General features: G+C 67.5%; 51 protein-coding genes (1 of these 51 cut by a window edge). 25 read left to right on the forward strand and 26 right to left on the reverse strand.

All coding sequences use genetic code 11. The features are described from left to right. From ACIGKQ_RS13405 to ACIGKQ_RS13430, 6 genes are all read right to left on the reverse strand, one after another. Positions 1-13, reverse strand: partial view of an N-acetylmuramoyl-L-alanine amidase gene (locus ACIGKQ_RS13405; RefSeq protein ID WP_235721978.1) — the 5' end (the start) only. It extends 1166 nt beyond the left edge of the window; 13 of the gene's 1179 nt are visible here — the first part of the coding sequence; it begins with the start codon at positions 11-13; its stop codon lies off the left edge, out of view. Positions 14-219: 206 nt separating this feature from the next. Then, the gene (gene trxA / locus ACIGKQ_RS13410) at positions 220-558 is read right to left on the reverse strand and encodes a thioredoxin (RefSeq protein ID WP_235721470.1); all 339 of its coding nucleotides are present in this window, start codon (positions 556-558) and stop codon (positions 220-222) included. Positions 559-647: 89 nt separating this feature from the next. Next, positions 648-1640: a thioredoxin-disulfide reductase gene (trxB, locus tag ACIGKQ_RS13415; protein ID WP_396574006.1), complete on the reverse strand. Its 993-nt coding sequence runs from the start codon at positions 1638-1640 to the stop codon at positions 648-650. 160 nt (positions 1641-1800) lie between these two features. After that, complete coding sequence (locus tag ACIGKQ_RS13420) at positions 1801-2544, reverse strand: hypothetical protein (protein ID WP_396574007.1); 744 nt, start codon at positions 2542-2544, stop codon at positions 1801-1803. A gap of 158 nt (positions 2545-2702) precedes the next feature. Then, positions 2703-3263: an RNA polymerase sigma factor SigM gene (sigM, locus tag ACIGKQ_RS13425; RefSeq protein ID WP_235721467.1), complete on the reverse strand. Its 561-nt coding sequence runs from the start codon at positions 3261-3263 to the stop codon at positions 2703-2705. A gap of 121 nt (positions 3264-3384) precedes the next feature. Continuing rightward, complete coding sequence (locus tag ACIGKQ_RS13430) at positions 3385-4098, reverse strand: TetR/AcrR family transcriptional regulator (RefSeq protein ID WP_266061874.1); 714 nt, start codon at positions 4096-4098, stop codon at positions 3385-3387. Positions 4099-4254: 156 nt separating this feature from the next. Between ACIGKQ_RS13430 and ACIGKQ_RS13435 the strand changes: the two genes are divergently transcribed. After that, positions 4255-5244 (forward strand): sterol desaturase family protein, encoded by a 990-nt coding sequence (locus ACIGKQ_RS13435; protein ID WP_235721465.1) that lies wholly within the window; start codon positions 4255-4257, stop codon positions 5242-5244. Here the strand turns inward: ACIGKQ_RS13435 and murJ are convergent. Genes murJ through ACIGKQ_RS13450 form a run of 3 tightly spaced genes read right to left on the reverse strand, consistent with a single transcriptional unit; the run spans position 5223 to position 13073 of the window. Next, positions 5223-9098: a murein biosynthesis integral membrane protein MurJ gene (murJ, locus tag ACIGKQ_RS13440; protein ID WP_396574009.1), complete on the reverse strand. Its 3876-nt coding sequence runs from the start codon at positions 9096-9098 to the stop codon at positions 5223-5225. The genes ACIGKQ_RS13435 and murJ overlap by 22 nt on opposite strands. Beyond that, on the reverse strand, positions 9095-11887 hold the full coding sequence (locus tag ACIGKQ_RS13445) for a hypothetical protein (RefSeq protein ID WP_396574011.1): 2793 nt from the start codon (positions 11885-11887) through the stop codon (positions 9095-9097). Before ACIGKQ_RS13445 ends, murJ begins: the two co-directional genes overlap by 4 nt. After that, a complete protein-coding gene (locus ACIGKQ_RS13450; RefSeq protein WP_396574012.1) occupies positions 11880-13073 on the reverse strand; it encodes an NUDIX hydrolase in 1194 nt (397 codons plus the stop codon). Before ACIGKQ_RS13450 ends, ACIGKQ_RS13445 begins: the two co-directional genes overlap by 8 nt. Positions 13074-13268: 195 nt before the next feature. Here ACIGKQ_RS13450 and ACIGKQ_RS13455 point away from each other — a divergent pair, with 195 nt between their 5' ends. Further along, the gene (locus tag ACIGKQ_RS13455; protein ID WP_396574013.1) at positions 13269-14705 is read left to right on the forward strand and encodes a CCA tRNA nucleotidyltransferase; all 1437 of its coding nucleotides are present in this window, start codon (positions 13269-13271) and stop codon (positions 14703-14705) included. Positions 14706-14760: 55 nt separating this feature from the next. Here the strand turns inward: ACIGKQ_RS13455 and ACIGKQ_RS13460 are convergent, their stop codons facing one another. Further along, positions 14761-15705 carry a diacylglycerol/lipid kinase family protein gene (locus ACIGKQ_RS13460; RefSeq protein WP_396574015.1) on the reverse strand — a complete coding sequence of 315 codons (945 nt, stop codon included), beginning with the start codon at positions 15703-15705 and terminating at the stop codon, positions 14761-14763. Positions 15706-15725: 20 nt separating this feature from the next. Here ACIGKQ_RS13460 and ACIGKQ_RS13465 point away from each other — a divergent pair, with 20 nt between their 5' ends. Together ACIGKQ_RS13465 and ACIGKQ_RS13470 are read left to right on the forward strand one after the other, a co-directional pair. Beyond that, positions 15726-16364 (forward strand): TetR/AcrR family transcriptional regulator, encoded by a 639-nt coding sequence (locus tag ACIGKQ_RS13465; RefSeq protein WP_396574016.1) that lies wholly within the window; start codon positions 15726-15728, stop codon positions 16362-16364. Beyond that, positions 16361-17899, forward strand: a complete 1539-nt coding sequence (locus tag ACIGKQ_RS13470; protein ID WP_396574018.1) for an FAD-dependent oxidoreductase — start codon at positions 16361-16363, stop codon at positions 17897-17899. Before ACIGKQ_RS13465 ends, ACIGKQ_RS13470 begins: the two co-directional genes overlap by 4 nt. On the opposite strand, the gene ACIGKQ_RS13475 is transcribed toward ACIGKQ_RS13470, so the two are convergent. Beyond that, positions 17893-18984, reverse strand: coding sequence for an aminotransferase class V-fold PLP-dependent enzyme (locus ACIGKQ_RS13475; RefSeq protein ID WP_235721457.1), 1092 nt, complete (start codon positions 18982-18984; stop codon positions 17893-17895). The genes ACIGKQ_RS13470 and ACIGKQ_RS13475 overlap by 7 nt on opposite strands. Positions 18985-18989: 5 nt before the next feature. On the opposite strand from ACIGKQ_RS13475, the gene ACIGKQ_RS13480 reads away from it, so the two are divergent. The 3 genes from ACIGKQ_RS13480 to ACIGKQ_RS13490 all read left to right on the forward strand — a co-directional run bounded on the left by ACIGKQ_RS13480 (position 18990) and on the right by ACIGKQ_RS13490 (position 20588). Next, positions 18990-19235 carry a hypothetical protein gene (locus ACIGKQ_RS13480; protein ID WP_372474945.1) on the forward strand — a complete coding sequence of 82 codons (246 nt, stop codon included), beginning with the start codon at positions 18990-18992 and terminating at the stop codon, positions 19233-19235. A 236-nt stretch (positions 19236-19471) separates the two neighbouring features. Then, complete coding sequence (locus tag ACIGKQ_RS13485; protein ID WP_396574020.1) at positions 19472-19912, forward strand: hypothetical protein; 441 nt, start codon at positions 19472-19474, stop codon at positions 19910-19912. Between the two features lie 88 nt (positions 19913-20000). Beyond that, positions 20001-20588, forward strand: coding sequence for a hypothetical protein (locus tag ACIGKQ_RS13490; RefSeq protein ID WP_396574021.1), 588 nt, complete (start codon positions 20001-20003; stop codon positions 20586-20588). 27 nt (positions 20589-20615) lie between these two features. Here ACIGKQ_RS13490 and ACIGKQ_RS13495 read toward each other — a convergent pair whose 3' ends face one another. Next, positions 20616-21950 carry an MFS transporter gene (locus ACIGKQ_RS13495; RefSeq protein WP_328713890.1) on the reverse strand — a complete coding sequence of 445 codons (1335 nt, stop codon included), beginning with the start codon at positions 21948-21950 and terminating at the stop codon, positions 20616-20618. Between the two features lie 114 nt (positions 21951-22064). Here ACIGKQ_RS13495 and ACIGKQ_RS13500 point away from each other — a divergent pair, with 114 nt between their 5' ends. Beyond that, on the forward strand, positions 22065-22637 hold the full coding sequence (locus ACIGKQ_RS13500) for a YqgE/AlgH family protein (protein WP_268899826.1): 573 nt from the start codon (positions 22065-22067) through the stop codon (positions 22635-22637). Positions 22638-22791: 154 nt separating this feature from the next. Further along, complete coding sequence (locus ACIGKQ_RS13505; protein ID WP_396574059.1) at positions 22792-24780, forward strand: CocE/NonD family hydrolase; 1989 nt, start codon at positions 22792-22794, stop codon at positions 24778-24780. Between the two features lie 8 nt (positions 24781-24788). Here ACIGKQ_RS13505 and ACIGKQ_RS13510 read toward each other — a convergent pair whose 3' ends face one another. The 3 genes from ACIGKQ_RS13510 to ACIGKQ_RS13520 are packed head-to-tail and all read right to left on the reverse strand — an operon-like array spanning position 24789 to position 26970. Then, the gene (locus ACIGKQ_RS13510) at positions 24789-25454 is read right to left on the reverse strand and encodes an XRE family transcriptional regulator (protein ID WP_235721451.1); all 666 of its coding nucleotides are present in this window, start codon (positions 25452-25454) and stop codon (positions 24789-24791) included. A 59-nt stretch (positions 25455-25513) separates the two neighbouring features. After that, positions 25514-26521 carry a bile acid:sodium symporter family protein gene (locus tag ACIGKQ_RS13515; protein WP_372474926.1) on the reverse strand — a complete coding sequence of 336 codons (1008 nt, stop codon included), beginning with the start codon at positions 26519-26521 and terminating at the stop codon, positions 25514-25516. 5 nt (positions 26522-26526) lie between these two features. After that, complete coding sequence (locus ACIGKQ_RS13520) at positions 26527-26970, reverse strand: SdpI family protein (RefSeq protein WP_235721450.1); 444 nt, start codon at positions 26968-26970, stop codon at positions 26527-26529. A 152-nt stretch (positions 26971-27122) separates the two neighbouring features. On the opposite strand from ACIGKQ_RS13520, the gene leuS reads away from it, so the two are divergent. Beyond that, positions 27123-30002: a leucine--tRNA ligase gene (gene leuS / locus ACIGKQ_RS13525; RefSeq protein WP_396574022.1), complete on the forward strand. Its 2880-nt coding sequence runs from the start codon at positions 27123-27125 to the stop codon at positions 30000-30002. Positions 30003-30417: 415 nt separating this feature from the next. Here leuS and ACIGKQ_RS13530 read toward each other — a convergent pair whose 3' ends face one another. Together ACIGKQ_RS13530 and ACIGKQ_RS13535 are read right to left on the reverse strand one after the other, a co-directional pair. Beyond that, positions 30418-30777, reverse strand: coding sequence for a hypothetical protein (locus ACIGKQ_RS13530; RefSeq protein WP_396574024.1), 360 nt, complete (start codon positions 30775-30777; stop codon positions 30418-30420). 157 nt (positions 30778-30934) lie between these two features. Continuing rightward, positions 30935-31267: a TfoX/Sxy family protein gene (locus ACIGKQ_RS13535; RefSeq protein WP_235721448.1), complete on the reverse strand. Its 333-nt coding sequence runs from the start codon at positions 31265-31267 to the stop codon at positions 30935-30937. Positions 31268-31351: 84 nt separating this feature from the next. Between ACIGKQ_RS13535 and ACIGKQ_RS13540 the strand changes: the two genes are divergently transcribed. Next, complete coding sequence (locus ACIGKQ_RS13540) at positions 31352-32551, forward strand: acyl-CoA dehydrogenase family protein (protein WP_266061848.1); 1200 nt, start codon at positions 31352-31354, stop codon at positions 32549-32551. 1 nt (position 32552) lies between these two features. Here ACIGKQ_RS13540 and ACIGKQ_RS13545 read toward each other — a convergent pair whose 3' ends face one another. The 5 genes from ACIGKQ_RS13545 to ACIGKQ_RS13565 are packed head-to-tail and all read right to left on the reverse strand — an operon-like array spanning position 32553 to position 36093. Next, positions 32553-33119 (reverse strand): dihydrofolate reductase family protein, encoded by a 567-nt coding sequence (locus ACIGKQ_RS13545; RefSeq protein ID WP_266061847.1) that lies wholly within the window; start codon positions 33117-33119, stop codon positions 32553-32555. Between the two features lie 40 nt (positions 33120-33159). Continuing rightward, a complete protein-coding gene (locus tag ACIGKQ_RS13550; RefSeq protein WP_396574027.1) occupies positions 33160-34407 on the reverse strand; it encodes an alpha/beta hydrolase in 1248 nt (415 codons plus the stop codon). Next, on the reverse strand, positions 34404-34664 hold the full coding sequence (locus ACIGKQ_RS13555; protein ID WP_287014973.1) for a hypothetical protein: 261 nt from the start codon (positions 34662-34664) through the stop codon (positions 34404-34406). Before ACIGKQ_RS13555 ends, ACIGKQ_RS13550 begins: the two co-directional genes overlap by 4 nt. Then, positions 34661-35308 carry a VOC family protein gene (locus tag ACIGKQ_RS13560; protein WP_287014972.1) on the reverse strand — a complete coding sequence of 216 codons (648 nt, stop codon included), beginning with the start codon at positions 35306-35308 and terminating at the stop codon, positions 34661-34663. The genes ACIGKQ_RS13555 and ACIGKQ_RS13560 overlap by 4 nt, the downstream gene beginning before the upstream one ends. A gap of 29 nt (positions 35309-35337) precedes the next feature. Beyond that, positions 35338-36093 (reverse strand): maleate cis-trans isomerase, encoded by a 756-nt coding sequence (locus ACIGKQ_RS13565; RefSeq protein WP_287014971.1) that lies wholly within the window; start codon positions 36091-36093, stop codon positions 35338-35340. Positions 36094-36339: 246 nt separating this feature from the next. Here ACIGKQ_RS13565 and ACIGKQ_RS13570 point away from each other — a divergent pair, with 246 nt between their 5' ends. The 5 genes from ACIGKQ_RS13570 to ACIGKQ_RS13590 are packed head-to-tail and all read left to right on the forward strand — an operon-like array spanning position 36340 to position 44832. After that, positions 36340-38448, forward strand: a complete 2109-nt coding sequence (locus tag ACIGKQ_RS13570; protein ID WP_396574029.1) for a hydantoinase/oxoprolinase family protein — start codon at positions 36340-36342, stop codon at positions 38446-38448. 27 nt (positions 38449-38475) lie between these two features. After that, complete coding sequence (locus ACIGKQ_RS13575; protein WP_396574030.1) at positions 38476-40797, forward strand: hydantoinase B/oxoprolinase family protein; 2322 nt, start codon at positions 38476-38478, stop codon at positions 40795-40797. Next, positions 40794-42479: a (2,3-dihydroxybenzoyl)adenylate synthase gene (locus ACIGKQ_RS13580; protein WP_396574031.1), complete on the forward strand. Its 1686-nt coding sequence runs from the start codon at positions 40794-40796 to the stop codon at positions 42477-42479. The genes ACIGKQ_RS13575 and ACIGKQ_RS13580 overlap by 4 nt, the downstream gene beginning before the upstream one ends. A 10-nt stretch (positions 42480-42489) precedes the next feature. Then, the gene (locus ACIGKQ_RS13585; RefSeq protein ID WP_328713873.1) at positions 42490-44070 is read left to right on the forward strand and encodes an FAD-dependent monooxygenase; all 1581 of its coding nucleotides are present in this window, start codon (positions 42490-42492) and stop codon (positions 44068-44070) included. Positions 44071-44088: 18 nt separating this feature from the next. After that, a complete protein-coding gene (locus ACIGKQ_RS13590; RefSeq protein ID WP_328713871.1) occupies positions 44089-44832 on the forward strand; it encodes a TetR/AcrR family transcriptional regulator in 744 nt (247 codons plus the stop codon). Here ACIGKQ_RS13590 and ACIGKQ_RS13595 read toward each other — a convergent pair. After that, complete coding sequence (locus tag ACIGKQ_RS13595) at positions 44829-45275, reverse strand: SRPBCC domain-containing protein (protein ID WP_396574033.1); 447 nt, start codon at positions 45273-45275, stop codon at positions 44829-44831. The two genes, ACIGKQ_RS13590 and ACIGKQ_RS13595, sit on opposite strands and share 4 nt — an antisense overlap. A gap of 21 nt (positions 45276-45296) precedes the next feature. On the opposite strand from ACIGKQ_RS13595, the gene ACIGKQ_RS13600 reads away from it, so the two are divergent. Next, positions 45297-45476 carry a hypothetical protein gene (locus tag ACIGKQ_RS13600; protein WP_235721433.1) on the forward strand — a complete coding sequence of 60 codons (180 nt, stop codon included), beginning with the start codon at positions 45297-45299 and terminating at the stop codon, positions 45474-45476. A 283-nt stretch (positions 45477-45759) separates the two neighbouring features. Further along, positions 45760-46149, forward strand: a complete 390-nt coding sequence (locus tag ACIGKQ_RS13605) for a nuclear transport factor 2 family protein (RefSeq protein ID WP_235721432.1) — start codon at positions 45760-45762, stop codon at positions 46147-46149. A 3-nt stretch (positions 46150-46152) separates the two neighbouring features. Here the strand turns inward: ACIGKQ_RS13605 and ACIGKQ_RS13610 are convergent, their stop codons facing one another. Next, on the reverse strand, positions 46153-46833 hold the full coding sequence (locus tag ACIGKQ_RS13610; RefSeq protein WP_235721431.1) for an SDR family oxidoreductase: 681 nt from the start codon (positions 46831-46833) through the stop codon (positions 46153-46155). A gap of 77 nt (positions 46834-46910) precedes the next feature. Between ACIGKQ_RS13610 and ACIGKQ_RS13615 the strand changes: the two genes are divergently transcribed. Next, on the forward strand, positions 46911-48251 hold the full coding sequence (locus ACIGKQ_RS13615) for an MGH1-like glycoside hydrolase domain-containing protein (RefSeq protein WP_235721430.1): 1341 nt from the start codon (positions 46911-46913) through the stop codon (positions 48249-48251). A gap of 382 nt (positions 48252-48633) precedes the next feature. Here the strand turns inward: ACIGKQ_RS13615 and ACIGKQ_RS13620 are convergent, their stop codons facing one another. After that, positions 48634-49707: an AraC family transcriptional regulator gene (locus tag ACIGKQ_RS13620; protein WP_396574036.1), complete on the reverse strand. Its 1074-nt coding sequence runs from the start codon at positions 49705-49707 to the stop codon at positions 48634-48636. Positions 49708-49860: 153 nt separating this feature from the next. Here ACIGKQ_RS13620 and ACIGKQ_RS13625 point away from each other — a divergent pair, with 153 nt between their 5' ends. The 6 genes from ACIGKQ_RS13625 (at position 49861) to ACIGKQ_RS13650 (ending at position 55371) form a co-directional block, all read left to right on the forward strand. Beyond that, positions 49861-50835, forward strand: coding sequence for a quinone oxidoreductase (locus ACIGKQ_RS13625; RefSeq protein ID WP_266063905.1), 975 nt, complete (start codon positions 49861-49863; stop codon positions 50833-50835). A 28-nt stretch (positions 50836-50863) separates the two neighbouring features. After that, complete coding sequence (locus ACIGKQ_RS13630) at positions 50864-51751, forward strand: TauD/TfdA family dioxygenase (protein WP_266063902.1); 888 nt, start codon at positions 50864-50866, stop codon at positions 51749-51751. A gap of 79 nt (positions 51752-51830) precedes the next feature. Further along, positions 51831-52898 (forward strand): 3-keto-5-aminohexanoate cleavage protein, encoded by a 1068-nt coding sequence (locus tag ACIGKQ_RS13635; RefSeq protein WP_266063900.1) that lies wholly within the window; start codon positions 51831-51833, stop codon positions 52896-52898. Positions 52899-53066: 168 nt separating this feature from the next. After that, positions 53067-54428, forward strand: a complete 1362-nt coding sequence (locus ACIGKQ_RS13640; protein WP_266063899.1) for an MFS transporter — start codon at positions 53067-53069, stop codon at positions 54426-54428. Continuing rightward, the gene (locus ACIGKQ_RS13645) at positions 54425-55006 is read left to right on the forward strand and encodes an alpha/beta hydrolase (RefSeq protein WP_266063897.1); all 582 of its coding nucleotides are present in this window, start codon (positions 54425-54427) and stop codon (positions 55004-55006) included. The genes ACIGKQ_RS13640 and ACIGKQ_RS13645 overlap by 4 nt, the downstream gene beginning before the upstream one ends. Beyond that, positions 55003-55371: a carboxymuconolactone decarboxylase family protein gene (locus ACIGKQ_RS13650; RefSeq protein WP_235721423.1), complete on the forward strand. Its 369-nt coding sequence runs from the start codon at positions 55003-55005 to the stop codon at positions 55369-55371. The genes ACIGKQ_RS13645 and ACIGKQ_RS13650 overlap by 4 nt, the downstream gene beginning before the upstream one ends. Here ACIGKQ_RS13650 and ACIGKQ_RS13655 read toward each other — a convergent pair. Further along, positions 55365-56993, reverse strand: a complete 1629-nt coding sequence (locus ACIGKQ_RS13655; protein WP_396574038.1) for a DUF222 domain-containing protein — start codon at positions 56991-56993, stop codon at positions 55365-55367. The genes ACIGKQ_RS13650 and ACIGKQ_RS13655 overlap by 7 nt on opposite strands. Between the last annotated feature and the right edge of the window lie 232 nt (positions 56994-57225).

Raw genomic sequence — 57225 nt, forward strand, 5'->3', positions numbered from 1 at the left:
GGAACATCGGCATCAGCAACTCCTCGTCGATTCGGTGCGGCCGTGGCACGGGCGAAAACGCTCCACTCACCGGTGCAGGCCACGTACCGGCGCAAACACCAGGCATTCTTTCAGGTCGTGACGGCACGACCAAATGATGGCGCCGCTCGGGGCGCCATCATCGGTGTCGACGGTGCCGGCCGCATAGGTGCTGCCAGCGTATCGCCAGGTAGACGTGTGTTATGCGGGGGATCCGACCACGTCGTCGAGCTCGCGCAACAGCGCAGCCTTGCCCTTCGCGCCGACGATGGTCTTGGACGGCTTGCCGTTCTCGAACAGGATCATCGTGGGGATCGACATGATCTTGAAGTCCCGCGCGACTGCCGGGTTCTCGTCGACGTCGAGCTTGGCGACGGTGATCTTGTCGGCGTGGTCGCGGGCGATCTCCTCGAGCACCGGTGCGACCATGCGGCACGGACCGCACCAGGTCGCCCAGAAGTCGACCAGCACCGGCTTGTCGGAACCGAGTACCTGATCGGCGAAGGTCGCGTCGGTGACGGCGACGGTGTTTGCACCCATGGGTGTCCTCCTTGTGGACTGTGGAGTTGGTGTTTGGGGAGTTGGTGTATGGAGAGTTGGTGTGTGGGGCTGCGTGACTCGAGGGTCGGTCAGGCGGTGGCGTCGACGACGTACATGTCGCTCTCGACCGACGGTGCCGCCACGCCCTGGTCGGCGAGCCAGCGCTCGGCATCGATCGCCGCCGAACAGCCGCTGCCTGCCGCTGTGATGGCCTGCCGATAGGTGTGGTCCACGAGGTCGCCGCAGGCGAACACCCCGGGCACCGAGGTGTAGGTAGTGCGGCCGTCGACCTGCACATAGCCCTCTGCGTCGAGGTCGATCTGACCCTTGACCAGTTCGCTGCGCGGATCATGACCGATCGCCACGAACATACCGGTCACCTCGATGGAGCTGGTCTCGCCGGTCACGGTGTCGGTCAGACCCAGCGAAGTGACGGAGCCGTCGCCGACGACGGACGTCACCGCGGAGTTGGTGACAAAGCGGATCTTCTCGTTGGCGCGGGCGCGCTCGAGCATGATCCGCGAGGCCCGGAACTCGTCGCGGCGATGGATCAGGGTCACGCTGCGGGCGAACTTGGTGAGGAACGTAGCTTCCTCCATCGCCGAGTCGCCGCCGCCGATGACGGCAATGTCCTGGTCCTTGAAGAAGAAACCGTCGCAAGTGGCACACGCCGAGACCCCGCGGCCGAGCAGTTCCTGCTCGTTCTCGACACCCAGGTAGCGGGCGGCGGCGCCCATGGCCAGGATCACTGCACGGGCGCGATGCACCTCGCCACCGACCTCGACCTCCTTGATGGGACCTTCGAGCCGAACGGTGTCCACGTCTTCCATCCGGAGGTCGGCACCGAAGCGGATGGCCTGCTCACGCATCTCATCCATGAGTGCGGGCCCCTGGATCCCGTTCTGGAAGCCGGGGAAGTTCTCGACCTCGGTGGTGGTCATCAGGGCACCACCGAACTGAGTGCCCTCGAAGACCAGCGGTGCCAGCTCAGCGCGTGCCGCGTAAACGGCGGCGGTGTAGCCGGCGGGTCCGGATCCGATGATGATCAGGTCGTGGATCTGCTGGCTGTCTGCGTGGGTCATCCGTCCTCCTACTCGTCGACGCTGCTGGGCAGTCAGGTGATCGCGCTGCGTCGGTCTCGGCTGTCTCAACATCAGGGTAAGGGCAGATGTTCCCGCCGTCCGCGCCCGTACCGGCCGCGTCACAGGACGCGGTGTGGTTGTCGTCCGCGTGACCGGCAACTCAGTTGCCGACGGTGGTCCGGGAGATGGTCGACGGATTGTCGGTGGTGCAGTCCGAGCCGACGACCAGGGCGTCGAACACACCGGCCACACCGGTGGACAGCAGGATCGCGACGGCGTCGTCGTGGTCTCGCAGCGACACCCGGCCCGAGCCGACGATGCCGGCGTCGGCTGCGACGCCGTTGGCGGCGGTACAGCGTCGTAGGGCGGCCTCTGAGCCGAACGGGGCGAAGCCGTCGTTGCCGAGCACCGACAGCAAGGTGACCCGCTCCCCCGCGTCTGCGGTCGCCGACGGCTGGGCCTGCACCGGTGTACCCGGTTCGGGAGCGCGCAGCGCGATGACGGAGACCGCGACGGCGACAGCGGCCGCGCCTGCCACACCGGCGGCAGCCCATCGCCGGGCGCGATGGTGTCGGCGGGCGGCCACCACTTCGCCGCCCCCGACGGCAGTCACCTCGGCGCCGATCCGGTCGAGTGTCCGGTGGGTCCGTTCGGTGACGTCGGGTGGGACGGGTACCGGGGCGACCGCGGCGCCGCGCAGGTCGCGGGCGGTCGCATCGAGCGCATCGAGGACCGATTGCGCGTGCGGGTCGTCGACGAGTCGGGACCGGATGTGCGCGGCGACGTCGGGAGCCAGCACGTCGGCGTGCAGATCGGCGAGCAGTTCCACCGAATACGGCGGCTCGGGGTAGCGCGTGAACTCAGCAGAGGATGACGCCTCGTCGTCTGCTCCCGGCGGGACCATCGCTGCACTCTCCCACTTCTCTGGTGCACGTGCCCGGCCAGTTGCCGGGCCGTTCGATCCGACCGTGCGGCGGTCGTCAACTCGTGCTCGTCAACTGTAAGACGCACCGGCCCGCGGTCCGGTTCCATCGGATCGTGTGCAATTCTCGCCGGGGGTGATCAGTCGTCGCGCAGATGACCGAGAATCTGTGCCAACCGCAGGCGACCACGCGAACACCGGCTCTTGATTGTTCCGACCGGCACGCCCAGGCGAGTAGCCGCGTCCACGATCGTCATGCCCTCGATGTCGACGGCGACCACTGCCGCGCGCTGCTCAGGTGGCAACGCGTCGAGCGCCCGGCCGATCGACAGCGACAGATCCACGGCCGCCATCTGATCACGCTCGTCGGGGTACGGCTCGACGTCGTAGTTGGGGATCGGCACGCTCAGTCGCACCCGGTTGCGTCGGATGCGGTCGAGGCAGGAGTTCACCACGATCCGGTGCAGCCAGCTGGTGACCTTTGCGTCGGCGCGGAACTGATCGGCCATCCGATGCGCCTTGAGCAGGGCGTCCTGCAGTGCATCGGCGGCATCGTCGGGGTTGTCGCTGGTGCGGCAGGCGACCGACCAGAGATAGGCGTGATGGCGTTCGATCAGCACCGCGAAGGCGCCGGGATCGCCGTGCACGTGGGCGAGGAGCAGGTCATCGTCGCTGCGTGCATCGACGCTCCCCCGAGTCATGGGAGAAGATTAATGGAAGTGAACCGGCGATGTGCCACTGACCTGCACGTAGTCCACAGAACTGGGGACAAGATGCGTGGTGTGTGGAATCTGGTGTGCACCGCGCGGAACGCGGGCGGTGTCAGCCCAGAAGTCGCTGGTAGGCCGCCACGAACAGTTCCACGCTGACGTCGAGGATGGCGTCGAGTTCGAACAGGTCGGCGTCGGTGGCATCGCCGGGGGCGAACTCCCCCGCCGTGCTCGTATACCAATCCACCAGCAACTGGGTGACGGCGCCGACGAGGCCGATGGCCGCCAGTCGCTGCGGTCGGGCGGCGGACCGTTCGCCCAGGGCGAGCGCAAGGATGAGGTCGGCCCACCCGTGGATCGCCGTGAGCCGTAGCCGCTCGAGGGCCGGATTGACCCCGACGATCTCGACCAGCATCACCCGCGCGCGCCGAGGTTGGTCGGCGAGGGTGCCGATGAAGGCCCCCAGCGCTGCCCGCGCTACGGCTTCGGCGTCGGTGGCGAGAATTCCCACACTCTTCGCGCTCTCGCCCTCACTGACCGCTCCCCCGCTGCCGCCCACGAACGGGGCCCCAGCACCGATCGTGGCCGCCCGGGCGGTGGCGACGCAGTCCTCATACACCGCCGCGAGCAGGGCGAATCTGTCCTCGAAGGACTCATAGAAGTAGCGCTGGGTGAGCCCGGCGTGGTCACAGATCCGTTTCACCGACACGGTGGCGAATCCCTCGGTCCCGAATAGCTCGAGACCGGCGGCGATGAGGTCGCTGCGCCGACGATCTCGCCGCTGCGCCGCGTCGGCGCCGCCGTAGCGCCGTCCCCGGGTGGTCATCGTGCCGGACTCCTGCCGTTTCGGTTGGGAAAGCATCGCGAATACCAAGAACTGTTTACAGCAGCCTATCTGACACGCTACCGTGTCAGAACTATCTGACATGCACTCGTGTCAGAAACCGAAACGGTCTGGTGACCGTCGACCGAGGAGTGGCCGGTGTTGGACTTTCTGCCCGAGGCGATGCGGGAGCCGACGGTGCTGGCTGTTCCGTTCTTCGTGGCGATGGTTGCGCTCGAGTGGTGGGCGGCGTGGAAGCTGGACCACACCGAACGTGACCGGCCCGCACAGCGCGCGCACCTGCACGGGACGCGACGTTCGTCGTCGGCACCCGGCAGTTACAACATCCGTGACGCACGGGCCAGCCTGCTCATGGGTGTGGTCTCGATCGGCACGAGCGCCGCGTGGAAGGCATTGGCGCTCTTGGGATATGCGGCCGTATTCGCCTACGTGGCGCCGTGGCAGCTGCCCGCCGACGCCTGGTACACCTGGCTGATCGCGTTCGTCGGACTCGACTTCCTGTTCTACTGGGAGCATCGTCTCGCGCACCGGGTCCGGTTGATCTGGGCGACCCATCAGGCGCATCACTCCAGTGAGTACTTCAACTTCACCACGGCGCTGCGACAGAAGTGGAACAACAGCGCCGGCATCCTGATGTGGCTGCCACTCCCCCTGCTCGGCGTTCCGCCGGCCCTCGTCTTCGCGGCGTACTCACTGAATCTCGTCTACCAGTTCTGGATTCACACCGAACACCTCGGAAAGCTCTGGCGGCCGATCGAATTCGTCTTCAACACGCCGTCCCACCATCGCGTCCACCATGGCAGTGACAGCGAGTACCTGGACCGCAATTATGGTGGCACCCTGATCATCTGGGATCGGCTCTGCGGCAGCTTTGCCGCGGAGGAACATCGTCCGACGTACGGATTGACCACGCCGGTCGACACCTACAACATCTGGCGGCTGCAGACCCACGAGTACGTGGCCATCGCCCGAGATGTGCGGGCCGCCCGAGGCGTGCGGACGCGGTTGGGTCTGGTGTTCGGACCGCCGGGCTGGAAGCCGGCGACGACGAATCCGCCGGTACGCGCAGGTCGTCAGCGGATGCTGGGCTCACCGCACAGGCGGGATCAGCCCGCCATCGAGACCTGAGCGATCTCTGCCTGGAAGCCACCGCCACCCGCCGGCAGCGACGTCAACCACACCATCACGAACGGACTCTCGGTGGGGTTCGGGATGGTGATGGTGGTCGACGGCTGCGACACGGTGCCGGAGGCGACTTCGGTGGTCTCGGCGAAGGTGGGTTGCGCCGACGTCGCGGTCCGGATCGACACATCGAACCCCGGCGTGGGTGTCCGGATGGTGACCGTGGCGACGGACTGGTCGCTGCCGAGGTCGAACATCAGCCCGAGACCATCCTTGAGGCCGCCGAAATCGGCTGAGCCGCGGTAGATGTCGGTGCTCCACGGAGGTGCGACACCACTGATCACATTGCCGAGATTGGTGGAACTGTCCGGCGGTTGGTTCGAGAAGTCGACCAGGTTCACCCGTTGCAGCGGGATGGGGGCCGGTGCTGGCGGCGGGGCCGCGGCCTGTTGCTGGGTCTCGGTCGCCGGAGGTGCCGACGTGGTGGTGAGGATGGAGTCGATGTCCGACGCGTCGCCGTCGGAGCCGAAGATGTTGGTCGCCCACACCACCAGCGCGATGATGACGAACAGCGCCAGCAGTCCGGCGCCGGCGAGCAACGCCACATTGCGTCGTCCGGTGCCCTCCGGCTCGGTACCGGCAGTGGTACGGGACGGCGTCGGGGTCATTGCGACCGGGGCCTGGTCGGTCTCGATCGCCGGCAACATGTCGGTGTTGAGATCGATCACCGTCGCCTGGTCGAGAACGTGCTGAATCGTGCCGGCTGTGCGGATGCCTCGATTGCCGTCGAGGGCTCGCGCGGCGACGGCCGAGATCTCGAACGGCGTGTCCGGCCGCGCCTCCCGGGGTTCGATCGGCGCGCCGTTCTTGTCCGGGCGCGCGATCGGCAGGCCGCCGACCTCGTCGGTCGTGTCGGAGGTGGTCACCAGACGGGTACCGGTGCGGCCGTCGAGCGGCCACCGTGCCAGCAGCAATGCATAGAGCACCGCACCCAGTCCGCGGACGTCGGAGGATTTGTCGTCACCGGCGAGGGTGCCGGGGAAGGCGAGCACGGCGTTGCCGTCGGTGCTGATCCGGATGCGGTCGGGGTGGTCGATCGACAGCGCCCCACCCGAGCGGTGGGTGGCCTCGGCGGCCGCGGCCAGTGCGCGCACCGCGCGTGCCGCCCCGATGGGGGACGGCTCGGAACGGGCGACCTCGGCCAACGACGAGCCGGGCACCCACTCGCTCACCACGATGCCGCCCGACGATCCGCGCACCACATCGAGTACACGCGCGACCCCGGCCGACGAGATCTGACCGAGTCGCAAGGTGCGCGACAGCACACCCTGGGGTCCGTCGTCGGTGACCTTGGCGGTTTCGCCGCGGCGCGGTGGCGGCGCGAGCTGCTCGGCGTCGACGAAGGTCAGCGCCACCTCACGGTCGAGATTGATGTCCAGAGCCCGCCAGAACTGCAGACCGCGGGTGCCGCCGTGGTGATCGAGCAGGCGGTATCGGCCGCCGGCGACGGCCGCCCCGGGGACCAGCCGGGGACCCCGCGGCCGCGGCTGGGTGGCCGACGGCATCCGCGTGGTCGCCTGGGCGGGGTTGGCTGGATTGTCCGATTTCGGTGTGTCCGTGGGCTTCTCGGCGCGGCCGGGATCGTCGCGACGGTCCGCGGTCGGGGTGTCCGTCGCGGATGTCTCGGACCGATCCTCGACTCGTACCGAGCCCTGGTCGGCCGGAGAGTCCGGGATGATCTCGGTGTCCTGCGTGGCACCGATCTCATTGTCACTCACGCGCCGAGCTCCTCTCCTGCGATACCGCATGTCGCGTGGCGCGTGGATCCGCATCTCGCCACCATCGCGGAGGCGCGCGGCTCCACCGCTGTGAACCGAGTACGACTGCCATGTGGCAGTGCCCCGGTCGAATCGCCGGAGCACCTGTACCTGACCAGAATACGGGAGCGATTCGTCGGTGACGGTCTGCGGAAACTGAACCGTGATGGTTGCAGTCGATTCTCTTACCGGGCTCTCAGGCGGCGCCAAGGCGGGGACGAATCTGCCCAGCACGCGGCGCACCGTCAGGCCGATCGAGACCACATCGGGCAGGCGGGCGACGGCCAGGCCGGCGTAGGTGACGCCGAGTACCACCACTGCCGTCAGCGCCAAGTAGATCAGCGAACCGAACTTTCCGGCCTCGGTCATCATCAGATGTAGTCCGGACAGCTGGGCGACGGCCCACACGATGGCGCTGATGCCCACCGAGACGACCAGCGTCACCGCGGTGGTGCGGGCGACGTCGGTCAGCCGCGCGTCGTCGAGCCGTCGGCGCAGCAGGAAGTGACCGACCACGGCGCCGACCAGATAGCCGAGCCCGTTGGACAGCGCCAGCCAGCGCACCACCAGTTCCGGGTCGGAGAACAGCACCGGACCCAGCAGCGACGCGGCCACCTTGACCACCGTGATGCCCAGCACCATCACCGTCGGCGTCCAGGCGTCCTCGCGGGCATAGAACACCCGCAGCTGGACCAGCGTCATCGAGTAGGGGATGAGCGTGAATGCGCCCCAGGCGAGCACCGAACCGAGCTGGGATGCGATCTCGGCATCGAACCGGCCGAAGTTGAACACGGCCACACCGATGGCCGGGCCGAAGAATGTCATGTAGGCGACGACGGGTACCAGCGCGACCATCGTCAGCCGGGTGGCCAACGACAGATCATCGACGACGGCCCGGTTGTCGTCGGCGGCCGCGTTGCGCGACAGTCGCGGCATGATCGCGGTGAGGATGGTGACGCCCAGGACGCCGTAGGGCAGCTGCAGCAGCTGCCAGTGGGTGGCGTAGACGCTGATGCCGGCGGCGTCGGTGTGCGCGGCGATGCGGTAGGTGATGACCAACCCGACCTGCAGGATCGCCACGTACATGACGATCGCGAGCGCCATGTTGCCGAACCGGCGGAGCCGGGCGTCGAGTCCCCACTGCAGCTGCAGGCGGATGCCGGCCCGCTTGAGCCACGGCACCAGGATCATTGCCTGCACCACGACGCCGAGCGTGGTACCGATGCCGAGCACCAGCAGCTGCGGGTCGGTCATTCGCACCGGGTTGAGCGAGATCTCGCCGGGCATCGCCGCGTAGAGCACGAGCGTCGCGATCTGGACGATGTTGTTGAGCACCGGAGCCCAGGCGCCCGGCTTGAAGAACCCCTTCATGTTCAGGATCGCCATGAACAGGGCCGAGAGGCCGTAGAAGAGGATCTCGGGCAGCAGCAGGTAGGCGAGCGCGGTGGTCAGGTCGCGGTTGACGTCGCCGTCGCCGACGTTGAGGAAGGTCAACAGGGGAGCGGCGATCAGCGAGATCACGGTCGCGGCGCCAAGGGTGACCACGGTCAACGTGAAGATGCGGTTGATGAAGGCGCGTCCGCCGTCGGCGTCCTCCGCCTCAGCCCGCACCAGCACCGGGATGACGATGGCGGTCAGCACCGCGCCGAGGACGACCTCGGCGATCATGTTCGGCAGCACGTAGGCGGCCTGGAACGCCGAGGCGATCGCCGGACCGAGCATGGCGAGCACCAAGACGGTGCGCACGAATCCGGTGATCCGGCTGGTCAGGGTCGCCAGCGCGATGGATCCACTGGTCTTGAGGATGCTGGCGTCGGAGTCACGCGACAGGCCGGTCGACGACTCGTCGATCTCGGCCTCGGCGCGGGTCTCCGGGGTCGGTCGGCCGCCGGTCCGGGCGGCGGTGAGCGTGTCCGTACGAGTCGGTGCGGGTCGGCCACGACCGGGTGGGGTGGCGCGGCGTGGCGGCGGACCCGACGGCGCTCCCGGCGGTATCCGACGCGGGGCCGCCCGGTGGGACTCCGGTGGTCGCTGTTCGCTCATGGCCTGTCCCCGTCACTCGAGCTCGTCGTGGTCGGCTCCTGGTGGTCGTCGGTCTCGTCCGCCGAGACATCGTGGTGCTCATGCCCCGGGTGTTCTGTCTGCAGGTTACGGCGGCGTTCCTGATAGGTGGCGCCGGCCAGCAGCCGATCGTGTTCGTTGGGATCGGGCCGGTCCTCGTCGGCGGGGTCGGGTTGGCCGCGGAAGCGGTGCCACAGGCGGCGGGCCACCAACAGCACCAGGGCCACGCCGGCGGCGATGGTCACCCAGAACAACGGTTTGCCGTAGGCGTTGGCGTGCACCGACAGGAAGATCGGCGACCCGACGGAGATGCCGCTGGACGTGGTCAGACCGATGGTCACGGTGATCGCCTCTTCGGAGGTCTCCGCGCGCGTCGGCAACTGGATCTGTCGGGTGCCGCGTGCCGGGATCTCGATCACGCCGAGATCGCCGACGTCGAGTTCGGGCGGTGCATCGACGTTGATCCGCACCCGGATCGGCAGGGACAGATCGTTGCGCACCACCAGCAGCAGCGGGCTGCGTTCGGACGCCAGCGTGTAGCGGCCACCGGGATCGAGCAGGGTGATTGAGTTGCGCATGCGCTGCAGGGTGGCGTCCACGGCGGTGATGCGTGCGGCGCGCTGCCCGCGCGCCTCGGCACGCAGTGCCGCCGATGCGGTGTCCGGGGTGCGGACCGCGCGCAGCAGATCCTCACGCAGTGGGGCCACATATCGTTCGGGGGTCGCGGCGACATCGGCCGAGCTCATCAACGATGCCTGCAGCTGGAAGGAGAGTTCGGCCTCGTCGTCGATCTGGGCGGCGACGTCGTCGGAGACGGCCATGCCCAGTTCGGCGAGCGGTCGACTGCCCGGCGGTTGGGTCAATCGGGCCGTGGTGGTGGTCGCGTCGAGGGCGCCACGCACATCGGCCAGTGGACTCGGGGTGGCGGCGCCCGACTCGAGCAGCAGCGTCGCGGTGGTGAACAGGGCGTCGGTGTCGTCGGCGGTCGGCGACCAGTACGTCGGCGGCATCACGAACTCGCTGCGTCCGGCGGTGGGCAGGTCGGCTGGGTCGGGCTGGGTGGGTGCGTCGATGGCCGGATATGCCACGGCGGCGACCGCCGCCTGCCGGCGCGCGGTGCCCGATTCACCGTCGAAGGACACCTCCTGGTCGGCCGGCGTGAGCGGTGGTGTCGTGGGGGTGTCGCCGAGACCGGCGAGGGCCGCGGTCAGCGGTGCCTCACTGGTCTGTACTGCCAGGTCACCCACTCGGTAGCGGCCGGTGGGGTCCGCGCGCTCGGCGTCGACGCTGCTGGCGGAGGTCACCGCGGCGCCCACCGATGCGGAGGAGAGGACGTCGGCGCCGGTGTTGTCGATCGCGCCGAGCGCCGGCACGGTGATGCCCCGGACGCTGCGCACCCCGAGAACGGCGTCGACGACGTCTGCGGGCCCGGCCAGGGCGGCGTCGGTCAGCCCCGGATCGTTGATCCGCGACAGCGAAGTGAGGTCGGCCTGCGCGAACGGCAATGCGACGACGCACATCCGGGAGGCCACGTCACGCAGTTCGGTCAGCCACTGCAGTGCGGCCGGCTGACCGGTGCCCGGGGTGGTCGGCGACGTGGGGTCCATCGGATCCGACGACACCGCATAACCCAGCGACATCGCGCGCACGGTCACCAGCAGGTCCGGGTCCACCGCCAGGCACATACTCTGCGCCAGCCGCGACGGCGCGTCCGGTGATGCAGCGCCTACGGGTGGTGCGGCTTCTCCCGATGCCGAGGGCGGCGCGGCACCCGGAGCCGACGGTTCGGGCTCCGCCGGTTCAGCGACCGACGGTGTCGGCGACGTGGTGTCGGAAGCAGGCGCCGACGTCGCGCCGGCCGAGGATCCGGCCACCGACCGCGCGGCGTCGAGCAAGGTGTGCAGGCGCCCGCCGTCCGACAGGGAGCGGGCCATCTCCTCGCCGACCAGCCGGACCGGTTCGGTGCTGCCGCCCAACACACCCGGGGTGAGTTGGGGCGGCGCCGCCAGCGGCCACAGCATCGTGAGTTGTGCGGGGCTCGACAGATTCGCCGACACCGATCCGTCGGAGCCGAGATCGCTGTCGATGTTCGCGTCGTCGACGTCGGTGCTGGGATCGACGTACTGATCGGCTCGCGTGGCGTTGGGCGGCAGCGACAGTACCGGCAGCAGCGTGCGTGACTGGGCGAGCTTGGCTGCGTTGCCGTAGTCGGGGACGCCGTTGACGTTGACGTTGAGCGGAAACACTCCGGTTCGCTGGATGTTGAGCCCGTCGGCCGCAGACAGCTGGGTGGTGATGCTGAAGTCAGCCGACTCGCCCGGCGCGAGTGCGTCGGTCACCGGGCGGAAGGCGGTGGCCGCGCTCACCGGCACCGGGGTCACCGCGAGGCTGCTGCGCAGCTCGTTGGCGTCGCTGATGGCATCGCCGCGCTCGAGGCGTATCGACAGGTCTTCCAGATCACGGTCGCCGACGTTGCGCACACTGCCGGACACCGTGACGTCGGCGCCGCCTCCGCTGGTGACGATCGACGGGGTGATCTCGTCGATCGTGAGGCGCAGGAAGCCACCGGTCCCGTCGGTGTCGGTGGTGCCGGTCGTGTCGTCGGACACGGGCACGGCGGCGGCGGGAGCGGCGGTGGCGAACGTGGCCGGTCCGGCGCACAGCACCACGAGCGCCACGACAGCGAACACCACCGCGGATGCGCGCGTGGATCGACCGTGCGTGAATCGATGGAGAACAAGCGGCAGCGTGGGCGGTACCGGGTCAGGCATCGCCGGCCGGTGGACGCCGCGGCCGCCTGCGCCGTCGACGCGACCGCGCCGGGGGCAACGGCTCGTTGCGGCGCTGGTTGCGGGCAGCTGCGGCTCTCTCATAGGCGTTGGGTTCGGTGCGGATGCTCTCGGCCTCGGACTGGGCCAACCGGTTGGGGTCGGCGGCGAGATCGGCGATCACGCCGCGGGCCATCCGGGCCAGTCGCCGCTCGTCAGAGTACGTGAGCTTGCGGGGCAACTCCTCGAGCGGCACCCAGGCCACCTCGCTGACTTCATAGTCGGCGTCCGAGAGCTCTCCCCCGATGCTGCGCAGCAGATAATGGTGCACCGTCTTGTGAATTCGACGACCCTCGCTGACGAACCAGTAGTCGATCTTGCCCAGCGGTGCCACCACGGTGCCGCTGATGCCGGTTTCCTCCGCGACCTCGCGGATCGCCGTCTGCTCGGCCGTCTCGCCGGTCTCGATGTGCCCCTTGGGCAACGACCACATCATCCGTCCGCGACGGTCCATGCGGCCGATCAGCGCCGCACACAATTCCTCGGTCGGCAGGTCCAGATCGGAGATGACCAGCCCGCCCGCCGACGTCTCGCGGACCGTGCGCAGGCGCTCCTGGCCGCGTTCGGGTCCCTTGCCGCCGGTGCGGCGCCGGGTCTTCGACTTCGCGGTCGTCGAGGTCGCCTCGGCGCCGGCGGAGGTGTGGGTCAGTCCGGTCTTGGTGATCTTGGCGGTCACCGCGACAAGGTCGGAGGGTTTCGGGGGAGACACCCGCGTGTGAGTCGGGCGCAACTCCTCCTCGACGTGGTCGGCCTTTCCGGACCGCTTCGGCATCTGCCCGGGATTGGGCGTGTCGCGTCGTTCGGCGGTCGGTGTCTCGTCGTGTCCGGCGTCGGCGGTGCTGGGAGGAGAAGGTCGTCGTCCGCGGCGCCGTCGTCCGCGCCGCCCGCGCCGAGTGGTTCCGCCCGGGTCGTCGGTTGCGGTCGATCCGGTGCCGGTCTGAACACCGCCGCCGCGGGAGTTCGCGCGTGCGAGGTCGGCAGGGGTCACCCGGTGTCCCGCTGAGGTGTCGGCCGAGCGTGCCGAATCCTGATGTCCGGAATCACGCCGTCCGGTCCCGTTGGGACCACGCGAACCCGCCATGACGTCGTCGGAGACGTCAGAGGGGTCGGTGGACGGGTCGGCGGACACGTCTCCGATGCTAGCCGCTGGCAACCTGGCGTTTGCCTGGATGGGCCGTGGCGCCGAGGGTGGTGTCGACACGGATGGGCGGCGGTTTGTGCCACGGTTCACCGCGAATCCGCCCGGTTCACCCGGAATCGGGTGGCAATACCGACCAGGTATGGGATGCGGACCCCGGCTGCGTCGACGGTAGGCTGATGTGCCGTGACCGACCCCGATCGCCGAACTCGTCTGCTGGCCGGCGCGGCCGTGTCGCTTCAGACGTTCTCGGATGTATTGGTTCCGCTCGGCACGCTGTTCGCCGATGCCGGCCACGAGCTGTATCTGGTCGGCGGGTCGGTGCGCGACGCCGTGCTGGGCCGGTTGGCCGGCGACCTGGATTTCACCACCGACGCGCGGCCCGAGCAGGTCACCGCGCTCCTGGCCGGCTGGGCGGACGCACAGTGGGACACCGGGATCGAATTCGGAACGGTCAGCGCGCGCAAAGGCGACGCGACCATCGAGATCACCACCTATCGTGCCGATTCCTATGATCGGGTGAGCCGAAACCCGCAGGTCGTCTTCGGTGATTCCCTGCGCGGGGACCTGGTGCGCCGCGACTTCACCATCAATGCGATGGCGGTGCGGATCGGCGCCGACGGTCCAGCCGAGTTCGTCGACCCCCTCGACGGCATGACCGCCCTGCTGGCAGGCGTGATCGACACACCGGCCACGCCACAGGAATCCTTCAACGACGACCCGCTGCGGATGCTGCGTGCCGTGCGTTTCGTCTCCCAACTGGGTTTCCGGGTGGCACCCCGGGTGTTCGAGGCGATCAGCGACATGTCGGAGCAGATCGAGCGCATCACCGCCGAGCGGGTGCGGGCCGAGCTGGACAAGTTGATCCTCGGCGAGCATCCGCTCGAGGCGATCGACGTGATGGTCGACGCCGGCTTGGCCGCTCGGGTGTTGCCCGAGGTACCGGGGATGAAGCTGACGATCGACGAGCATCACCAGCACAAGGACGTCTACCAGCATTCGCTGACGGTGCTGAAACAGGCGGTGGACCTCGAAGAAGGCGATCCCGACCTGATCCTGCGCTGGGCGGCGCTGCTGCACGACATCGGCAAACCGGCCACCCGTCGGCACGAACCGGGTGGCGGCGTCAGCTTCCATCATCATGAGGTGGTCGGCGCCAAGATGGTGCGCCGGCGGATGCGGGCGCTGAAGTATCCGAAGGCGGTCGTCGACGACGTGTCGCAGCTGGTGTTCCTGCATCTGCGGTTTCACGGCTACGGAGATGGCGCCTGGACCGACTCGGCGGTGCGCCGCTACGTCACCGACGCGGGACCGCTGCTGGATCGGCTGCACAAGTTGGTGCGCGCCGACTGCACGACGCGCAACAAACGCCGGGCGCGGCGGCTGCAGGAGAACTACGACCATCTTGAGCACCGGATCGCCGACCTGCAGGCAGCCGAGGATCTCGAGCGGGTGCGACCCGACCTCGACGGCAACGCCATCATGCAACTGCTCGGACTGCCGCCCGGCCCCAAGGTCGGCCAGGCGTGGCGCTACCTGAAGGAACTGCGTCTCGACCGCGGTCCGCTGACCCGCGAGGAGGCCGAGGAGGCCCTGCGGGAATGGTGGGCATCGCAGGGCTGACGGTCGCTGTGTGGATCGAAGGTGTCCGATGGCGGGCCTAACGCCGCGGCCCTGCTCACGACGGGGCGAACACGTTCGTCGAACCGGGCACAACCTCGAACACCGCCGGTAGCTCGCCGACGATGTCGCCGTCGATCGACACCAGCGCCGGCGGATCGCTGTACAGCTCTATCTCCGCGCCCCGCATTGTGCGGACCATCGGATGGTCGACGTGGGTTCCGCCGAACACCTTCGGGAACACCCGCGCAACGGTGGCGCGGGCGAACCGATCCGGATGATGGGCGAGCGTGAGGTCGAGCAGTCCGTCGGTCATGGACGCGCGCGGGGTGATGTGCATACCGCCGCCGTAGGACGTGGTGTTGCCGATGGCGGCGAACACCAGGTCGTCGTCGATCTCGACGTCGTCGGCGCGCAGGTCGTAGTGGTAGGACGGCAAGCCGACGAGCTCGCGCAGCGCGGCCAGGGTGTAGCGGGCCTGGCCCTTGGGCCGGCGCATGTCGATGGCCCGGGCGGTCACCGACGCGTCGAACCCGGTCGCCGCGACGGTGACGAACAGTGCGGTACGACCGTCCGGGAAGGTGACCCGGCCGAGATCGATGCACCGCGTGTGGCCGGCCACGATGATGTCGACCGCGGCGATGACGTCGTCGCACGGAATGCCCAGATTGCGGGCCACGTCGTTGCCGGAGCCGGCCGGTACGATGCCCAACGGCTTGTCGGTGCCGAAGGCCGCCTCCACGGCGAGTCGGATGGTCCCGTCGCCGCCGACCACGATGATCCCGTCGGTGTCGCCACCGGCCGCCTTGCCGGCCTGCTCGGCGGCATCCTGGGCGTCGGCTCCGACGATGATCTCGGTGGCGATGCCGCACGCCGCGAACCGTGCGATCGCCGCCTCGGCGACGTCGCCGGCCGCACCGTGACGCGCGTGCGGATTGACCAGGAGGGTCACCTGACCGACCGACCTCCGGTCGGCGCTGTGGTGGTTCGGCTCGCCCGCCATAGGTTACGATGTTACACATCATGTCAATCTGTAAAGCGGATATCGGTGAGCAGGTCCTCGACGCCGCCCGGGCCTGCCTGGTCCGCAGCGGCGGACGCAAGGTGACACTTGCCGAGGTGGCGCGCGAAGCCGGCGTCAGCCGTCCCACCGTGTACCGACGCTGGCCGGATATGTCCGAGATCACGCGCGCATTGCTCACCCGTGAGGTGATGGGCATCGTCACGGCCGTCACCGACGTCACGCCGCTGCGCACGGCGGAGTTCGACGCGACCGTGGACCTGGTGGTGCGCATCGCGGCCGCACTGCGCGACGACGAGCTGGTCGCGGCGTTGTGGCGGGCCCAGCGCGAATTCATGACGCCGTATGTCTTCGAGCGCCTCGGCACCAGCCAGCAGGGCGTACTCGCGATCCTCACCGACGCGATCGCCCACGGGCAGCAGCGCGGCCAGGTCCGCGACGGCGACCCCCAGAAGCTGGCGTCGATGGTGCTGCTGATCACCCAATCGGCGATCCAGTCACGCGCGCTCGTGGAGTCGATTCTCGGTGACGACTGGAGTCGGGAACTGCATCACGCGCTGTCGTCTTACCTGCGCCCGACCCATCTGGGTTCCTCTCCGCTGGGCCCGTCCGGCGGCGAGCCGCCGACGATCAGCGGATGACCGGGCTCAACGCCGCCCAGCGGCACCGATGGCAGTCCGCGCTGGCCGACCAGGACCGCCCCCTCGACGTGCTCGTCGTCGGCGGGGGGATCACCGGCGCCGGGGTGGCCCTCGACGCCGCGAGTCGTGGACTGCGCGTCGCGCTGGTCGAGGCGCACGATCTGGCCCACGGCACATCGCGTTGGAGCAGCAAGCTGGTGCACGGGGGATTGCGTTATCTTGCCGGCGGCCATCTGCCGATCGCCTACGAGAGCGCGGTCGAGCGACACCATCTGATGACGACGATCGCGCCGCATCTGATCCGGCCGTTGGCGCAGGTGGTGCCCGATCTCGGTTCGCGCGCCACGTCGGCGATGATCCGTACCGGGGTGCAGGCCGGCGATGTGCTGCGCCGGGTCGCGCGCACCCCTGCACCCGTGTTGCCCCGTCCGCGCCGGTTGTCGGTGGCCGAGACGCTGGCGTTGTGCCCACAGACGACGCGGGCCGGACTGCGGGGTGCCGTGGCGCACTCCGACGGACAGCTCGTCGACGACGCCCGACTGGTGGTCGCGGTCGCGCGTACGGCTGCCGCTTTCGGTGCGATGATCTGCACGTATACCCGCGCCGACCACGTCACCGGCAACGGTGCCCGCCTGACCGACGCCTGCACGGGGGAGTCCTTCGACGTGGCTGCGCGCACCGTCGTCAACGCCACCGGTGTCTGGGCCGGCGAGGTGGATCCGGCAGTCCGGATGCGGCCGAGCCGGGGCACGCATCTGATCTTCGACGCCGCCACCTTCGGGCACCCGGAAGGTGCGCTGACCGTGCCGGTGGCCGGCTCCATCTCACGGTTCGTGTTCGCCCTGCCCGAGCCGCTCGGACGGGTCTTCGTCGGCTTGACCGACGTCGCCGCCCCGGGCCCGATCCCCGACGTCCCGCAGGCGTCGCAGGCCGAGATCGACTACCTGCTCGAGTCCATCAACCCGGCGCTCGACCGGCCGGTGACCCGCTCCGACATCATCGGCACCTACTCCGGGCTCCGACCACTCGTCGATGTTGTCGGCGCGGAGAAGAATTCGAGTACAGGAAGCCTCGCCGACCTGTCGCGGCGTCACCGCATCCAGGTCAGTGACGACACGCTGGTGGGTGTGCTCGGCGGGAAACTCACCACCTACCGTCGCATGGCCCAGGATGCGGTTGATGCCGCAGTCGACGCCGGGGGACTGACCGCGGGCCGCTGCATCACGGCGACGACCCCGCTCATCGGTGCCGCCGCCGTCACAGCACCGCCGGAGCTGCCGGCATCGCTGATCAGTCGGTTCGGTTCCGAGGCGGCCAAGGTGGTGTCGTCAGCGCAGGTCGAGCATCCGTTGGATCCGATCGTCGACGACATCGACGTCACCCGCGCGGAGGTGGGGTTCGCGCTCACTCACGAGGGCGCACTCACCGTCGACGATGTCCTGCACCGGCGCACCCGCATCGGCCTGGTGGACGCCGACGCCGACCGTGCCCGTCCCGCGATCACCGAGCTCGTCGAGCAGGTTCGAGCTCAGTAACCCATCGTCCGCAGCGCGTCGGCCAGTTTGTCCAAGTCCTCGCGCTCGACGTCGAGGTGCGGGCTGACCCGCAACACCGACTGCTCGGTGGTCAGCGGGGCGCGCCAGGAGTCGGCGCAGGTGACCAGGATGCCCAGCGACAACAGTTTGGCCTGGGCGGCGGCCACGTCGGATGCCTGCCAGCCCGGCGGCGGCGCGAGGGTGGTGGTCGAGCACGGTTCGTCGACCGGCTCGAGCACCTCCCAGCTCCCGATGCCGTCGAGGCGTTCGCGGGTGGCCCGGCCGATCGCGGCGAGCTCGCGGAACACGCGCTGCTGCCCGATGGCCAGAACCTCCGACACCGCCATGCCCAGGCCGAGCCGTCCGGCCACGAATGCTTCGGAACTCTCGATCTCCACCGGACGCAACGCATCCTTGCGTACTGCGACGAATCCCACACCGCGCGGCCCGGTCAGCCATTTGCGGCTGGTGCCATAGACGACGTCGGCGCCGGTGACCGTCGGCACGTGGCCGGCGGTCTGTGCCATGTCGACCACCACGGGAACGCCTGCGGCATGGGCGATCTCGACGATCCGAGTGACGGGTTGCACGATGCCCGACATCGCCCCGATATGACAGATGTGGATGAAGTCGGGCTGCTCGAACTGCAGCATGTTCTCCAGCGCGTCGGTGTCGACGTGGCCGGCGATGTCGGCATCCGGCAGCGGCCGCACCGCGTAGCCGCGGCGTTCGAACTCCACGAGGTTCGGTCCGAACTCGTTCTTGGCCACCCACACGGTGCTCGAGATCGGCAGGTTCCAGTAGGTGAGCAGCGCGCGCAGGGCGGCGCGTGCGCTCTCCCGGAACGCGAGTTCGTCGGCGGTGTGTCCGATCAGCGACGCGAGATCGCGCTTGTCACGGGCGATCTCGTCGGCGCGATCGGCGGCGGCCACATAGGAGCCGCGTTCGCTCTCGCGCCACAGATGAGCCGAGATGGAGCCGATCACGGCGTTCGAGGATCGACCGGCAGCCGCGGAGTCGAGGTGGACGACTTCCGGGCGCAGGCGTGCACGTCGCCACTGCTCACCCAGTTCGCTCACGTACATGACTTCTGAACCTACCGGTGTTGGGGGATACTCGAACCGGGCACCCCTGGTCGCCGGCGAACCCGGGTGCGATGACTTCGGCGGGTGCCGCCACCACGTGGACTCCCGTCGTGGACGGAGGCCGGGTGGCCCTGATCGGTGTGGTCACCGGACTGATCGCGGCGACATTGGGTTCGGCCGCGGTTCTTCGTCAGCCGCCGTGGCAGCGCATGACCGTCCACACCGATCAGGTGCCTGGTCACCACGTGTGAGCTCATGCCGAGTTCGTTGACCCGTGGGCCCAGCGTCGTCCGCAGCACTTCCGGCTGATCCGCTACCCGATGGCGTGACACCGGGCGGGAACATAACCACCCGCCGGGGGCGTCTCATTCGCGAACACCACAACAACGTGCTGGCCCCAGTTGACCGGGACGGCATACCGGGGACGGGGCGATGCCACCGCCCTTCCCGCCGCGATCATTCACGCCGTATGAGGCCGAGAGGACAGATGATGACCTACTTCCCGCCTACACCGGCGCCACCGCGTGATCCGGCGATACTGCGCCGCCGGGCCTCGAGCGCACTCCTCGGCGCGACCCTGCTGTGGGTGCTGGTGGGTGTGATGATTCTCGGTGCGCTCGGCCGAGCGACCTCGGGACCGATCACACCTGCCCCGAGTTCGGGTGCTGAGGCCCTCGGCCGCCTCGTCGGCATGATCGGGTTTCCGATCGCGGCAGCGCTTGGCGCCATCGCGCTGCATCGTCGCCGCAGACGCCTGTTGCGCCAAGCACGCGCGGTCGAGGCCGGCCACGGCGTTGTGTCCGTTGCGAACCACGGCCACTTCGTCCATGGATACCCCCCGCACTACCCCCCTCCGGGTTCTGCGCGTCCGTACTCTCCGCCTCCGAAGTACTCCGGGCCGCACCAGCGACGCTCCGACGGTCACTGACAGCCGGACGGCCTGCAGGCGAGCCACCGCTGGGCCAGAAGTCTGGTGCCGCACGGAACCACGAGTGCCCCCCGAGCGTCCAAACACCATGGACCCCATCGAGTACGTCTTCGGGACCGGTGACGGTGTCACCACAGCGTGGGTGTCGCCGCCCGACATCGACCTCTCCGGCGACGGCACGCTCGATGCGGTGGCTCTCGACTTCGACGGTGACGGGCGGCGCGACGATGCCATGTGGGACAGCGATGCCGATGGGATCGCAGACGTCGTCGCGCTCGACCGGGACGACGACGGCCGCGGCCACGAGTTCTATCGGGACGACGGATCAGGAGTGTGGGGCGAGACTGCTCAACGACCGACCGACCTTGCCTCACCACCACCGGAACCGGAGGTGACGCCGGCGCCAGGCCGGGTGGCCGATCCGGCGCCGCACCGCGACCGTGAGCCGACCGACACCGACGACGCCGTGGTCGTCCGCTCAGCAGACCTCGACGGTGACGGAACCGCCGACATCGAACTCGTCGGCACTCGCCGCGCAGGCATTCCGGTGGCCGATCGGCTCTACGTCGACGCCGACGGCGACGGCCGTTTCGATCGTGTGCTGGTGGACTCCGATGGTGATGGCCGCGCCGACGTCAGCTTCGATGACCGGTCGCCTCGATTCGAGGCTCGGTGACGGTCGGTAGGTGACGGAGCGCGATCGTCAGCTGTGATGACCGGTCGGCTGGATCGGATGATCGGCGATGGCCAACGGCCCGTGGTGCGGTGGCGTGTGCACCAACCGCACCACCACCGCCCCGATCAGGTAGAGCACGACACCGAGGACCAACATCCCGGCCGAGCGCCCGTCATCGGGGATCGCGACCGCGGCGATCGTCACCGCACCCACGTAGGCGATGTTGAACACCGCGTCTTGCACCGAGAACACCTGGCCACGCACCATGTCGCCGATGTCCACCTGCATGGCGACATCGCCGCACAGTTTGGCGACCTGCCCGATCAATCCGAGTACGAACGCGCCGATGCAGAACACCACCGGATGGAAGGTGAGCAGCGAGGCCTCCGCCACCGCGCCCACCAGCATGGCGGCAATCAGCGTGGGCCGTCGGCCGTATCGTTCCACCGAATACGGCGTCACCACCGCGGCGAGGAAGGCGCCGCCTGCGGTGAATCCGGCGACCACCGACACGCCGGCCAGCCCGTCGCCGACGCCCGCTTGTTTGCTCAGCACCAGCAGCATCAGTGTGTTTATCCCGAAGACCAGCCGGTGGGCGCCGATCGCCGACAACGCGGCCGCCACGGTGCGCGAATGAGCGACCGCCCGGACCCCGTGTAGCAGGCCGACGGTGATGGCATGCACCGCCGAGCGCCCGGGGTCATCGGGCTCGTCGGGTCCGAGTTGCAGTCGACCGAACCCGTGCGCGAGGGTCGCCGCGATCAGCGCGATCACCACACCGCCGAGGGTGGTGAATGCACTGCCGGAATTGTCGGGCCCGAAGATGATCCGCAGGACTGCAGCGATGCCCGCGCCGACCGCGAGCATGCCGGCTCCGAGGGTGGTGAACAGCGCGTTGGTCGCGACGATGACGTCGCGGTGCGCGACGTGTGGGAGCGACGCCGACAGGCCCGATGCGACGAACCGACTGGCGCCGGTGACCGCGAGCGCACCGAAGAGCACCACGGTGTCGCTCGCGCCGGTGGCGATGGCCAGCGCTACGAGAGAGATGAGCCCGGCGCGAAGCACATTCGCGAACATCAGCACATTGCGTCGATCCCAATGGTCGAGCAGTGCCCCGGCGAACGGACCGATCAGCGAGTACGGCAGCAGCAGCACCGCGAGTCCGCCCGCCACGGCCAACGGATCGGCGTGTCGCTCCGGGTTGAACAGGATCGAGGCGAACAGCGCCGCTTGGAAGACACCGTCGGTGATCTGGCTGGTCAACCGCACCGCGAGCAGCCGCCCGAGCCCGGGCGAATGCCCCAGCGAGCGGATGAACCCCCGCAGACCGGGGGAGGTGTGCGGCGAGCCTGACGTCACTGATTCAGAGTACCGACCTCGACCGGTGAGCCATGCCATGATGGGTGGGTGGCCGGCGGCGACGACTCAGAGGATCCGACCCCCGAGTTCTACTCGGAGGGTGCTGCACCCGACATGCCCGCGGCCGGCCGAGTTCGGCCCGGGACGCTGTTGATCGCGTCGACCGATCTGATCGAACCGACCTTCGCGCGCACGGTCATCTACATCATGGAGCACAACGACGCCGGCAGCCTCGGTGTGGTGCTCAACCGGATGAGCCAGACGGCGGTGCACAACCTGCTGCCGCAGTGGACCGACCTGTCCGCGTCGCCGCGCGCGCTGTTCGTCGGCGGGCCGGTGAAACAGGACGCCGCCCTCTGTCTGGGGGTGGTGAAGTTGGGCGCCGACATCTCCGGGTACGAAGCGTTGCGGCCGGTGGACGGTCGGGTGGTGCTCGTCGACCTCGACGCCGACCCCACCGAACTCGCCGACGTCCTGGAAGGAGTCCGTGTGTTCGCCGGATACTCCGGCTGGGGTGAGGGCCAGCTCGACGCCGAATTGCAGCAGGACAGCTGGCTGCTGGCGTCCGCGCTGGCCGGTGATCTGCTGGTGCCGACGACCACCGACCTCTGGGGTTCGGTGCTGCGCCGCCAGCCTTGGCCGACGCCGCTGCTCGCGACGCACCCGATCGACATCGCGCGCAACTGATCAGGGCAGCCACCGCGATTCCAGTGACGCAGGGCACACTTCCTGCTACCTTTTGGTCGCTTGTTCAACTCGACCGGGGGTCAGCGGCGTGGGGGTTGCAGTCAGAAGTGTGCGGGTGGCTCGTGGGGTCGGGGTGCTCATCGTCGCGGTGACGATGCTGGTCCTGCCCGCAACCGCGGGGGCACAGCCGTCTGCAACCGGTGGGGCGTCGGCCGCACGATGGGCCACGTCGCACGACGGTCCGCAGCCGTATGCCGGGGTGTCGGTGAGCTGGGATGTGCCGATCCGGATGAGTGACGGGACGGTGCTGCGCGCAAACGTCTACCGCCCAGCCGACAAGTCGGGTCGGGCGACGTCGCAACGCCACCCGGTCGTCGTCAACATGACCCCGTACACCAAGCTCATCACCGCCGTTGGTACGGCAGTCACGCAGCACCCGGTGCTCGGTCCGTTCCTGACGCAGTTGGTGGACGGCGTCAGTCAGATCGCGGCGCCGATCCGCGACATCGCCGACGTCTCGCAGCTGACCAATACCCTGCGCGATGGTGGTGCGCGCACGTTCCTGGTCGACGAGGATCTGGTACGCAGCGGTTACACCCAGGTCGTCGTCGATGTCCGTGGAACCGGGTTCTCCCAGGGCCGATGGGATGTGTTCCAGAGCCGCGAACAGGCCGACACCGTCGAGGTCATCGACTGGGCTGCCAAGCAGCGGTTCTCCAACGGCAAGGTCGGCATGTCCGGGGTCTCCTATTCGGCGATCAACCAGATTCAGGCGGCCAACAAGAACCCGGCTGCGCTCAAGGCGATTTTCCCCGTGGAGCCGGGCGGCGACCTCATCCGCGACATCGTCGCCCCGGGTGGTGCGCTCGGCGTCGGCTTCCTGCCGATGTGGCTGACCCTGGTGAACAGCACCAAGATGGTGCCCAACGTCGCGTCGATGCTCGACGGCACCTTCGACTGGACGTGGTTGGCCGACCGCATCTCCGATCCGTTCACTTTCTACCCGGAGCTGTTCGCAGCGCTGCTCACCCCCGACATCCCGTCGGTTCCACCGCAGCTCGACGAGCTCCTCACCACCAACTCGGAGCCACGCACGTCGTGGCTCGACCATGCCGAGCGCATCACCACCCCGACCTTCATCTACGGCGGCTGGTTCGACCTGTTCACCAACAGCGAGGTGCGGATGTATAACAAGATCCCGCTCGCACCGGGCCGCAAACAGCTCATCATGGGCGACGGCTATCACCTGACCATCGGCGGCGGCCAGCAGGGTCGCGCAGGCACCCCACCGCGCCTGGACGTCCTGCAGAAGGCGTGGTTCGACAAGTGGCTCAAGGGCATCGACAACGGCATCGACCGCTACGGACCGGTCAACCTCAAACAGGTCGGCGACGCGTGGATGACCGCCCAGCAGTTCCCGCGCGCCGGCATGACCCGACAACGGCTCTACCTCGGAGATCGCCGCAGCGGCACCGCACCGCATGCGGTCCGCGACGGCAGCCTCACCACCGCGCCGACCGGCTCGCGAGGCCGGCTGACGATCTCACCCGGTGTGCTGACGTTGTGCTCTCGTGACTCCGCACAGCAGACGGCCGGCGCCACAGCCCTCTTCCCGTGGTGCGCCGAAGACGCACGGATCTCCGAACGCAACGCGCTCACCTTCACCAGCGCCCCGGTGCGGACCACCCGCAGCGTGTCCGGCTACGCAAACGTGCGGGTGAACGCGGTGATGGATGCGACCGACGGGTACTGGACGGCCACCCTCAACGATGTGGCGCCCGACGGTACGTCGAAAGTGATCAGTTCCGGTCAGGTGGTGGCGTCGTTGCGGGGCTACGACCAGGGGCAGTCGCAGTTCGCGTCCAACGGCGATGTGACCGACCCGTTCTACACCTTGACCCTGGATTCGCGGGAGCGAGTCCGACCCGGCCGTCCGGTCACCATCGACATCGGGTTGCTGCCCACGGAGGCATCGATCAAGGCCGGTCACCGGCTGCGGGTCGACGTGTTCGCGATGAACCTGCCGCGTGGATTGCCGCTACGGCCGTTGCTGAACGAGTCACAGCTGAAGCCGCAACACATTCAGCTCGATCCGCGGCGGCCGAGTTTCGTGAATCTGCCGGTCTCGCAAGCGATCGGGTAGCCGCTGCGCTACTCGTCGCGGTGATTGTCCGGATACGCCGTGACGGCCAGGAAGCGGATCGGCAGCCGGACCAGATCATGCGGCCCGTGGATGCCCTCCCCGTCGAGGAGCAGACAGTCACCCGGCCGCAGCGTGTACTCGGCGTTGCCGTGCCCGTAGACCATGACGCCCTCGAGCATGTACAGCATCTCGGTGCCGGGGTGTTGAAAACGGGGAAACACCTCGCTGTCGTCGGTCAGGGTGACCAACACGGGTTCGAGTCGCTTGTGCTGCCCGCGCAGACCGCCGAGCAGTTCGTAGTGATGGCCGACGCGGGTGCCGCGGCCCACGATCACCGCGCCCTTGCCCGCTTCGGTGTAGATCGCCTCGCGCTCGACGTCGGCGCCCCGGAACAGCGAGGTCACCGGGACGTCGAGTCCGGCGGCGAGACGCGCAAGAGTCGAGAGACTGCACGAGGTCTGGGCGTTCTCGATCTTGGAGAGCATGGCCTTGGAGATGCCGACCTTGGCAGCCATGTCCGCGACCGACATCCCGGCATTGCGGCGCAGCATCCGGACCTGATGCGCGATCGCGGCCTCCAGGTCGCCGCCGGTCGGAGCGTCCCCGTCGACCTCTCGATGCACGGGCGCGGGGTCGCCGGTGTCCCGGATCGTCTTCGTGGAGTCGGCAGCCATCTGGCCAGTGTAGCTAGTTTCTGTTTCCTCGCAGTAGACGAAACGCCGAGCGTCCTCTACTACGAAACGGTCGCCGCGTCTGCCTCGCGACCGTAGCGGGTGGCCAGCCATGAGCAGAGGATCAGCTGGATCTGGTGGAAGATCATCAGCGGGAGCACGATGAGGCCGACCGTCGAACCGGCGAACAGCACCGTCGCCATCGGCAGACCGGTGGCGAGACTCTTCTTGGTGCCACAGAACTGGATGGCGATCACGTCTTCGCGGGAGAATCCGAGGCGTTGCGGCACCCATCGGGTCACCACCAGCATCACCAGCACCAGGATCAGTGAGATCACCGCGACGGCCACCAGCTGCCCGGCGTCGACGATCGACCAGATGCCCTCCCGGACGCCCTCGCTGAACGCCACGTAGACCACCAGCACGATGGTGCCGCGATCGGCGAGTTTGGTGATCTTGGCGTGCCGGGCGAAGAACGGGCCCACCCACGGACGGGCGATCTGTCCGACGATGAACGGCAGCAGGATCTGACCCAGGATCTTCAGCACCGAGGTGCCGTCGATCGTGACGTCGCCGTCGGTGGTCATCAGCAACACCACCAGCAACGGGGTCAGCACCACACCCAGGATGTTCGACGCCGACGCGCTGACGATGGCCCCCGGCACATTGCCGCGGGCGATGGAGGTGAATGCGATCGACGACTGCACCGTGGACGGCACCAGGCACAGGAACAGCAGGCCCGCGTACAGGTCGTCGCCGACGATCGGCTCGACGAGCGGACCTATGGCCAGGCCCACGAGCGGGAACACCACAAAGGTGAACGCGAGGATGGTGAGGTGCAGGCGCCAGTGCTTGAGGCCGTCGAGGGCCTCCCGCGGATGCAGTCGGGTGCCGTAGAGAAAGAACAGCGCCGCGATCGCCACCACGACCACCCAGTCGAGGACCTCGGCGGCGTCGCCCTTCGCCGGAAGCAGTGCGGCGACGATGACGGCGCCGAGGATCGCGAGGATGAAGCCGTCGACGGGGGAGCGGTTGAACCAGTCGCGTGCGACGCGCAGGGGTGCTGCCACGCGAGTCAGGCCTGCGCGGACTCGTTCGAGCAGACTCCCCGCAGGCTGCAGGCGCCACAACTCGACGTGCCGCAGTCGTCGGCCGGGTTGTCCTCGGGCACGGCGGCCGCAGCGCGCACGCCGTAGGCACTGACGATGCCGACGACGAACAGGGCGGCGACCACTCCGATGACCGCGAACACCAACGCCCAGTAGCCACTCACTCCGAGGGTGAGGGTCCCGGCGAGCACGAGGATGCCCGCGGCGGCCAACTCACCCGGCGCAGCCACCCGGTTCGCGACGGCAAACGCCTCGTCGGAGCGCATGGTGGCATCGGCACGGACACCCACCCACCGATTGCGTCGCAGCCGGCCGGTGATGGCCAGCGCGCCCACCACGAGCCACATCGCGGCCAGCGCAAAGACGATGACGGCAGCGACAACAAGCAGGACGTTCACAGCGACAACCATACGACTGACGGTCGTAGCAGCACGAATCGTCGTCTGTGCACCCGCCGACCATCGGTTCGCCCGGGCGGCGTCGTCGAGAAGGCGGGACGCAGTATGCGCGACGATCCACTCCCCACGACAGCCCACCGCCGGGGACGATTTACGCTGGTCGGGTGACTTCAGCTGATTCTGCCCGCACCGCATCGACGGCCCCGGAGGCGAATGTGCCCGGCCACCGGTACACCGCGGAGCTCGCCGGTGAGATCGAAGCCCGGTGGCAGCGCACTTGGGCGGACCAGCACGCCTACGAGGCACCCAACCCGGTGGGGCCGCTGGCCGGTGACCTCAGCACCGTCGGCGGCGCCGCACCCGACGCCCCGGACAAGATGTTCATCCAGGACATGTTCCCGTACCCGTCGGGCGCCGGCCTGCACGTCGGGCACCCGCTGGGTTTCATCGCCAGCGACGTCTTCGCTCGCTATCAGCGGATGACGGGCAAGAACGTGCTGCACACGATGGGCTTCGACTCGTTCGGGTTGCCCGCCGAGCAGTACGCGGTGCAGACCGGTACCCACCCGCGCACCACGACCGAGGCCAACATCGAGCGGTACCTGGGTCAGATTCGTCGCCTGGGACTCGGCCACGACGAACGGCGCCGGGTGGCCACCACCGATGTCGACTTCTACCGCTGGACGCAGTGGATCTTCCTGCAGATCTACAACGCCTGGTACGACGTCGACCAGAGCAAGGCGCGGCGCATCGACGAACTGATCGCCGAGTTCGATTCCGGTGCCCGCGCGGTGGGTGACGGCCGCGAGTGGGCGACATTGTCGGCCGCCGAGCGGACCGAGGTCATCGACTCCTATCGGCTCGTCTACCAGAGTGACTCGCTGGTCAACTGGTGCCCGGGGCTGGGTACGGTGCTGGCCAACGAAGAGGTCACTGCCGACGGGCGTAGCGACCGCGGCAACTATCCGGTCTTCCGTAAGCACCTGCGGCAGTGGATGATGCGGATCACCGCGTATTCCGACCGACTGCTCGACGACCTGGAACTGCTGGACTGGCCGGACAAGGTCAAGACCATGCAGCGCAACTGGATCGGACGCTCGCGCGGTGCCCAGGTCCGGTTCGCGAGCGGACCGCACGCCATCGAGGTGTTTACCACCCGTCCCGACACCCTGTTCGGCGCCACCTACATGGTGCTCGCGCCGGAGCATCCGCTCGTCGACGCGCTGACCGCCGAGGGGTGGCCCGCCGATACCGACGAGCGCTGGACCGGCGACGCTGCCGATCCGGCTGCGGCGATCAAGGGCTACCGCGCCGCGATCGCGGCCAAGTCGGATCTGGAGCGTCAGGAGAACAAGGAGAAGACCGGTGTGTTCACCGGTTCCTTTGCCACGAATCCGGTGAACGGGCAGCAGATCCCGGTGTTCATCGCCGACTACGTGCTCATGGGCTACGGGACCGGCGCCATCATGGCCGTGCCGGGCCACGACGCGCGTGACCACGAGTTCGCGTCTGCTTTCGGGCTGCCGATCCGTGAGGTCATCGGTTCCGAGCAGGGCGTGGAGTCAGAGGCCTACACCGGCGACGGGCCGCTGGTGAACTCCGACTACCTGAACGGGCTGTCGGTGGAGGATGCCAAGGCGGCCATCGTCGAGCGTTTGGAGGCCGAGGGCGCCGGTACCGGGAAGATCCAGTACAAGTTGCGCGATTGGCTGTTTGCCCGCCAGCGCTACTGGGGCGAACCGTTCCCCATCGTCTACGACGCCGACGGCGTGGCCCATCCGTTGCCGGAATCGATGCTGCCGGTGGAGCTCCCGGAGGTCGACGACTACGCGCCGGTCTCCTTCGATCCCGAGGACGCCGACAGCGAGCCGTCGCCGCCGTTGGCCAAGGCCACCGACTGGATGACCGTCGAACTCGATCTCGGCGACGGTTTGCAGACCTACACCCGTGACGCCAACGTGATGCCGCAGTGGGCCGGCAGCTCCTGGTATCAGCTGCGCTACATCGACCCGACCAATGAAGAGACGCTGTGCGCCAAGGAGAATGAGGCCTACTGGATGGGCCCGCGCCCACAGCTGCACGGGCCCGACGATCCGGGCGGGCTCGACCTCTACATCGGCGGCGTCGAACATGCCGTGCTGCACCTGCTGTATTCGCGGTTCTGGCACAAGGTGTTGTTCGACCTCGGCTTCGTCACCAGTCGGGAGCCGTACCGGAAGCTGTTCAACCAGGGCATGATCCAGGCCTTCGCTTATACCGACTCGCGTGGACTCTACGTTCCCGCCGAGGAGGTGGAGGAACGCGACGGCGCCTTCTTCTACAACGGCGAGAAGGTCAACCAGGAATACGGAAAGATGGGCAAGTCGCTCAAGAATTCCGTTGCACCCGACGACATCTGCCGCGACTACGGTGCCGACACACTGCGCGTGTACGAGATGTTCATGGGTCCGCTGGATCAGTCACGTCCGTGGGCGACCAAGGACGTCGTCGGATCGCAGCGCTTCCTGCAACGCATCTGGCGCCTGGTGGTCGACGAGGAAACAGGTGGACTGCGCTGCAATGACGCCGAACCCGACGACGACACGATCCGGTTGCTGCACAAGACGATCGCCGGTGTGCGCGAGGATTACGCCGAACTGCGCAACAACACCGCGGTCGCGAAGCTGACGGTGCTGACCAACCATCTGACCAAGAACTTCGAGAAGACCGGCGCGCCACGTGCGGTGGTGGAGCCGCTGGTGATCATGTTGGCGCCGCTGGCTCCGCACCTCGCCGAGGAACTCTGGCATCGGCTCGGCCACGACGGGTTGCTGGCGCGGGGTCCGTTCCCCGATCCAGATCCTCAGTGGTTGGTCGAGGACACCATCGAGATCCCCATTCAGGTGAAGGGCAAGGTGCGCAGCCGCATCACCGTTGCCGCCGACGCCGACGAGGCGACCGTGCGGGCCGCCGCCCTGGCCGATGAGAAGATCGCCCCGCTGCTCGACGGCGAGCCCCGCAAGGTGATCGTGGTGCCCGGCCGGATGGTCAACGTCGTCCCGTAGCGCGGGGCCGTGTGGCGCGCGCCTGTCCAACCGCGCACCCATCGCGCTCGCGCGCACGTCGCGACATGCGCGCGAGCATGACGGGTGCGCGGATAAATTCGATGCTCAGGCGGCGAGAGGCTGAGGCGGGTGAGCCAGTCCCGGATCAGTCCGACGACTCGCCCCTGCTCGAGGTCTTTCCAGGTCCAGCGGATCACCATGATCCCCATCTTCCGCAGCTTGTCCTCCCGCTCCTTCTCTCGCTTCATCGCGTCGAAGGGGGTCTCGCCGGGCTTGAGGTGTTTCCGGTACTTCACGTCTCCGTCGAACTCCCCGACGAGGAGTCCGCCCCAGTCGTAGTCGGTTCGCGCGACCAGCTTTCCATTCGCGTCACGGAACTCATGCTGCAGGCGCGGGATCGGCAGTCCGGCTTCGATCACCTGCGCGCGTCCCCATGACTCGCCGGGTTCCCCGATGCCCCGTCGGCGTGATGCAGTGCCCGTCGTGCCAGGGCGATACCGGGACGTCGCCGCCGCAGCATCGTCGACATCATCGTGCGGTCGGCGCCCAGGCGAAGCGCGGCATCGAATACGGCGAGCGCACCGGCGAAACCCATGGACGTGGTGCACGCAATGTCGACGGCGGTGCGTTCGAGTGAGGTGACCCGGATGCCGTCGACGAGTACGACCTCTGTTGGTTTGAGTTCGCCGACATGTGCGTGCCGTGTCACGCTGCGGTGACCGCCCGACTTCGAACCGGTCGTGACGTGGACGCGGCGCAGGTTCGGCTTCAGCATGGGCAGATCGTGGACGGTGGCCGCGGTCTGTCGGCCGCCGTATTGGGACTGGCGAGGGATTGTCGCCAGCGGTGGTTGCCCGGGGACACCTCGGTCGTCTTATTGGGTGTCTGGCCGCGCAGATCGGGCATCTGATGGCGCTGCGGGGCGGTGCGTGCTACTTCGGGGGCAGCTTGCGCGCGTAGTCGGAGCCGAGGGTGACCCAGCGCTGCAGCTGACGTTCGGTGCGGATGCCCTCGTCGGAGACGCGCAGCCATCCGCGTGCCTCGCGGCCGGACATGACCATGGGCTCGGTGTGGTCGAACTCCAGCAGACCCTGGGTCTGCTCGGGCGGGACGCGCACCATGATGCCGCCCTGGCCGCTGGCGGCCAGGGCCATGTTGCCGTTGATCAGGAAAGCGAGGCCACCGAACATCGACCGCTCGTCGACCCCGCATTCGGTCGAGAGCATCCCGCGGATGCGATAAGCAAGATCGAGGTCGTATGCCACGCGTAAGAGCCTAAGTCCTCAATGAGGGTTGCAAAAGAACCGCGCGGGGTTGGAAATGAACTTACTCCCCAGTAAGATGTGCGCATGGCGATCAACCTGGAGCTCCCGAAGAAGTTCGATTCGACGGTCGAGCGCACCCATCTGGCGGCGGAGCACATCTTCCGTCCGATCTCCCGCAGGTACGACAAGGCCGAACACGAGTACCCGGCCGAGCTCGATGATCTGGGCAAACTCGCCAAACAGTCGCGGGCGCAGGAGCGGGAATCCGACGGGGAGGCGACGTCAGCAGAGGCCGATGGCCCGTCGGCGAACGGCCCCAACATGCGCGCCCTGATCTCCGCTCGCGAGATGAGCTGGGGCGACGTCGGCCTGCTGCTGTCGATCCCGGGCCAGGGACTCGGCAACGCCGCGATCGCCGCGGTCGCCACCGAGGAACAGCTCGAGAAGTTCTCCGGGGTGTGGGCCGCGATGGCCATCACCGAACCCAGCTTCGGTTCGGATTCGGCCGCGGTGTCGACGACGGCCACCCGCGACGGCGACGACTACCTGATCAACGGCGAGAAGATCTTCGTGACCGCCGGTTCCCGCGCCGACCACGTGGTGGTGTGGGCGACGATCGACAAAAGCGCCGGCCGTGCCGCCATCAAAAGCTTCGTCGTCCCGGTGACCACCGATGGGGTGACCGTCGCCCGCCTCGAGCACAAGCTCGGCATCAAGTCGTCGGACACCGCCGTGATCCGCTTCGAGAATGCCCGCGTGCCCGCCGAGAACCTGCTCGGATCGCCTGAGGTGGACACCAAGAAGGCGTTCGGCGGGGTGATGCAGACCTTCGACAACACGCGTCCCGTCGTCGCCGCGATGGCGATCGGTCTGGGACGTGCCGCGCTCGAAGAACTGCGACGCATGCTGGAGGAAGCGGGCCGCGAGATCGACTACGACGCACCGGCAGCCTCCCAGCATGCATCGGTGTGCGAGTTCATCCGCCTCGAATCCGACTGGGAGGCGTCGTGGTTGCACACGCTGCGGGCAGCGTGGATGGCCGACAACAAAGAACCGAACTCGGCTGAGGCGTCGATGTCGAAGGCCAAGGCCGGTCGCACCGTCACCGACATTACCAACAAGGCGGTGGAAGTCGGTGCCACCGCCGGCTTCTCGGAGACCATGCTGCTGGAGAAGTGGGCACGTGACTCGAAGATCCTCGACATCTTCGAAGGCACCCAGCAGATCCAGCAGTTGATCATTGCGCGGCGGGTGTTGGGGAAATCGAGCGCGGATCTGAAGTAGATCAGTCGCCCTGGACCTCATACCGCAACAGCACGATTCCGCCCGGAAAAGTGCGGTTCTCCACCAGCCGCAGCGAAATCCAGGACGGCAGCGACGGGAAGAACGGGAGTCCGCCGCCGACAGCGGTGGGAGCAACCACCAGGCGGAACTCGTCGACCAGCCCGGCCCGGATGATCGGCGCGGCCAGAGTCGCGCCGGCCACCTCCATTTGGCCGTCGGTCTCGGCCTTCAACTTCGTCACCACCTCGACCGGGTCGCCGCGTTCGAGGCGGGAATTCCAATCGACCGACTCCAGGGTGTTCGAGAAGACGACCTTGGGCATGTCACGCCACACCTGGGCGAAGTCGGTGGTGATCGGGCCGGCGTCCGGGTCCTGGTCGGCGGTCGGCCAGTACGCGGACATCAGTTCGTAGAGCCGCCGCCCGTACAGCGACAGGGCGGTCTCCCGCTCGAAGTCATTCCAGTACTGATGCAGTTCATCGCTGGGTTCGGACCAGTCGATGCTGCCTTGTGCGTCGGCGATGTAGCCGTCCGCCGAAACGGTGAAGCCATAGATGAGTGTGCCCATGAAAGTAAGACTGCACCGGATCGCAGAACTCATCGGGGCTTCAGCCGAACCGCTGCGCCAACCACCCCCCGATCTCCGCCGCCGCCAGGCTCGCCCCGGTCGGCGCGCCCTTCCGTATGGGTCCACCGAAGTGGGTTCCCTCGACGCGGACGTGGGTGACATCATCCGCGCCGAAGGCGTTCACCATCTCCACCGCATCCTCGGGGAAGCAGGCCTGATCGCCGGTCAGTTCGACGAACAGGGTCGGTACCCGCACCTCGGGTGCGCAGCGGAGAAAACCTGCGTTGCTGGACAGGCCCGACCACGTCGAGAGCCACGCCTCGGGTGTGGCGAGTCGGCCGAAGCCGACGAGTCCGTAGTCGGTGAGGTCGGGGCGACGGCCGAACAGCGACCCGTACGGGCGGTCGTTCGGATTCAGCGAGAGGTCGACGAAACGGAGGTCTGCGTCGGTGCGGTAGACGGTCATCACCCGCGGCGCCAACGCCGCTCGACGATCGGCCGGGTCGCCGGAGACCGTGAAGTGCGCACGTGCGCGGCCGGATTCGGCGACGAAATCGCGAGCGACGGCGTCGATGCGCGCCACCCGGTCTCGCTGCGCGGTGCGGTAGCGTTCGATGAACTCCGCGGAGTAGGAGGACGATTCGGGTGGTTCGGTGAACCCGTTGGCCGGGTCGAACGGGTTGAGTGACGGGTCCACACTCAGCGGATCGCTCTCATCGCTCACCGACGGGTCGATGAGCCTCAGCAGCAGCTGTCCCTGGCCAGGATGCGGGGCCAGGAAGATCGCGCCGTCGGGAACGGGCATGTCGGCGCCGGCGAGGTCGATCGGACGTCCGGCCGGCGTGGCCGCCAGACGATCATCCGTGGCGAGTCCCGCCTGTTCGTGATAGAACGCGAACAACGCGCCACCGCCCGAATGTCCCAGCGTGAGAACCGAGCCGAAGTCATTGTCGCGCAGAAAGACCTGACCTGCCGCAACATCGAGCAGGGCCTGCTCATGGACGAGGTTGAGGTCGTTGTTCACCGACCGCGTGCCCTGCGTCCACACCGCGAAGCCGCGCGCGAGCAGTTCGGGCACCAGCACGTGATGGGTGAGGTCCTGGCGGGGATGCATCAGCGCGATCACCGTCGACGCGCCGGGAACCGTGCGCAGCACCCCCGTGACCTTCGCGCCGTCGGCCGTCGACAGCTCGTGCACCGACGTCGTCGTGTTCGTGGGCTGCTCGGCGGACTCGATGTAGCGGCCCGCGCCGATCCCACTCGTGGCCGGCGGTGTCGAGACGATCATCGGCCGGACACCACGCTCGGTTCGACCCGCAGGGCGTCCTTGTCCCACTGGGTGATCCGCGAATCGAGGAGACCGGCGACGCTGCTGTACCAGACCGCATGCCGACATCCGGTCGCACGACGGTCCACGACGATGGCGTCATCGGCGGTGATGCGGAAATACGGTCCGAGGTGCTCGACGGTCACGGCCGGGTCTTCGCCGGCCACCGCGGCAACGGGCTTGTTCTCAGGTACGTCCAGAATGAACAGGGTGGTCATCGAACCGACACCGCCTCGCGCTCGGTTTGCTCCTCTTGCCAGGTCGCTGCGCGTTCGACGATCTTCTCCGCCTTGCGCGCCAGCAGCGCGGCCATGCTCGGATTCGGTTGCGATACCACGTCGATCAGGGCGTCGATGGTGAGATTGGCGTCGAGGTCCTCCTGCGGGGTCACCGGCCGCATCGCCCGGGTGACCTCGATCATGTAGCCGTTCGGGTCGTGGGTGTAGATCGATTCGATGGTCTCGTGTTGGATCTGCATCTCCACCGGCCACTCGCTGCCGTCGAGGCGGCGGCGATATTCCAGCAGGTCCTCCTCGCTGTCGACGTGAATCGCCAGATGCCGCGACCGGATGAACCAGATCGGCACGTCCTCGGCGAACCGAGAGTACGAATCACCCTGCGGTCCACCGTCGAACGGTTCGAGACCGAAGTAGTAGAAGAACGCGAGTCGGTCGTCGTTGCCGATGTCGAAGAAGAAGTGGATGAAGTCGGGGTGTTTGTCCGGTCCCCAACCGGCGGCACAGATCGAGTGGACCACCGGGAAGCCCAGGACGTCACGGTAGAACCGCACCGTCGCGGCCGGATCGAAGGTCGGGTAGGCGACGTGGTCGACGCCACGCACCTTATGGACGAGTTCGCTCATCATTACTCCTTGGGTTGAGCGGGAATGGTTCAGGCGGGTACGGACGCCAGGTCGGCGCGCAGCAGACTGCCGGCTCCGTCGATCGAGGCGGACAGGCCCAGGCCGCGCAGAATGCTGTAGGCACCGGCGGTGGCCGCCGACAGCACCGGGATGCCGAACTCGCGTTCCGCATCGTCGATCAGGGGGAGCGACGGCATCTGCACACAGCACGACAGCACCAGTGCGTCGACGTCGGTGAGGTCGAGCGAGCGGGCCGCGTCCATCACCCGGTCGCCGGGAATGCAGCCGACCTCGGCGTTGTCGGCGACCTCCAGGGCCCGCCAGTCGACGACGGTGAAGTCCTCGGCCTCCAGATAGGCGACAACCTTCTCGGCGAGTGGCCGCATGTACGGCGTGACGATCGCGATCCGCTTCGCATCCATTGCCCGCAGCGCCTCCACCAGGGCGCCGGCGCTGGAGCGGATGATCGCGTCGGAGCCGCCGGTGGCGAGTTGTTCGGCGACGGCACCTTCGACGCGTTGATGCTCGCCGGGTCCGCCGACCATGAGTGCCACGAGGCACGCGTAGAGGATCGCGTCGGGCGACGCGTCGGCGATCTCCATGACGCAGCGTTCGCGCTGCGCATTCATCGCCGCGAGTTCTTCGGCCGACACCTGATGCATCCGCATCCGGGTCGAGTGGAAGGAGAACGCGGATACCGGATGGCGGTTCAGCAGCGCCGGCATCTCGGTCTCCACGGTGACGTTCGAACTCGGCACCACGAGGCCGATGCGATGGACACCCATGTGTCTGTGGTCCTTTCGATTTCGGCCGACGAACGGGCCGCTCGACGCCACGTTGACGCCAACGACAATTATTCGACGCAAACGAAAATTCGTCAAGGGTGCGCCACAACCGGTCCTGAACTGGGCAAACAGCCGCGACACGGGCACAATCGGGTGACCGTACTCACATCCAAGCCTTGACAGTGAGTCGTCGGCGTCGAATACTCAACGCCAACGTCAATCCAGCTGACAAAGGAGTACCTGGCCATGGCATACGTGATCGGAGTGGACGTCGGTGGGACGTTCACCGATGCCGTTCTCGACGACGGGAACGGCCTGGTGGTCGCCGGTAAGGCGCCCTCGACACCACCCGACTATTCCGAAGGCGTGATGGATGTCCTCGCGGTGCTCGCCGAGCAACTCGGCCGACCGCTCGACGACATGCTCGCCGATACCCATCACATCGCGCACGGCACCACGTCGTCGCTGAACGCGTTGGTGATGAACAAGGTCCCCGACGTCGGGTTCCTCACCACCAAAGGTCACCGCGACTCGATCTACATCATGAACGTGGAGGGCCGCTACCTCGGTCGGTCGCCCGAGCAGTTGCAGAACGTGATGGCGCAGAGCAAGTCCCACGGACTGGTGGACAAACGCCATGCGCTGGAGGTGACCGAGCGGGTGGACCGCGACGGTCGGGTCATCGTGAACCTCGACGAGGACGAGGTCCGTGCGGCGGTGCGCACGTTGCTCGACCAGGGCATCAGCGCCATCGCGGTGTCGCTGCTGTGGTCGTTCCGCAATCCCACCCATGAGCAGCGCATCCGGGACATCGTGCACGAGATCGACCCGACGGTGTTCGTCTCACTGTCCAGCGAGGTCAGTCCACGCATCCGGGAGTTCGCGCGCAACGCGACCACCATCATGAGCACCCAGATCGGGCCGGGCCTGCGCGACTACCTCGGCGAACTCGAGGGTCGACTCCGCGAACACCAGCTGGCCGGTCCGCTGCTGGTGATGCAGAGCAACGGTGGTGCGGTGGCCGCGTCGGAGGCGCCGGGCAACGCGATCTCGACTGTGGGTTCGGTGCTCACCGGTGGTGTCGTCGGCTCGGTGTCGCTCGGCCGCCAACTCGGCCACGACAACATCATCGCGACCGACGCCGGGGGCACCACGTTCCTCGTCGGCCTGGTCGTCGATGGCGAGCCGGTGCGGTCGTCGACGACGATCATCAACCACCATCCGATCAACGTGCCCACGCTCGAAGTCCACGCGATCGGCGCGGGTGGCGGAGCGATCGCCTGGCTGGATGCCGGTGGCAACCTGCAAATCGGTCCGCACAGTGCGCAGGCCGTTCCCGGCCCCGCCTGCTACGGCCAGGGCGGCACCGAGCCGACCAACACCGACGCCAACCTGGTGCTGGGTATCCTGCCCGAACGCGGCTTGCTCGGCGGGCGTAAGGCGCTCGACATCACCAAGGCACGCGAGGCCATCCGGACCCGCATCGCGGAACCACTCGGCCTGTCTGTCGAGGACGCTGCCGCCGCCATCTACGCGGTGCAGAACGCCCAGACCGGCGACCTGCTGCGCAAGACCGTCGTCGAAGCCGGCCACGACCCCCGCAATTTCATCGTCTACGCCTTCGGCGGTTCAGGGCCTGCGCACTGCGGGCTGTACGCGCAGGAGATCGGGGCATCGCGGGTCGTCGTCCCGCTCGGTCAGGTCGCCTCGGCGTTCTCCGCCTACGGCCTGGCATCGTCGGATATCGTTCTTGCCAAGGAACTCTCGGACCCAGCCGCGATGCCGCTGGACCCCGCCCGGGTGGAGCAGAACTTCAAGGTACTCGAGGAGCAGGTTCGTGACCAGCTCGACCGGCAGGGCCTGCACTTCGCGTCTATCGTGATGGAGCGCGAGATCGACATGCGCTACACCATGCAGCTGGCCGAGGTCGCCACGCCGCTGCCCGACGGGTCGCTCACCTCCACCGAGATCGCCGATGCAGCTGAGGCATTCGAGAAGAAGTATGCGGACCTGTACGGCAAGGACAGCGGGTTCCGCGAAGCCGGTATCCAGGCCATCACCTACCGCGTCCGCGGCACCGGCGTCCTGCCGTTTTCTCCTGAACTGCCAGAACTCGCCGTCGCCGACTCCGCCGACCCGAGCGACGCGCACGTCGGGATGCGCAAGGTGTGCCTCGACGGCCGCCGCGGATTCGTCGACACCGACATCTACGACTACGCGCGCCTGCGCGCCGGTCACGTCATCGCCGGGCCCGCCGTCATCGAGGTGCCGACCACGACGGTGGTGATCCCGCACGACACCACCGGCGAGATCGACCGCCTCGGCAACCTCACCATCACCGTCGACCAGGCATAAGCCACCAGCCACAGGAGTTCTGTATTCATGACCGCACCCATTCCCGGCTCGGAGATCTTCTCCAGCCGCCCGACAGACCTCGACGCGCTGGCCCGCTCACTGCCGCCATCGCTGCCCGTCCACACCGTCACCCAGGAACAGATCGACGCCGTCGATCCCCTCACCTACGAGGTGATCCGGCACCGCCTGTGGTCGGTGACCGACGAGATGGGCGAGGCCCTCAAGCGGATGTCCGGATCGCCGATTGTTACCGACGCCAACGACTTCGACTTCGCCGTCAGCGACGAGATCGGCCAGGAAGTCCAGGTGGGCCTCTACAACACGATGCTCGTCGGCGCCGTCGACCTCGCCATCTACTGGACGCTGCAGAACCGGTCGACCAACCCCGGCATCACCGAGGGCGACATGTTCCTCTGCAACGACCCGTGGGTCGGCGGCGGACTGCACCAGAGCGACGTCATCGTCTACCAGCCGGTGTTCTACGACGGCCAGCTGTTCGGCTGGACCAGCGCCATCTGCCACGAACCCGACCTCGGCGGGTCCGGACTCGGCTCCTTCGACCCGGCCGCCAAAGATGTCTTCTCCGAATCGCTTCCGACGCCACCGATCAAGGTGGTGCGTGACTTCGAGTTACAGCGCGACGTCGCCGACGTCTGGGTCCGGCGGTCGCGGGTGCCGATGCTCGTCGGTCTCGACCTGCGCGCCAAGATCGGTGCCAACAGTGTGGGTCGCGACCGTCTGCTCGCCGTCATCGAACAGTACGGTGCGGACACGGTGAAGGCCGTGATGAAACGGATGATGGCCGACGCCGAGAGTCGGCTGCGCGCCAAGCTGACCGACCTGCCCGACGGTACCTGGCACGCCACCGGATACCAGGATCAGGCGCAGACCGGTGACCGCGAGGTCCACAAGATCACCGTCGCGATGACCAAAGAAGCCGATCACCTGTCGTTCGACTTCACCGGTACCGACCCGCAGACCGGCGTCATCAACTGCACCTACGCCGGTATGCGGGGCGGGGTGATGCTGGCGCTGCTGCCGATCCTCGCCGGGGACATCCCCTGGTCGGCAGGCGGATTGATGCGCTGTTTCGACCTGATCGCGGAGGAGGGGACGATCAACAACGCCACCTTCCCGGCCGCGGTGAGTCGCGGACCGATCGGCCCGGCCTTGCTGACCGGCAACCTGATCGCCGAATGTCTGGCGCAGATGCTGGACCGCCATCTCGAACTCGGGAAGAACGTGCAGGCGTCGTGCTGCGGCACCTGGGACACCGCCGTCGTCGCCGGTCTCGACGAACGTGGCGAGCAGCCGGTGCCGTTCCTCAACATCATGATGGAACCGATGGCCGGTGGCTACGGGGCCCGGCCGGTCGCCGACGGGATGGACACCGGCGGCCTGTTCTGCATCCCGATGGGCCGCATCCCCGACACCGAGATGACCGAGTTCCTCTACCCGCTGCTGACCCTGTGGCGCCGTGAAGAACCCGACTCCGGCGGGCCCGGACGGCATCGTGGCGGTGTATCGGCGTCGTTGGCGGTCACCCCGTATGGAACGAGTCTGCCGATGGGACTGGTGTTCGCGTCTGCCGGGAAGGCAGTCGCGCAGAACTCCGGGCTGGCCGGCGGTCTGCCCGGCAACACCGGGCTGGAGATCCTCGCCCGCGCATCCGGGGTGCAGGAGCTGTTGGCGCAGGGCACGATTCCGGCAACACTGGACGATCTGTCCGGCGACAAGGAACTCGGCCCCTGTTACGCCGAAAGCTACCTGGCGCCCGGCGAGGTGCTGTACATGCACTGGCAGGGCGGTGGTGGCTACGGCGATCCACTGCGTCGCGAGCCCGACGCGGTTGCCGACGATGTCCGCAACGGCAAGGTCACCGCGACTGGCGCGGCCGACAACTACGGCGTCGTGCTCGCCGGCGGACAGGTCGACGAGGCCGGCACCGAGAAGAAGCGCAACGAGCTGCGCGAGATCCGCCGCGACCGGTCCGATGTCCCGCAGAGCCAGGAGGCGAACCTCGACCTGAGCCGTGCGCGTCGGCTCGACGACAATCTCGTCGAGGTCACCATCGGGGAGTCGCGCGCAGTCGGATGTGCCCACTGTGGACGGCTTCTCGGTGACAGCAAGTCCGGACGCCTCGACCTGGCTCGCTACGACGGTCCGTCGAGCGACGCGGGACCGCAGGTCACCTCCGATCCCGGTGAGTACGTCGACACCGAGGTCGTGTTCCGGCAGCAGTGTTGTCCCGGCTGCTGGACCGCGATCTACTCGGGCATCGTCCCGGTCGACCATCCCGATCGGGTCGCCGAACTCGCCCAGCTGCTCCCCGCGGTGGCGGGCCGATGACGATGACGAAGCCGGCCGGTCGAGCGCGATGGGGCGATCGGCTGGTCGGGTACCCCGCGGACCGCGCCGAGGCATACCGGAGGGCGGGGGAGTGGACGGATCGGCCACTGGCACATCGCCTGCAGGACAGTGTCGACAGATATGCCGACCGGCCTGCCGTGACCACCGATGCCGGCACGATCACCTACCGCGAACTCGGGCGGCGTACCGATCAGATCGCCGCTGGGCTGCTCGACCTCGGATTGTCTCCGGGGGAGCCAATCATCTTCCAGGCGACCAATCGGCTGGAAACGGTGCTCACCTGGTACGGCTGCATCAAAGCGGGACTGGTGCCGGTGGCCACCCTCGCCGCGCACCGCGGACACGAGATCGGTCACATCTCCCGCGCCGTCGGCGCCGTGGGTCACGTCGTGGAGGCGGGCCTGTCGTTCGACCTCGTCGACTTCGCTCGCCTGCAGGCACAAGGACATCCGACTCTGCGGACGATGCTCACCATCGGTGCACCCGCAGGTGAGGGGACCCCGGTGGAGACGCTAGGCGCTGACATCGCACCCGACGACGCCCGCGCACGGGTCGCGGCGGTGCAAGCCGAGATCGATCCGCTCGACGTCGTCGCGTTCCAGCTCTCCGGCGGTACCACCGGCGTGCCCAAGGTGATCCCGCGGCGCCACGTCGAATACTGGGACAATGCGCGGCTCTACGCACGCCGCCTCGGCTGGACCGAGGACACCCGGGTCGCACACCTGATCCCGATCATCCACAACGCCGGGATCAGCTGCGGGCTGCACGCCGCACATTCCGTCGGTGCCTGTCTGATTCTGGCGACCGCCGATGTCACCCAGGCATTTTCGTTGATGGCGCGAGCACGGGCCACCGACGTCCTCATCGGCCACGGCCACTATCAGGCCGTCGCGAGTCCGGCGTTCGACGAGGTCCGACCAGTGCTGCGCACCGTCATCCTGTCCGGCGCCAAGGTGAGCTCCGAGCTGTTCGAGCGCGTCGACGACGGCGAGAAACGATGGGCGGGGCAACTGTTCGGGATGTCGGAAGGTCTGTTCACCGTCTCCCCGCACGAGTCGCCGGCGTCGGCGAGGATGACCACGGTCGGCACACCGATCGCGGACACCGACGAGATCCGCATCCTCGAACCCGGCACCGAGACCGAGGTGGCAGACGGCGAGGTCGGCGAGCTGACCTGCCGCGGGCCGTACACCATCCCGGGCTACTACGATGCACCCGAACACAATCGGATGGCCTTCACCTCCGACGGCTTCTATCGGACCGGAGATCTGGCGTCCATCGTCGTCATCGACGGCGTCCGGTATGTCTCGATCGACGGGCGCATCAAGGACCTGATCAACCGCGGTGGCGAGAAGATCAACGCCGAAGAGGTCGAACAGCTGCTGGTGACACACCCGAACGTGGCGAACGCGGCGGTCGTGGCCATGCCCGATCCACGTCTGGGCGAGCGCACCTGCGCATATCTCGTGACGGTGGACGGTGCAGTCCTGTCGATGTCCGAGATGCGCGAGCATCTCCAGGCGCGCGGCGTGGCCAAGTTCAAATGGCCCGAACGTCTCGAGTTCGTGCGTGCGTTTCCCCAGACGAATGTGGGCAAGATCGACAAGAAGCGGCTCCGCGCCGACATTGTCGCCAGGCTTGCCGAAACTCCAGATCAGTGAGGAAAGACCGATGAATCTCAGGCGCATCGCCGTGCTCGGCGGCGGGCCGGGCGGCCTGTACGCGGCACGGCTGCTCAAGCGCAGCCACCCCGACGCCGACGTCACCGTCTACGAACAGGGCTCGCCGGACACCACATTCGGGTTCGGCGTAGGGCTGGCGTCGCGAACCCAACGCAATCTGCGGGAGGCCGATCCGGCGTCACTCGACGCCATCGTCGACGTGTCGCATCCGCACGAGATGTCGATGCAGGTCGGCGATGATGTGGCACGGCTGTCCCACGGTGAACTGCTCGCCATCGCACGGACGACCCTGCTCGAGGTACTGCAGAGGCATGCTGCCGACGTCGGTGTGCGGCTGGAGTTCGGGCAGCGCCGCTCCGTGGGTGAGATCGACGCCGACCTCATCATCGCCGCCGATGGAGTGAACAGTGCCACCCGTGCCGACCTCGCTACCGAGTTCCGACCGCACATCACCACCGGTGACGGCCTCTATCTCTGGTGCGGAACCGATTTCGCCCTCCCGAGTGCGATCTTCACCCCGGTGACCACCGAACACGGCACCTTCGTCGCCCACGCCTATCCGTATGCCGCCGACCGCAGCACCTTCCTGATCGAGACCGACGAGAACACCTGGTGCAACGCCGGTTTCGATGTGTCGACGGCAGAAACGGCGGCCGCCGACAGCGACGAGACGTCGCTGACCTATCTGCGCCACGCGTTCGCCGACACCCTCGGCGGCCATCGACTGATCGGCAACCGCACCCGCTGGATGCGCTTTCGCACCGTGACATGCGAACGGTGGCACACCGGCAACGTCGTACTGCTCGGCGACGCCGCGCACACCGCCCACTATTCGATCGGCTCGGGTACCAAGCTGGCGATGGAGGACGCCATCGCGCTCGACCGCGCCGTGGGAGACGCATCGAACCTCGAGGACGCGCTGACGGCGTATGAGGCCGCCCGTCGGCCGGGCGTCGAGTATCTGCAGTCGATCGCCGCTCGCAGCGAGCTGTGGTGGGAGTCGTTCCCGAGCCGCACCGACATCCCCGTCGAGCAGTTGATGATCGCCTACATGACCCGCGCCGGGAAGGTCGGGCTGGATCGGTTCGTGTCGTCGGCGCCCGACGTCGCCACCCGCGGTCTTGCGGACTACGCCGGGGTGGACCCGGCGCGCGTCCCCGCCGAGCGACTGGCCGACTGGGTGTTGGCGCGGCCGCTGGCCAGGCACGGGTTGACCTTTCCGCGGCGGACCGCTCCGCAGTCGCTGCGGGATGAACCCGGCACCGAGGTGATCACCGTGGACCTCGGTGCCGCGTGGGGGGCCGGCGCCGACGACATCGTCGCGCGATCGGCGGGTGCATCCGTGCTGTGGCTGACCGGCAGTGCTGACCGCAGTGCGGTGCTGACCCGCCTCGATCTCGGTGAACGGTTGCGGCGCGAGACCGCTGCGGTGGTGGTCGTCGAGGCGCCGACCGACGCCCAGGACGACTTGGTGGCCGGGCTGGTGAGTCTGCGTGCCGATCTGGTGTGCATCGCCGATGCCGCCAGGCGGGGCTGCGTGTCCGAGGTTGTGCACACCGCCGCGGTCTGACGGCACTATTCTTCGCCTATGACCAGCTCGACGCCGAAGGCGACCACCGACGACTCGGTGGCGACCGCCGCCAAGGGCGGCCGAAGCAACTCCCGGCGCGAGCTGGTCGAGCGCGAGATCATGGAGCAGGCCACGCGGCTGTTCGCCGAGAAGGGTCTGGCCAGCACCACGCTGCAGGACATCGCCGAAGCGACCGGGCTGACCCGGCCGGCGCTGTATCACTACGTCGCGAACAAGGACGAACTGTTCTCCCGGCTGGTCAGTGAGATCGCCGAGGAGCCGGCGGTGTTGCTGCACGAGATCAACCAGCGCGACGATCTCGACCCGGTCGCCAAGGTGCACGAGATGGCGATGTCGATCGCGTTGCACCAGACCCAGACGCTCGATCGGTTCCGAGTGCTGATCCGGTCCGAGGCCGAGCTGCCCGCCGGGGTGGCCGACACCTATCGGCAGAGCCGTCGGCGGGTGCTCAAGGAGTTGGTCGCCGCCATGGAGGAGGGGATCGACGCGGGGCAGTTCCGGCCGGCCGATCCGCGGGTGTCGGCGCTCGGCATCGTCGGCATGCTCAACTGGATCGCGTGGTGGCATCATCCGGGCGACGCCGAGGCCGACCGCACCATCGCACGGCAGCTGGCTGACATGGCCGTCCACTCCGTGCTCGACCCCGTTGCGGGCGACACCGAGCCGGGAGCGGAACGGGTGATCGCGCAGATGCGGCAGGGGTTGGACTATCTCGAGAGGTCGGTGCGGGCCGAGGGTTAGGGCGAGTCGGCGAGCAGTTTGTCCAGCGTTTCGAACGCAGCGTGCCATCCGGACGCGGCGTACCCGTACTGCTCGGGCGTGAGGTTTCCGCCGGTTTGGCTGAACCGAAGTTCGGTACCGCTGTCGATGGCTACGAAGTCGGCGGTGAGGACTTCGCGATCGTCACCAGATTCGTCGGTCATGGTCAGGACAAGCCTGTGGGGCCGCTGTACCTCGAGATACGCACCGTGCCAGTGGAGGTCGGGCATCTCCTCGCCGAGGATCATGGTGGCCATCCAAGTGCCGCCGGGGCGCGCGTCGATCGAGACGGAGTCGACGGGCACCTCGTTGGCGCTGCCGCCAAACCACGTCGAGAAGAGTGTCGGAGTCGTCCACGCGTCGAACACGGCATCTGGAGTGGCGTCGAAGGTATGGGTCAGTTTTGCGCCGGTCGCGTCGGTCATCGTGAACCTCGTCTCCTCGCGATGCCTGTGGACATCGGCGATATCAGCGCGGACGGGTTCGTCCGCCGTGACTACAGACGTCGAGAGTGGCCAGAATTCATCGCTCATCCCGGCAAGAGCCGACTCGCCACCATGGACTGGCTGCTCACGCCTCTCGGCGATTCTCAGTACCGCTCGATGCCAGGCGGATTCCAGGTGTGATCGAGCACCGGTGCCTGTGGTGCAGCAGCTGTGGCTGTCGAGTTGGTGGCCCGCGAGGTCCGTGCGCGACGCATCGACACCCTCCAGTCGATCCGCGACATCTCCGCCATGTGCTGCGGCTCCTGTTGCTGGGACGTCTGCCCGACGTCGACTGATGCACTTCGGTGGTGACCGAAGAATGCCTGCCGATCCGGGATCTGGCCGAACGATGGGTGGCCCACCAGCCCGCAGTGCTACCGTCACGAACTAGAACACGTTCTACTTCGACGACGAAAGGCCGGCCATGACGGTGGAACAGGGGACCCTGAGCGAGCAGATCAACGCGACGGTGGACGCGTACGTGGAGCTGTTGAACAACGGCACGGCCGAGCAGATCGCCGATCTCTACGCGCCCGACGCCACCGTCGAGGACCCGATCGGCGCTGAACTACGCACCACCCGCGAGGAGCTGATCGAGTTCTACTCCGTCATCACCGGGATGGACGAGCGCACCGCGACACTGAAATGGAAGAAGATCGCCGGGGACACTGGGGTCTTCGAGTTCACCCTGGTCACCGGCACCGCCGGGATGAAGTTCGAGATCACCCCGATCGACATCATGGTGTTCAACGCCGACGGCAAGGTGTCGTCGATGCGAGCGGTGTGGGAGCAGTCCGACCTCAAGCAGCTGTAGCGGTCAGCGCCGGCCGGTCGGGCGCAGCACGATCTCTTCTGGATGGGCGTCGGCCGACGTGGTGACCGCATGCACCACCGCCGACGCGACGGTGGAGGTGGTCAAAAACCGCTTCGGATCGTAATCATCGCCTTCATTGGCGACGATGTCGCGCTGCATGTCGGTGTCGATCCGGCCGGGGAAGATCGAGGTCACGCGCAGCGTGGGTTCCTCGGCGCGCAACGCGTCGGCGAGCGCACGCAGGCCGAACTTGCTCGCCGCGTACGGCGCCCAGCGGGGATTGGCGCGGCGGCCGGCGCCGGAGTTGATGAACACCACATGCCCGCCCGCTGCGCGCAGTGCGGGCAGCAGCAGCCGTGTCAGCTCGGCAGCGGCCACCAGGTTCACTTCGAGTACCTGATGCCATTCCTCGACCGGGGTGTCGGCGACGGTCTCCAGGCTGCTGCCGACGCCCGCGTTATGGACGAGTACGTCGAGCGACGAGATGGCCTCGACGGCGGCCTCCACCTCCTCGTAGTCGGTCAATTCGACGGGGAAGGTGCTCGCCCCGTCGAGCGAGGCGGCGAGCTGGTCGAGTTCGGGTGAGGGGCGACCGCCGAGCAGCAGATCGTGGGTCGGTGCGAGCTGTCGGGCGATCTCGGCGCCGAGGCCACGGCTGGCCCCGGTGATCAATGCGGTCGACACGGCATCGACGTTACCCCGGCGCGCATCTGTGACCTCCTCGCTGCGCGACGACCGTCGACCCGGTGCAGAATCGACGGGTGGCCCGGTATGGATTCACCCCGACTCAGTTGTCAGCCCGCGCCGCGTACCTGCTACGCGGCAACGATCTGGGCACGATGACGAGCGCCGCGCCCAAGCTGTACCCACATATGTGGAGCTGGGACGCCGCTTTCGTCACCGTCGGACTTGCGCCGTTATCGGTGGAGCGGGCGGTGATCGAGATGGACACCTTGCTGTCGGCGCAGTGGGACAACGGCATGATCCCGCACATCGTGTTCGCCAACGGCCGCGACGGGTACTTCCCCGGTCCGGCGCGCTGGGAATGTGCGCGCCTTGCGCCGGCGGCCCCCGACGCGCCGGACACCTCCGGCATCACCCAGCCGCCGGTGCATGCGATCGCCGTGCAACGCATCCTCGACCACTCGCGCCGCCACGGGCGCACCACACGGTCGGTGGCCAACGAGTTCATCGACCGTCGCTGGGCGTCGCTGGTGCGGTGGCATCGCTGGCTCGCCCATGCACGCGACCCGCACGGCAACGGCCGCGTCACCCTGTTCCACGGCTGGGAATCGGGGATGGACAACTCGCCGCGCTGGGACCGGCCGTATGCCAACGTGGTGCCCGGGGTGGATCTGCCCGCCTACGTGCGTGCCGATCTCGACCACGTCGGTGACTTGTCGATGCGGCCGTCGGACCTCGAATACGACCGCTACCTCTGGCTGGTCGAGCAGATGAAGCGCTCCAACTACGACGACGACCTGCTGCCGAAGGTGATGAGTTTCGCCGTCGAGGACGTCTTCGTCAGCGCCATCTTCTCGGTCGCCTGCGATGTGCTGGCCACAATCGGCGAGGACTACTCCAAACCGCGCTCCGATGTTCGCGACCTACGCGCGTGGGCCGACCGATTCCGCGCGGGTGTGGTGGCGTCGGCCAACGAACGCAATGGCGCCGCCCGCGATTACGACCTGCGCACCGACCAGTGGATCAACACCGAGACCCTCGCGGTGTTCGCGCCGCTGATCTGTGGCGGGCTCTCGCGTGAACGCGAGCGCGCCCTGCTGCGGCTGTTCGACGGCCCGCGGTTCTGTGGCCATCCTGATCTGCGGTACGCGGTGCCTCCGTCGACGTCGCCGATCTCGATGGACTTCCGGTCGCGCGAATACTGGCGCGGGCCGGTATGGCCGGTGATGACGTGGCTGTTCAGTTGGGCGTTCGCCCGTCGCGGCTGGACCGAACGATCGGCCCGGCTGCGGGAGGAAGGCTTGCGGCAGGCCACCGACGGCGCGTTCGCCGAGTACTACGAACCGTTCACCGGCGAGCCGCTGGGCAGCATGCAGCAGAGCTGGACGGCGGCCGCGGTGCTGGACTGGTTGGACTGAGCTGGGCGGTCACGCTCACACTTGTCTCGCTGCTCCTGGGTGACCCGTCTCGCTGATTGTGGGTGACTTCGTTCGCTGATTGTGGGTGACCTCGTTCGCTGGTCGTGGGCAACCTCGCTCGCTGAATGTGGGCAATTTCGCTCGCTGATTTTGGGTGACCTCGTTCGCTGGTCGTGGGCAACCTCGCTCGCTGAATGTGGGCAATTTCGCTCGCTGATTGTGGGTGACCTCGTTCGCTGATTGTGGGTGACCTCGCTCGCTGATCGAGTAGGTGACGAGCGCAGCGAGGAGCCGTATCGAGATCAGGTGACGTCCGACGATGGTCGAGCATTCATGTGACGCAAGTGGTCTCGATACGCCGCCTCGCCTAGCGGCTCGGTGGCTACTCGACCAGCGGAGGGTGGTGTGGCTGGTTGTCTGGCGGAGGGTCGCCGGGCTGGTGGTCCGGCGGAGGGTGGCTGGTGGGCTCGGCGCGCCATTGGCTGGGCGACTGCCCGAACCGTTTGCGAAACCAGCGACTGAAGTTGCCGGGCGAGGCGAAGCCGAGTGATTCGCTGATGTCGATCATCGATTGCCGGCGGCCGGCGACCATGTGCTGGGCCAACTCCGCGCGGGTGTCATCGAGAACCGCGGAGAACGAGGTGCCGTCGTCGTCGAGCCGACGGTGGACCGTCCGCCGGTCGACGCCGAGGCTGCGGGCCACCTGCTCGACCGAGCACCGTCCGGTGGGCAGCAGTAGTTCGACGAGTTCGCGTACCCGATGCTCGGTGGTCGGCGCGCCGGGAGTGTCGATATCGCCGAGCAGCTCCTGGGTGTATTGGCGCAGCGTCGGGTCCGCCATTGCATTTGCGGTGTCGAGATCCTTTGTGTAGAGCGATATCCCATCGAAGTCGGCGTCGAAGCGGACCTGAGGGCCGAACAACGAGTGGCACACCCGCGGGTCACGCGGCGGCGGGTGCGTGAAGGAGACGCTCAACGGACGCCACCCCGGCGAGATGAACCCTTGGATCAACAGATGCAGCACGCCCACAGCGAGATCGCTGGACTGCCGGAAATCACCGGGGTAACCCAGGTCCAGCGCGACGCGCACGGTCGCGATGCCCGATTGCTCGGTCAGCCGGATGCGCAACGCCTCGTTGTACATGTGTTGATGACGGATCAGTAGCAGCAGCGCGCTGCGCACGTCGGGCTCTTCGCGCAGCACCAGACTCAACGGTCCCAGATGCGACAACCTTCGGAACTGCGCCAAGGCGAGACCGAGATCGTCGCGGTCGGCTGCGGCTGCGGCACGTTCAAGCACCTCGACGGCCGCCTCGGCCGGGATCCACCGATCCTGCAGGCCGATGCTGGCCGGATCCAGGCCGACGTCACGCATGAGGCGTGCGGGGTCGAGCCCCAGCGAGTGCCCCAGCTCGACGAAGTTGTTGAGCGCCGCGTAGCGCGCCAGAGGTTTCACACCCCGAGTATGTCCCCAAATGAACAGTGGTGAGTCCCGTACAGAAAAGAAATGCGTCTCGCCAGTCCATAACGTGGTCTGCATCACAAACCGAATCGGCGCGGCAGATCATCACATGCTCGCCGCCGCGCCGGGGACAGAGAAGGGGCCACCATGGCGAAGGCAGTTCGATTCCACGAGACCGGCGGGCCGGAGGTCCTGCGATGGGAAGCGGTCGACGTACCCGAACCGGGAGCCGGGGAGGTCCGCATTCGGCACGAGGCGGTGGGACTCAACTTCGCCGACACCTACTTCCGCACCGGACTCTATCCGTCGCCCCTACCCGCGGGGATGGGTGTGGAGGCGGCCGGCACCGTCGAGACCGTCGGGCCGGGTGTCGAGGACTTCGCGCCCGGCGATCGCGTCACCTACACGGGCAGCCCCCTCGGCGCCTACAGCACCGAACGGGTGATGCCCGCAGAGCATCTGATCGCCCTGCCCGACGAGATCGGTTTCGACACCGCGGCGGCGATGACGATGCGCGGGTTGACCACCGCATACCTGCTGCGCCGCATCTGGCCTGTCGCGGCCGGCGACACCGTGTTGCTGCAGGCTGCTGCCGGCGGGGTCGGCCTCATCTTCACTCAGTGGGCTCGTCTGCTGGGTATCCGCGTCATCGGCACAGTGTCGACCAAGGCCAAGGCCGAGGTCGCCCATGCGCACGGCTGTGACGAGGTGATCATCTACACCGAAGAGAATGTGGCACAACGTGTCCGCGAACTCACCGACGGTGTGGGTGTACGAGTGGCCTACGACAGTATCGGTGCCCGCACCTACGCATCGTCACTCGCATCGGTCGCGCGGCGCGGTCTGCTGGTGTGCTTCGGCACCGCATCCGGTCCGGTGCCGCCGATCGATGCCATGCAACTGGCGCTCGCCGGGTCGGTGTACGTCACCAGGCCGGCGCTCGCCGACTTCATCGCAGACCCGGCCGAACGCCGAGAACTGGCTGCCGAGCTGTTCGGACACGTGGCCGCCGGGCGGATCTCCATCGAGATCAACCAACGCTATGAGCTCTCCGACGCCGTTGCCGCACATCGTGACCTGGAATCCGGGCGCAGTGTCGGCTCGTCGGTGTTCTCGGTCTGATCACACGACACTCACGAAAGGAAATCCGATGACCACCGCAACTCGAACGAGACCGACGTCCAGCACTTTTCAGGTCGAACAGCTGACCTGTTCGATCGGAGCGGAGATCACGGGGTGCGACCTCGGCGAGGTCGCCTCCGATGCCGACCTGTTCGCCGAACTGCGCGCGCTGTTGGTGCATCACAAGGTGTTGTTCTTCCGCGACCAAAACATCACGCGGGCCCAGCATGTCGCCCTCGCGCAACGATTCGGACCGCTCGAGGATCATCCTGTGGTCGGCAGTGACCCCGACCATCCCGGTCTGGTCCGCATCTACAAGGACCTCGTCAGCCCGCCCGAACACTACGAAAACGCCTACCACTGCGACGCGACCTGGCGGGAGAACCCGCCGTTCGGCTGCGTGCTGCGCTGCGTCGAGGCGCCGCCAGTCGGTGGCGACACCATCTGGGTGAACATGGTCGAGGCCTATCGCCGGCTACCGGCGACGGTGAAGGATAAGATCGCGAATCTGCGTGCGCGCCACAGCATCGAGGCGAGCTTTGGCGCGCGGATGTCGGCCGAGCAGCGCGCGGCGCTGCACGCGAGGTACCCCGATGCCGAACACCCGGTGGTCCGAACCCATCCGGACACCGGCGACGAGATCCTCTTCGTGAACTCGTTCGCCACCCATCTGGTCAACTACCACACCGCCGACAACATCCGATTCGGCATCGACTATGCGCCCGGAGCCGCCAACCTGTTGCAGTACCTGATTAGCCAGGCATCCATCCCCGAGTACCAGGTGCGGTGGCGCTGGACGCCGAACAGCATCGCCATCTGGGACAACCGCAGCACCCAACACTATGCCGTCCAGGACTACTGGCCGGCCGTCCGAAAGATGGAGCGCGCCGGGATCATCGGCGATCGTCCCTTCTGACCCCGGACACACGTCACCACCGGCCCACCCATCCACGCCGACAACACAGTTGATTCACCATCAGTGAAGGAGCACGACCATGCATTTCCACGACGACGCACTGTTCCCGGAGAACCAGGACAAGCTGGTCATCACCGCAGCGCCCTACGGTCCGGAATGGGAACCCGACGACTTCCGTGATGACCTGCCTCTGACGATGGAAGAGCACATCCAGCAGGCCGTCGACTGCTACGAGGCCGGCGCCAGCGTGCTGCACATCCATGTCCGTGAACTCGACGGTAAGGGCAGCAAGCGGTTGTCGAAGTTCAACGAACTGCTTTCCGGACTGCGCGAGGCGGTGCCGGAGATGATCCTGCAGGTCGGTGGCTCCATCTCGTTCGCCCCCGAAGGTGAAGGCGCAGATGCCAAGTGGCTGTCCGACGACACCCGGCACATGCTGGCCGAGTTGGATCCGGCACCGGACCAGGTGACGATCGCCATCAACACCAGCCAGATGAACATCATGGAGTTGATGACCGCCGACGACATCGGCGGCACCTCGCTGGCACGTCCGGAGCTGGCGTCGACCTACCGGGAGATGACGGTCCCCGCCGGACCGGCCTGGGTAGAGGAGCATCTGCGACGCCTGCAGACCGCGGGAATCCAGCCGCACTTCCAGCTGTCGAGCATCCCGCAGCTGGAGACGGTGGAGCGGCTGATCCGCCGCGGCGTCTACACCGGCCCCCTCAACCTCACCTGGGTCGGCATCGGCGGCGGCTTCGACGGCCCCAATCCGTACAACATCATGAACTTCATCCAGCGCGTCCCGGACGGCGCCTGCCTGACGCTGGAGACGCTGATGCGGTCGGTACTGCCGGTCAACGCGATGGCGATCGCGATGGGCCTGCACACCCGATGTGGCAACGAAGACACCATCTGGGGCAGGGTCGGTGAGAAGATGACGTCGGTACAACAGATTGAACAGTTGGTCCGGATCGCCGGTGAACTGGGGCGTGAGGTGGCCGGCGGCAAGGAAGCCCGTGAGATCTACCGGATCGGCGAACAGTATCGCGACGCCGACGAGACACTGGCGAAGCTGGGCTATGCGCCCAACCGGCGCCCCGGGCAGGTCGGCTTCACCCACCACGGATTCCAGACCCAGGGCTGACGGGGCCCGTTACACCCTCACCCGTCAGACCATCCTCATCGGTGACCGGACCGGCCGGCTTCGGCGCGGTCCGGTCACCGAGCAGACGTCGCTCACCTCGGAGTGATCGACGTGCGCCGCCGCATCTTGCGCCCTCACATCTTTCACCCGCACCGCCAGGAGCCTCCCATGGGCACTCCCCTCTCGTCGATCCCACCGGCCGACGACACCTCGCTGACCACCCACCCCGCCTCGCCGCGGACCACCAGACGCCGCCTCTACCCGTGGCTCGTGTTCGCGCTCACCTTCGCTCTGCTGATCTCCGACTACATGTCCCGGCAGGTCCTCAGCGCCGTCTTCCCGTTCCTGAAGGCCGAGTGGTCGCTGGCCGACTCGGAACTCGCCTCACTGACCAGCATCGTCGCCCTGATGGTGGGGTTGCTGACCCTGCCGCTGTCGTTGATCGCCGACCGCTGGGGCCGGGTGCGCAGCCTCGTCGTCATGGCGGTGCTGTGGTCGATCGCGACGCTCTTGTGCGCCATCGCAAGCAACTACGAACAGATGCTGGCCGCGCGTTTCCTCGTCGGCGTCGGCGAAGCCGCATACGGCAGCGTCGGAATCGCGCTGGTACTCAGCGTGTTCGCGCCTCGGGTACACGCAACGCTCAGCGGGGCGTTCATGGCCGGCGGCTCGTTCGGGTCGGTGCTCGGTGTCGCGCTCGGCGGCGTGATCGCGGTGCATCTGGGGTGGCGCTGGTCGTTCGCCGCGATGGCGGTGTTCGGGCTCATCCTGGTCGCGCTGTTCCGGCTGATCGTCACCGAGCGCAAAGTCGCCGAGAACTCGGTGGACGACGTTGCGCCACGTGGCGTGGTGAGCAGCGCCGCGCCGTCGGGTCCCCGGCGCGCGCCGGTGTCGAGCTTGTTCACCAACCCGGCGGTTCTCTGTGCGTATGCCGGCGGCGGTCTGCAGATGTTCACTGCCGCCGTGCTGTTGTCGTGGACACCGAGTTTCTTCAACCGGTTCTACGGTCTGGCCCCGGACAAGGCCGGCATCGCGGCGGCCGGGATCGTGTTGCTCGTGGGTAGTGGCATGGTGGTGTGTGGGTTCATCACCGACCGTGTCGGGCGTGTCGACATCCGGCGTAAGTGGTTGAGCGCGATCGCGTTCTGCGTCATCTCACTGGTGTGCTTGACCGTCGGTTTCGGTCTGGCTGCCGGTGCGTCGCAGGTGGCGTTGATCTGTCTCGGCGGATTCTTCGCCGCGGGATCATCCGGCCCGACGGCGGCGATGGTGGCCAATCTGACGCATGCCTCGATGCGTGCCTCGGCGATGGGGTCGCTGACAGTGGCCAACAATCTGCTGGGTCTGGCGCTGGGGCCGTTCGTCGTCGGCATCCTTGCCGATTGGGTGGGATTGCGTACAGCCCTGCAACTCTCGCCGCTGGTCTATGTCGCTGCGATCGTGGCGTTGGCTGCGGGGTATCGGCTGCATCCGCTCGGTGTGCGCAAGCTGGCAGCATTGCAGGCTCGGCCGGCCGGAGGTGTCCGATGAACCGGGGCGAACCGACGGTAGTGATCGTCCCAGGTTTACGCGATCACGTCGCCGATCATTGGCAGACGCATCTGGCCGCAGCGCTCGACTCAGTCATCGTACCGCCGCTCGAGCGGGACAAACTCAGCCGGCAGGCGAGGGTCGCCGCCCTCGACGAGGTGCTGCATCGCGTGCGTGGTCCGGTGGTGCTGGTGGCGCACAGCGCCGGAGTCATCACCACGGTGCACTGGGCGCAGCACCCGACGCGGGAGATCGCGGGCGCGCTGCTGGTGACGCCCGCGGACCTGGAGCTACCACTTCCCGCAGGGTATCCGAGCACCGCGGACCTCGATGACGGCGGCTGGAACCCGATCCCGCGCCGACGGCTGCCGTTCCCGTCCACGGTTGCGGCGAGTCGAACCGACGCACTGGGCGGTTTTCGACGCATCACCGGTATGGCGGAGGTGTGGGGCAGTCGCGTCGTCGACCTAGGCGATGTCGGACACCTCAATCCGGCCGCCGGTTACGGCCCGTGGCCGCGGGGATTGCAGCTGACCTACGAACTGCTCGCGACGGTGTCTGAGCAGAGGTCGGCGTGATTGCCGCGGAGGACGACGACAGGTCATTGGTGGACCGTCTGAAGTCCGATGGGTCCTGGAACGAGCTGTGGACCGGGCTCGACGAACTCGACCCTATCTGGACCGAGGACTACCTCACCGCGGTCCTCGAGCCCTACCAGAGTGGCGTGCTCCCGCCACAGGTCGTGCAGCTGCTGTGCATCGCGGTCGACGCCGCGTGCACGCATCTGTACGAACCCGGATTGCGGCGACACATTCGCGCCGCTCTGGACTGCGGGGTGACACAGCGTGAGATTCTGGAGGTTCTCAAGATGACGACCTCGGTGGGGATTCACTCGATCAACGTGGGTCTACCGATCTTGTTGGAAGAGAGCGAATCTCATTGAGTTGGCGGCGGTCCATGACGCGGCCCGTCGCCGCGCTGCTCGTCCTGTGTCTCGGCGGCTTCGGCTTCCTTTCGTCGTTGGCGGTTGCGTTCGCGTTCTTGCTGTCGGCGGGCGTGTTTGGCTGCCACCCGAGGTGTGGAGCGGGTGGGTGGTGTCGGCGGCGGCGTCGTTGTGTCGGTGCTTTTGTCGGCCGCCGGTGGTGGTGGTTTGAATCGGATACGTCGTAGTCCGGGGAACAGTTTCTCCATGCTTTCGGTATCGCCGGCGATGACGAGGCCTTCGGGGGTGATGAACTCGGTGCGTAACCGGCCGTGGCGGTCGCGGTACTGGTCGTCGAGCCACGACCCGAACGTCTTACGGATGTGGGAGAAGCGGTCTTTGACGTTCAGATTGTCCGGTTCGGTCTGACCACCTTCGGCCGGATTGGCATGGTTGTATTCGGCGACGTGATCGATATCGGCCCGCCACGCGGGGGTGTCGTTACCTAGCACCACGCTATAGCCGTCGCGAATTCGGATGAAGGCGTCCAACGCGGCCGTCGGCCGATACGGATCCGACGGCAGATGGGCGTCCAGGGTGAACCCGCCATCCGGGTCCGGTGTGGTGTCAGTGGGTACCAGATGTTTGATGACCGCATCGGTACGCGCGGCGAGGTCCCGCACATGCGCGTCGTCGATGACGCCGTAGCCGTCGATGAATCCGGCATGCTCAGCACCATCCAGGGTGGCCTCGTCACACACGACGTGGATGACGATCTTCGCATCCGCCGGTGGCGCCGTGGTCGCCTCGGGAATCACGGCGGTGCAGGTGTCGACACCACATAGGCATTCGAACGGTGTGCCCGACAACAGGGCGAACATCGCATCTGAGGCCCGCTGCTGGCGGGTTCGTTCGTCGTTGTCGCACACCGCGTCGGCCAGCTTACGGACCGCCTCGGCGGCGATGCGTACGTTTTCGGCGGCCATCGTCGCCGAGATCTCGCCCATCCCGTCACCGGTGTTCTTGGAGTGCACACCACGTTTGTCGAGGGCCTGGCGGCGGCGTTCACGTACCGCATCGGGATGATGCCGGAAGATGATCCGATCGCACATGTCGCGCAGCCGGTGCGCCGACCAGGCGGTGGTGTGGGCGTCGAGGTTGGCGGCGATCTCGGCATCGACCGCAGCCGCATACGGCTGCCCATCGACCAGTTCGGTGCGGGAGATGATCTTGACGATCAACTCGGCGGTGATCCGACCATCGCGCAACCGCTGCGCCACCTGAGGCAGGCGATCCCGGAGCGCGACGGCCTGATGCAGGAACTGCTCAGCGGCGCCCTGACTGATGGCTTGGCTCACCGCGATCCGGGCGGCGCAGTCGGCGAACCCGTCATGCAGCAACAGGGCGTGATCATCGGATTCAGCACCGACCAGGCGGGTGTGGAGTTCGGCGGCGATCTGATAGCGATGCCACGCCGTAAACGCCTCACCGCGTACATCGGAGATCAAGGCGCCGAGCAGATCGTTGGTGTCTCGCGACCCGACAGCCTCGGCCGGCAGGCCGCCGGTGAACAGCGCAGGCAACTCCGGCCACGGCGACGGGTCACTCCACCACGACGCAACCGACCAACCCGGACCCGACACCAGCAACACCTTCCAGAGACACCTATCGGGCAGCGCGAGACCACAACCCACATATCTCCGAAAGAAACAGACCGCTCAATCACCGGCCCGACCTGGCTCACATCACTTCGTCGATCTCGCTGACACCAACCTACGACACCCCACCGACAAGAACGTTCGCACAGGTCAGCGCCCGTTCAACAGCAGAAGCCAGTCATCCGAACTGCGGACGCCGGCGCGGGACACTGGCCCG

Origin of the sequence: Gordonia sp. NPDC062954 (assembly GCF_044543825.1) — a bacterium.
Classification (GTDB): Bacteria; Actinomycetota; Actinomycetes; order Mycobacteriales; family Mycobacteriaceae; genus Gordonia; species Gordonia tangerina.

Excerpts from the sequence above, each read along its gene's own strand:
- ACIGKQ_RS13540 (WP_266061848.1), top strand. The coding sequence starts at position 31,352 with ATGGCGATCAACCTGGAGCTCCCGAAGAAGTTCGATTCGACGGTCGAG.
- ACIGKQ_RS13640 (WP_266063899.1), top strand. The coding sequence starts at position 53,067 with ATGGGCACTCCCCTCTCGTCGATCCCACCGGCCGACGACACCTCGCTG.
- trxB (WP_396574006.1), bottom strand. The coding sequence starts at position 1,640 with ATGACCCACGCAGACAGCCAGCAGATCCACGACCTGATCATCATCGGA.
- sigM (WP_235721467.1), bottom strand. The coding sequence starts at position 3,263 with ATGACTCGGGGGAGCGTCGATGCACGCAGCGACGATGACCTGCTCCTC.
- ACIGKQ_RS13445 (WP_396574011.1), bottom strand. The coding sequence starts at position 11,887 with ATGCCTGACCCGGTACCGCCCACGCTGCCGCTTGTTCTCCATCGATTC.
- ACIGKQ_RS13560 (WP_287014972.1), bottom strand. The coding sequence starts at position 35,308 with ATGAGCGAACTCGTCCATAAGGTGCGTGGCGTCGACCACGTCGCCTAC.
- ACIGKQ_RS13485 (WP_396574020.1), top strand. The coding sequence starts at position 19,472 with ATGATGACCTACTTCCCGCCTACACCGGCGCCACCGCGTGATCCGGCG.
- ACIGKQ_RS13500 (WP_268899826.1), top strand. The coding sequence starts at position 22,065 with ATGCCCGCGGCCGGCCGAGTTCGGCCCGGGACGCTGTTGATCGCGTCG.
- ACIGKQ_RS13565 (WP_287014971.1), bottom strand. The coding sequence starts at position 36,093 with ATGGGTGTCCATCGCATCGGCCTCGTGGTGCCGAGTTCGAACGTCACC.
- ACIGKQ_RS13505 (WP_396574059.1), top strand. The coding sequence starts at position 22,792 with ATGCTGGTCCTGCCCGCAACCGCGGGGGCACAGCCGTCTGCAACCGGT.
- ACIGKQ_RS13600 (WP_235721433.1), top strand. The coding sequence starts at position 45,297 with ATGCCTGTGGACATCGGCGATATCAGCGCGGACGGGTTCGTCCGCCGT.
- trxA (WP_235721470.1), bottom strand. The coding sequence starts at position 558 with ATGGGTGCAAACACCGTCGCCGTCACCGACGCGACCTTCGCCGATCAG.
- ACIGKQ_RS13555 (WP_287014973.1), bottom strand. The coding sequence starts at position 34,664 with ATGACCACCCTGTTCATTCTGGACGTACCTGAGAACAAGCCCGTTGCC.
- ACIGKQ_RS13595 (WP_396574033.1), bottom strand. The coding sequence starts at position 45,275 with ATGACCGACGCGACCGGCGCAAAACTGACCCATACCTTCGACGCCACT.
- ACIGKQ_RS13460 (WP_396574015.1), bottom strand. The coding sequence starts at position 15,705 with ATGGCGGGCGAGCCGAACCACCACAGCGCCGACCGGAGGTCGGTCGGT.
- ACIGKQ_RS13420 (WP_396574007.1), bottom strand. The coding sequence starts at position 2,544 with ATGGTCCCGCCGGGAGCAGACGACGAGGCGTCATCCTCTGCTGAGTTC.
- ACIGKQ_RS13550 (WP_396574027.1), bottom strand. The coding sequence starts at position 34,407 with ATGATCGTCTCGACACCGCCGGCCACGAGTGGGATCGGCGCGGGCCGC.
- ACIGKQ_RS13630 (WP_266063902.1), top strand. The coding sequence starts at position 50,864 with ATGACCACCGCAACTCGAACGAGACCGACGTCCAGCACTTTTCAGGTC.
- ACIGKQ_RS13580 (WP_396574031.1), top strand. The coding sequence starts at position 40,794 with ATGACGATGACGAAGCCGGCCGGTCGAGCGCGATGGGGCGATCGGCTG.
- ACIGKQ_RS13605 (WP_235721432.1), top strand. The coding sequence starts at position 45,760 with ATGACGGTGGAACAGGGGACCCTGAGCGAGCAGATCAACGCGACGGTG.
- ACIGKQ_RS13645 (WP_266063897.1), top strand. The coding sequence starts at position 54,425 with ATGAACCGGGGCGAACCGACGGTAGTGATCGTCCCAGGTTTACGCGAT.
- ACIGKQ_RS13490 (WP_396574021.1), top strand. The coding sequence starts at position 20,001 with ATGGACCCCATCGAGTACGTCTTCGGGACCGGTGACGGTGTCACCACA.
- ACIGKQ_RS13625 (WP_266063905.1), top strand. The coding sequence starts at position 49,861 with ATGGCGAAGGCAGTTCGATTCCACGAGACCGGCGGGCCGGAGGTCCTG.
- ACIGKQ_RS13465 (WP_396574016.1), top strand. The coding sequence starts at position 15,726 with ATGTCAATCTGTAAAGCGGATATCGGTGAGCAGGTCCTCGACGCCGCC.
- ACIGKQ_RS13545 (WP_266061847.1), bottom strand. The coding sequence starts at position 33,119 with ATGGGCACACTCATCTATGGCTTCACCGTTTCGGCGGACGGCTACATC.
- ACIGKQ_RS13475 (WP_235721457.1), bottom strand. The coding sequence starts at position 18,984 with ATGTACGTGAGCGAACTGGGTGAGCAGTGGCGACGTGCACGCCTGCGC.
- ACIGKQ_RS13510 (WP_235721451.1), bottom strand. The coding sequence starts at position 25,454 with ATGGCTGCCGACTCCACGAAGACGATCCGGGACACCGGCGACCCCGCG.
- ACIGKQ_RS13585 (WP_328713873.1), top strand. The coding sequence starts at position 42,490 with ATGAATCTCAGGCGCATCGCCGTGCTCGGCGGCGGGCCGGGCGGCCTG.
- ACIGKQ_RS13575 (WP_396574030.1), top strand. The coding sequence starts at position 38,476 with ATGACCGCACCCATTCCCGGCTCGGAGATCTTCTCCAGCCGCCCGACA.
- ACIGKQ_RS13530 (WP_396574024.1), bottom strand. The coding sequence starts at position 30,777 with ATGCTGAAGCCGAACCTGCGCCGCGTCCACGTCACGACCGGTTCGAAG.
- ACIGKQ_RS13570 (WP_396574029.1), top strand. The coding sequence starts at position 36,340 with ATGGCATACGTGATCGGAGTGGACGTCGGTGGGACGTTCACCGATGCC.
- ACIGKQ_RS13635 (WP_266063900.1), top strand. The coding sequence starts at position 51,831 with ATGCATTTCCACGACGACGCACTGTTCCCGGAGAACCAGGACAAGCTG.
- murJ (WP_396574009.1), bottom strand. The coding sequence starts at position 9,098 with ATGAGCGAACAGCGACCACCGGAGTCCCACCGGGCGGCCCCGCGTCGG.
- ACIGKQ_RS13590 (WP_328713871.1), top strand. The coding sequence starts at position 44,089 with ATGACCAGCTCGACGCCGAAGGCGACCACCGACGACTCGGTGGCGACC.
- ACIGKQ_RS13470 (WP_396574018.1), top strand. The coding sequence starts at position 16,361 with ATGACCGGGCTCAACGCCGCCCAGCGGCACCGATGGCAGTCCGCGCTG.
- ACIGKQ_RS13520 (WP_235721450.1), bottom strand. The coding sequence starts at position 26,970 with ATGGTTGTCGCTGTGAACGTCCTGCTTGTTGTCGCTGCCGTCATCGTC.
- ACIGKQ_RS13430 (WP_266061874.1), bottom strand. The coding sequence starts at position 4,098 with ATGACCACCCGGGGACGGCGCTACGGCGGCGCCGACGCGGCGCAGCGG.